This window comes from Pseudomonas sp. NY15372 (assembly GCF_048068215.1).
Lineage (GTDB): Bacteria > Pseudomonadota > Gammaproteobacteria > Pseudomonadales > Pseudomonadaceae > Aquipseudomonas > Aquipseudomonas guariconensis_A.
Window position 1 is genome coordinate 226,426 of the sequence record NZ_JBLUPY010000001.1, and the last position, 55,505, is coordinate 281,930.

A 55,505-nucleotide genomic window follows, 5' to 3' on the forward strand; every position below is an offset into this window, starting at 1 on the left:
GCGCAGGCCTGCGCCTTCGATGACTTCGAACAGCACGCCTGGTTCGGCGGGGTTTTCCAGGTAGCACACGCGGGTGGCTGCATTGCCGGCTTGGAACACCGGCTGCAAGCCGCGTTGGCACAAGCCGGCAACGGCGCTGTCCAGTTCGCTGACCACCCAGGCCATGTGGTGCATGCCCCGGGCATCGCGGTAGGGGGAAGGGCCGTCGCCAAGGGGCTGGATCAGCTCGATCTGCAGGTCGCCGCGGTAGGCCAGGGCTACGTGCATTCGCACCTGGACCGGTTGCTCGCGGTAGTGGCCCTGCAGCTCGATATCGCGAAACAGGGTCCAGGGCCCGACGCCCAGGTGTTGCAGCCAGTGCTGGATGCTCTGGTCGAGGTTGTCGACGACGAAACCGATCTGGTCGAAGGCGTTTGGGGAGCTGTCTTGCATGGCGCAGGCCTCGCTATGGCACGTATTTATTCTTGTACGGCCTATAATGGCACAAAAAAACGTAAGTGTGTCATTGTGGTTCGATGCATCAGAAGGCCCTTGCGCTTGCTACAACCGGTGGTTCTTGGCACCCTTTGCCGGCCATTTCATATCGCCCCCTACAGCGAAAGAAGGAACCGCCAAGGTGAGCTGGGAAAAAGTCGGGAAAGCCCTCGTGGGTGTGCTGGTGGTCGCGACCTCCGTCGCAGCGCTGTATACGCTGCTCAAGGACGACAGCGGACTCGAGGCTCGCCTGACCTACGCGTACCTGACTTACCCGAGCCAGTTCAGCGAACGCATCAGCACCACCAACGACCTGCTCAAGTACGAGCGCCTGCACGAGCAGGTCAGCGCTATCGGCAAGGGGGCGCTCAGTCACCAGCAGGTCGACAGGCTGGTCGAACTGGCCCAGGCACCCTACCTGCAGCTGTTCGCCAAACCTTTCGAGGCAGGGCTTGTGGACCATCGCACCGGGTTGCTCATCGAGCTGCGCAACAAGGGCCAGGCACCGCTAAAGGACGTGCACATCCGCCTGCCAGCCAAGGGGCTGGTGCAGATTCGTGACGAGGCGGGCAACGACACCATCGTCCAGGCCCCCACCGGCACCGTCGAGATCGGCGGGATCGGGCGGGAAGGGACGTGCAAGGTGTGGGTCTATTTCGACTCGGACTATTCACTGATCCGTCAAGGCGGGATCAGCATCCGGCATGCGGGTGGAGCGGCTGATGTGCAGGTCTACCGCGAGCTGGTCGGTTTCCCCGCCTGGATGGGCCGGTACAGTCGGGAGATCGTGGGGCTGCTGACGGCGTTGGCGATCGCAGTGCTGGGGTTGGGCTATGTATGCCTGCGGCAGCGGCGCAGACTTGCGCATCCTTGAACGCCGATTGATTCAATGGGGCTGCCATGCACCCCATCGCGGGGCAAGCCCGCTCCTCAGGTGTGGGAGCGGGCTTGCCCGCGATGGGGTGCGTAGCGGCCCCAATTGCTTGACCAACTCATATGTAGCCGATCAACAACAGCACCAGCAGCACGACCAGCACCACACCGACGATGCCGGAGGGGCCATAGCCCCATGAGCGGGAGTGGGGGAACACTGGCAAGCCACCAATCAGCAGCAGGATCAGAATGATGATGAGGATCGTGGTCATGGTTGAGTCCTTGCGTCAGTCGAGGAAAAGGGGCTCGGCAATGCTGGCCTCTTGCTAATCTCGACTCTTGGCCTGGTCCAAAGATTCCATTCGATCGTGCCGGTCGGCCCGGCAGTCTGCGACCCCGTTACCCCAGACACCCCTGCAACGCCTCGATGAACGCCTCTTCGGCGCGGCTCATGCGTTGATCACGGTTCCACAGCAAGTGGATATCGACATCGGCGATCCCTTCCAAGGGCGGCAGCTTCCACAACAGCCCGGCCTCCACATCCGGTGCCACCACATGTTCGGGCAGGCAACCGATGCCGAACCCGGCGATCACCAGGCGGCGGACTTCTTCAAGGCTCGGCGAGGAGGCGACGATGCGCCCGGCGAAGCCCTGCTGGTCGCGGAAAATAGTCAGCGGCGAAAGCATGCCGCCGATCTGGTCGCTGCTGAAGCTGACGAAGCTTTCTTGCTGCAGGTCGCCCTCCAGCTGGCCGAACAGGCGGTGGTGCTTGCCGCAGAAGAAAGCGTAGCGCTGGCGATGGAACAACCGCTGTTCCAGACGTGGCTGAGGGCGGCGGTTGAGGCTCAGGCCGGCGGTGGCGGTCTTCTCCTGCAGCGCGGCGACGATATCGGCACTGCGCATCACCTCGATCTCGAACTCCACCCGTGGGTACTGGCGGTGGAAGCCGGCGAGGCATTCGTCGAAGCCGGCATCGACCACGCGGCTGACCATCAGTAGGCGCACCTTGCCCACCAACTCGGTGGCAGGTCGTTCCAACAGGCTGCCGATCTGTGCCATCTGGCCGTACACCTCGCTGGCCAACTGGAACAGTTGCTCGCCCATCTCGGTGAGCTCGAAGCGCGGCCCGCGGCGGGCGATGAGCTGGCGCCCGAGCTGCTCCTCGAGGCGCTTGAGTGCCTGGCTCACGGCAGGTTGGGTCAGGTGCAGGCGCGCGGCGGCGCGGCTGATGGACAGCTCCTGTCCGATCACCCGGAAGGTGCGCAGCAGGTTCCAGTCGAGGCGGTCGGTGAGCAGGCGGTTGGGCATGGCGTTATGATAAACAAAGCTGATAGTTGGAGTTGTAAATAGAAAGCTTGTTAATCATAAGCCACGCAGATGATCAGTGCGAAGCTGAATGTGATTGGGGTAAAACGCAGCGCGCTACGCGCACGGCCCACGGCATGAACGCCGTAGGGCCTGGTCCGCTATTTCTATTGACAGATATAGTGAAACTCGGTGTCTGGCAGGTCGCTGGAGCTAGCCCCCGTTTCTGGATTAAAGGCTTGATCTACCCCGCTGCGCCAATATAGTCCTCTTTCGAAGGTGCCTGCATAGTGGGTCAAGTCGCCCCACTCCCCCCACAGGCTGCCAATCTGTCGCACACCCGCACCGCTGGTTATACCGCTGGTCGGGAGTATCATGCCGTTGTCAACGCACGATGCCTCGGCCTTGGCGAGCGTAAGTGTATTTCCGGAGGGGTGGACGAACGCTGGGTTGAATTTATAACTTAGCGTTTCCTTGCCTCGTTTTCGGGTGAGCGTGATGGTGGTTTCGCTGGAGGTTTCCCCTTTAAACCCTATTTTCAAGCCCGTGCTGGTTGATGTAACCGAAACTGCAAACGGGGGAGTTTTAATATCATAGTCATCGATATTGGTTTCCTTCAGGGCCAGCTCAAATTCAGCGCCTGTAAATGCAACGCTGGGGAACCCTGCGTCTATATCGAACGATTTTCCGTTCGCGATGACTTCCGTGAACGCGTTAGTAGGATTGAGCTCCACCTCGTTCGTCAGTCCGAAATCATTGTCTTCGAATAATGAAACTACCGTATATCTATCAGGCAGCGTTCCAGTGAGTGTTGCGGTATAAGTCCCCTCGCTTTTTTCGGTTATTGCATCGATCGTCACGTCGCCTGCAATTAGCTCTTGTCCATCAGAATCTTCCGTGACGACAAACTTCAGTTTTCCAGCGAGACCCGTGACAGGCCGGCCGTGCTCGTCCTTCGCTTCGAATGTGAGTGTGATCGGGGTCGAGCCATCGGCATCGACCTTTTTCGGGTTCGCGGTGAATGTAGAGTTCACGGCCACCGGCGGCAGGGCTATCAGTTCGACCGCTTGTTTCAGGCTGTCGAATGTCTGCTTGTCGTGTGTGGGTGTTACGCTCCACGTATCGATCTTCGTGCCGTGTAGCTGCGCAGTGTAGATGCCTGGCGAGGTCTCGCTGACAGCCCCGAGGGTCACGTCTGTGCCTGCTGCTTCACCTTTGTCGTTCTTGATATCGAACGCCAGCTCGTTGGCGATCCCGGTCACCGGGTTATCGTGAGCGTCCTTGGCAGTGAACGTCAGGTCACTTGTGGTGCGCCCATCGGCAGGGATACGGCTTGGGTCCAGCGTGAACGCCGAATGCCCTTCATCTGGCGTGGTGGCGGCCAGGAGCTTCACCGTTTCAGCCAAACCGGACATGACCCTGCCATTATGCCGTGGCATGACACTGTAGCTGCCTGCAAGGGTGCCGCGGAGCCTGGCTTCATAGGTGCCTGGCGAGGCCGTTTCTGTCAATGCGCTGACACTCACCCGTTTAGGATCGGGTGTACCGCCGCTATCATCGGTGAGAGCGATGTCCAACAGGTTGGCGATGCCGGTGATCAGGTTGCCATGCTTGTCCTTGGCGATGAAGCTCAGGGTACTGCCAGCCATCCCATCGGCGGGTATTTCGGTGGGCCTTGCATCGAAGGCTGATTGGCCTTCGTCGGGTGTGGTATCGGCGATCAGTTTCACTGATTTCGCCAGAGCGTTCATGGCGGTGCCCTTGTAGACGGGCATCACGGTGTAGTCGCCAGCAAGCGTGCCGTTCAGGGACGCCTCGTAGATCCCTTTCGCCGTTTCCGTGAGTGAAGACACAACGACTTTGTCCGAAGGGGGCACGGCGCCACCATCGGCCTTCAGATCGATATCCAGTTGCTCGGCGAGCCCGGATACCAGGTTGCCCTGGGCATCCTTGGCGGTGAATTTCAGCGCCGCTTTCTCGGTGCCATTGGCCACGATGGACCCAGGGTTGGCCTGGAACTCGGACACGCGTCCATCCAGTGCACCCGTCACCAGCGTTACCGTTTCGCTCAGGCTGGTAAGCGCAGCACGATTGTGCCGGGGCGTTATCGTCCAGTCATCGGCTTTCCTGCCCTTGAGCTTGGCGGTATAGGTGCCTGGCGTGGCACTTTCGGTGACCGCGGTGAAGTTGATTTCGTCCGTGCCAGCCGGATCTGCGCTGCTGTTCATCGCACTGAAATCCAGTTCGTTGGCGATGTTGGTTACTGGGTTGCCATGGGTATCCTTGGCAACGATGGTCAGTTCGGCTGTGGCGTTGTTGTCGGCTGCAATCGACTTCGGGTTGGCGGTGAATAGGGTCTGGCTCGCATCCAGTGCGCTGGCCACCAGGGTTACGCGCTTGCCGTGGCTGCCGATGGCCAGTTTCCTGTGCAGCGGTGTCACCGTCCAGGTGCCGGCTTTCTTGCCTCGCAGCTTGGCGGTGTAGTGGCCGGGTACGCCGCTTGCGGTCACCTTGTCGACCTGGATGTCATCCGTGCCGGGGGGGCTGCCGTCGCTGTCCTGGATGTCGAAGCCCAATTCATCGGCGATGCCGATCAGCGGGTTGCCGTGAATGTCCTCTGCGATGATGGTCAAGTCGGAGGCGGCGATATTGTCCGCCACGATCGTGGTCGGGTTCGCCTGGAAGTCGGAAGCCCCGGCGTCCAGGTCACCGGCAAGCAAGGTCACTTGCCGGTCGAGGCGCCCCAGGAGCGTGCCATTGTACTGGGGTGTCACCGTCCAGGGCGCTGCTTTTTTGCCCTTGAGCAAGGCGGTGTAGCTGCCCGGGGTACTTTCGCTCAGGCCGTACACCGTCACCTCACCCTCGTCAGCACTGGCGCCTTCGTTGGTCACGGTGAACTTCAACTGGCCGGCGATGCCGGTAACCGGGTTGCCGTGCTCGTCCCGGGCCTGGAATGTCAGTTTCGATGTGGCGGTATCGTTCGCCACAAGGGTGGCGGGTTCTGCCAGGAAGGTCGAGTTGCCTTCGGTCGGTGCACCCGAGGTGATCGAGACGTTCGCCGAAGCCAGGGTGGCGCCCTGGTGGGAGGACGACAATGTGAGGGTCTGGGCCAGGGTGCCTGCGGTCACGGTCGCTTCGTAGATGCCCGGCGATTTGCGGCTGAGGTCCGACAGCGTGGCACCTTCGCCAGTGTGGCCTTGGGCCGACATGGACAACTCGCTGACCGGTACATCCACCAGACCGTCCTGGGTGTCGCGCAGGGTAAGGGTCAGGACCTGGGTGCTCTTGCCGTCTGCCGGCAGGCTGCTATTCGCTGGGGTCAGGGTACTGCGCCCGGCGTCCACCACAGGTGCATTGACGATGACGCGCGTTTCACTGCGGTTGGAGCGGTTGCCTTGTCTGTCCACGGCCACGCCATGGACGGTATAGACGTTGAGTGCGGGTGCATCGGCGCGGTAGGCAGGCAAGGTCATCTGGTAATCGCCGTTGCCATGCGCCTCGATCTTGCCGCCCGCCTGCAGCAGAGCCGCAGCGTTCCAGTCTATGCGGTCTACGCCATACTTGCTGTCGACCGATACCTGCAAGGATTTCTGTTCGCCGCCGGCACCAGTGATCTGGGGCGCCACATTCAGGCGGATGACTTCTTTCTTGCGGTACTCAAGCACGATGTTGTTGTTGCGCTCCACCAAGTCATGACGACTGCCGGCCAGCGTGCGCATCGCAGCTACCGCATCCGGGTCGGTCTGTTTGCGCCACGGCTCGCCGATACGCCAGTTCAACTGCATGCCGAACTGTGTGTCGTTGGCGCCGGCGCTGCCCTGGCGCTGCTCGGCGTTGAAGGTCAACAGCGGAATCGGGGTGTAGGTCAGGCCGGCGGTGATGGCATGGGGGTTGTGCTGGCGGTTGTCCTTGCCGAACAGTGCTACTTCGTCGCCGTAATACTGCTCGAAGGTCAACTTGCCGCCCAGTTGCGGCATGGAGGGCAGCCAGCCTTCGGCGCGCACATCCCAGCCATTGGCCGGCCGCTCCTGGTAGTCCTCGACATCCGGCGAGTCGCGCCAGCTACTGAGGCGGTGATAGCTGTTGGCACCGAACTTGAGGTAGTTACGCCAGTACTCCACGCCGAACCCCAAGCGTGCATGCTGGCGAGACAGGTCATAATCCAGGAAGCTGTTGGCCCCGAGCATCCAGTCAGCATCGAAACGGCGAATGCCCAACCCGATGTTGGCCTGGTTACGGTCATCGGTGCGATGAAGGCTGCCCTGGGTGAAAAGCAGGTGCTTGCCTTGGTCGTGCAGTGGAAGTAACAGATCGAGTTGCGAGTTCTTCAGGGACAGTGTTTCGTCCACATCCAGTTGCACCCGGGCGGTACCGAATTGGCTGAGCCATTGTTGTGCCTGGTCGCTGGCCTCGCTGGTCGCCATGCTCCGGGCCATGGATGCCACGGTATCGCTGGTGGCATCCGAGGAGAGGAAGTTGCCGGTGCTGCTGGCCAGTTGGGCAAGCTTGCGCGCCTGTTCGTCTTTCTGTTCATCGGACGACAGGCGTGTGTTCGCGGTGGAGCCGAGCTCCGGCAATGCCTGCGGTGACTTCGTATTTTTGCGGGGCTCACCAGGCGTAATGACCTGTGCAGCAATGGCACCTGCCTGGGCAGGGCGCGGTGGCAGTTCGCTGTCGGCTCCCGCCTGACTTGGCGTGGCAGTGATCGCCAGCGGCAAGGCGGCCTGCACGACAATATTCGTCCAGGCCAGCAAGCGAGTCGGACGTGATAGCTTCGAACGATGTTTCTTACACATGCGGTTCTTCTCTGGTTCCAGAACCGCAACGGCAGCACAGCGGTCACGATGCCCGGAGCAGAGGGCAGGTGCTCCTAACGTCTTGCGCGCATGAAAGCGCCGCGCGCTCATACGTAATAGGGCAAGCGTTCAAGCGAGTGCTATATCGGTTCTGGAGGATGTTGAAGGGCTTGCGCGAATTTCGAGGGGCCGGGGAATTAGCGTACGCAGTAGCAGGTCAATGCACCTATCGGGCTACAGGTACGCTTCAGAGGGGCAGCCGTTGTAGTTGTTTTTCGCTCAAAACAAGCGCTTGGTCTTTCTAGCTCTTTAGCAACCCAACATGCAGGGTTAAGGGTGTATAGGTTGCTTGGCGGGCTGATTTTAAGAGCGTTAAGGGAAAGGATCTGTAGGATAATTCTGGGTGTTCGAGAAATCAGCGTCCGTATCGAAAAACGGGCAAAGGCCATGCGGTCCGACGCACCTTGACGCTACAGGCCAATCTTTCGTACATGTTTGACCAATACTTTTTCCAGCAACGCCCACATCGCCGGATCAGTACTGAACGCCACATTGAAGCGCATCCACCCCGTGGGCTGGGCATCGACCATGAACAGCTGCCCGGGCCCGAGCATGATGCCTTGCTCCAGTGCATCGTCCAGCAATGCCGCGCTGTCGGGCAGGGCAGGGTGGCGGGTCCAGATGTACATGCCTTCGTCCGACTCGATGAACAGCTCGAAGCCCAGCCGGTGCAGGTGCCGGCCCACTTCCTGGTGCGCCTCGGCCAGGCGTTGGCGCAGACGCTTGAGGTGCTTGCGCCAGCGGCCGTCGATGACCGCGGCATACACCACGCGTTCCATCACCTGTGAAGTGGTCAGGCCCGAGCGCATCTTCAGATGCAGCAACTGCTGCATCAGGTCGGGGTTGGCCAGCAGGTAGCCGACCCGCACGTTGGGCGAGATGCTCTTCGAATAGCTGCCCACGTACACCACCTGGTGCAGGTGGTCGAGGCTGGCCAGGCAAGGCTGTGGTTCGGCGACCATGTCGGCATAGAGGTTGTTTTCCACCAGGCGGAAACCGTGACGGCTGGCCAGTTGCAGCAGGCGATGCAATTGCGCCAAGGGGGTGCGCGAGCAGGTCGGGCTGTGCAGGTGGGGCTGGGTGAAGAATACCGTGGGGCGATGGTGGGCCAGCAGTCGCTCGAGCTGGTCCAGGTCGTATCCGTTCGGGGTGCGCGGCACGCCCACCAAGGTGGCACCCTGGGTGCGCAGGATGCTCATCAGGTTGGGGTAGCCGGGGTCGTCCACCAGCACCACATCGCCCGGGCGCACCAGCGTGCGCACGGCCAAATCCAGGGCCTGGCTGGCACCATGGGTGAGCATCAGTTGCGCTGGGTTGGCAACGATCGACAGCTCTTGCTGCAGGTTCTGTGCGGTCAGCGCGCGCAGTTCAGGCAGGCCCATCGGGTCGCCATAGCCGGAGAGCTCCAGGGGGCTGCCGGCCACCTGGCGCAGGCCGCGGCGCAGGCCGTCTTCGTACATCCAGTCGTTGGGCAGCCAGCCACAGCCGGGTTTGTAGGGCAACTGGCGAGTTTCGAAGATTTGTTGCAGGTACCACTCGGAGTTGAACGTCGGTCGGCTGGTGTCGGCCTCCTGATGCTGGCTTTCGAGCAGCTCGCTCGCCGCACGATTGACGAAAAAGCCCGCATTGCCGCGGCTGACCAGCAGGCCCTGGGCGACCAGGCGATCGTAGGCCTCGACCACGGTGAAGGTGCTCACCGAGTAGGTCGCGGCAAAGGCGCGGATCGACGGCACCTTGGCGCCGGGCTTGAGGGTCTGGTTGTCGATCGCCTCGCGCAGCCCTTCGATGATCTGGTTGACCAGCGGGGTGGAGGAGTCCGGATGTAGCTGGAGCATTCGAGTGCCTTCAGGTGTGCGTAACGCCAAGCGCCTGCAGGGTGTCGCGGGTGTATTGCATTGGCGGCCTGTACAGTGCAGTGCGTTTTTCATGCCACTGTGCATGGCTCTGCGTGTCAGACATTTTTACATTACGTGTCAGATATCGCCACAGCATACCTGTCAGCGCCATGCACAATCATAAATTCGCTGCTTTGCCGTCGAGGTTCGCCTCGCACCTTCATTGCGCCGCGCCGAACCGCCGTCCGGCCCGCACAATTTTCAGTTCGTCCGCAGGGCACGCTTCGGACGCGTAAGCAGGCCGCCATGGAAGGCCTGCGTGTGCCTGGCGCACACCTCCTGCCCGCCTAAGTACTGATGTCAGGTGAGACCGATAGCCATCGGGGTTTCACAGTTTTTCCTTGGATAAAAAGAAGCACGGGGTACACAACTGATGGACGCAACATCCACATCCACCACCGCGAAAGACGAGCACGAGAGTAAGCTCAGTGCCTCGCTCAAGTCGCGCCACCTGACGATGATGTCGATCGCCGGGGTCATCGGCGGCGCCTTGTTCGTCGGTTCCGGCAGCGTGATCCACAGCGCAGGCCCGGCTGCGGTCCTGGCGTACCTGGCCGGCGGCATCCTGGTGGTGCTGATCATGCGCATGCTGGGCGAGATGGCGACTTCCTCGCCGGACACCGGCTCGTTCTCCACCTACGCCGACCGCGCCATCGGCCGCTGGGCCGGCTTCACCATCGGCTGGCTGTACTGGTGGTACTGGGTCATCCTCATGGCCTGGGAAGCCTACGTGGCGGGCAAGATCCTGCATGGCTGGTTCCCGGGTGTCAGCGTCAACGTGTTCGTGCTGGCCACGACCTTGCTGCTGATCACGGTCAACTTCTTCAACGTCAAGCATTACGGCGAGTTCGAGTTCTGGTTCGCCTTGATCAAGGTAGTGGCCATCGTCTGCTTCCTGATCGTGTGCACCGCGGCGGTGTTCAATGTCTGGCAGTTCGGTGAGGTGCGTGGCATCAGCCATCTGACCGCCGAAGGCTTCATGCCCAATGGCATCACCACGGTGGTCGGTGCGTTGCTGGGGGTGATGTTCGCCTTCCTCGGTGCCGAGATCGTCACCATCGCCGCCTCGGAGTCCAAGGATCCGTCCACCCAGATCGTCAAGGCCACCAACTCGGTGGTATGGCGTGTATGCCTGTTCTATGTGGGCTCGATCTTCCTGATCGTCTGCCTGGTACCGTGGAACGACCCGCACCTGGGCGAGTCGGGCTATGGTGCCTACCGCCGTACCCTCGAGTTGCTGGGCGTGCCATACGCCGAGCTGCTGATGAACTTCGTGGTGCTGACCTCGGTGAGCAGTTGCCTGATCTCCGGTCACTACACCGCCTCGCGCATGCTGTTCTCCCTGGGCCAGCGTGGCGATGCACCGTCGTTCTTCAAGATCACCCGGGCCGGCACCGGCGTACCGGTGTACGCGATCATGGGGTCGTGCGCGGTGGCGATCTTCTGCGCGCTGATCAACTTCAGCGAAACCCTGCGCCCGAAGGATGTGCTGGAAACCCTGATGAACACCACTGGCATGATCGCACTGCTGGTGTACCTGGTGATCGCCTTCTCGCAGCTGCGCATGCGCCGCAAGCTGCAGGCCGAGGGCAAGGAGATCCGCCTGCAGATGTGGCTGTTCCCCTGGCTGACCTACCTGGTGATCGCCTTCATCGTGGTCTGCCTGGTGGTGATGGCGTTCATGCCTGACTACCAGATCCTGGTGATCTCCACCGGTATCGCCGCAGCCATCGTGGTGGCCATGGGCGTGGTGCACCAGATCCGTACCAGCAAGCGCCACTGAGGCCTCTTGCAGCACAGCGCGGCCGGCTCCCCATGGGGACCCGGCCGCGTTTCATTCCAGGTCACGTCACTGCGGTAGCAGGGCCGGCGCTAAACGACTGCCAGCCGGTTTCAATGCACGGTCTTGCGCTGTTTCACGCAGGCCTGTGCCTGCAAGGTCAGTGCATCCAGGCGCTCATCGCGCTGTTTTTCCGCTTCAAGCATGGCCTCTTCGCCGTGCTGCTTGAGCAGGTAGGCGTGGATCTGCCGTACCTCGGTGGTGCGGTAGATCGGTGCGATGTCCAGGCGGCCGATCAAGGCGCCGCTGGCCTGCCCGGTGCTGCTCATCAATACCTGGGGCCCGGCGGTGGCGACGACCTGCAGGCCCATCGCCTCGAACCAGGGCACCTGGCCTGCGAAGGCATTGAGTTCGATACAGGCATGGCGTGCCTGGACGTCGGCCAGCAGCGCACGGGCGATACCGTGGCGGCGGTGGCTGGGCAACACGGCGAGAAAGGCCAGGGCGCAAGCCTGGGCATCGTCCTGAGCGGGCAGGGCGAGGGCGAAGCCGAGCAACTGGTCGGGCGCATCGGCATCCAGGGCGAGCGTCAGCTCCACCGCCAGGCCGCGTGTGCCGTCCAGCGCCTGCAGGTACTGATGCACTTCCAGGCCGACGCCATATTGGTACAGGGGATACAGCGGGTTGTCCGCGGTAATGGCCACGCTGCTCAGCTCGCCGACATGATCGATCACCAACTGACGGATCTGGTTCTGGAAGGAGTCGGGAGGTACACCGTCGAGACGGCTGAGGATGAACATCGGGCAAGCTCCAGCTAGGGTCGAATCGTGCCGCGCGGTAAAGCGCAGGGTGCACAGTCTAACCCAGGCCGGCGCGCATCCGTGCGAGGTCATGCGGCGCAATACCGGGTACGTCCTCGCGCGGCCCCGGCGCCTGGCCGAATCTTCATGGAGGGCTATGCTTTTCGCTGCGTCGAGCCGTCCAGGCGCTGGCCAGAAGTCCGGTTCTTCTAAAGGAGAAGGCTCCATGAAATCCATGACACTGCTGCTGATCGCGTCCGTATTAAGCTTTGCCGCCCACGCCGAATCCGGCCCCGAAACCAACTGCGCCGCCAAGATCAAGGAACTCGAGGACATCCACAAGGCCGATGGCCAGGCCTTGCATGGTGGCATGGCCCAGGACTATCAGAAGTTGCTCACCCAGGCCAAGGATGCCCAGGCCGCTGGCGACATGACCAAATGCCAGGCCTCGGCCGACCGCGCCAAGACCATCTACAACAAGGCGCGGGGCAGATAGCGCATCCCTCTGGTTTCGTCGGCCCTCATTCGCGCTGGTGCAGTTGCGGGGCTGGCGAAACCGGGCGCCAGGGCGTTCCGGTACGGGCCTGGTCTCGGGTAAGCTCTGCGCTATAGCGATAGCTCATGAGATTGCGCATGCCCCAGACCACCCTTGCCCTCGACTGCCTGCTCACCGGACACGCCCAGCCCTTCACGCGACCTGGCTCACGCAGCGCCATCGACAAGCAGCCCCGGCAGGGCCCGCTCAAGGTCACCTTCCTGGGCCTTGAAGGCGACGAGCAGGGCGACCTGCGGGTACACGGCGGTATCGAAAAGGCAATTCATCATTACCCTCGTGAACATTATCTCGACTGGGCCGCCGAACTCGGCGAGCACCCATTGCTGGCGCAGCCAGGGGCGTTCGGCGAGAACTTCAGCACCACTGGCTGGCGCGAGACGGACGTCTGCCTGGCAGACCGGATCCGCGTGGGCTCGGCGCTGCTGGAAGTCTCCCAGGGGCGCATACCCTGCTGGAAGCTCAATGATCGCTTCGAGGTGGCCCAGATGGCCCTGCGCGTGCAGCAGAGCGGGCGCACCGGTTGGTACTACCGGGTGCTCGAAGAAGGCGTGGTGCGGCCGGGCGATCGCTTGCAGCTGGTCGAGCGCCCGCATGGCGAGTGGTCGGTGGCGAGGCTGTCGGCGGTATTGTTCGACAGGCACCTCGAACCGGAGTTGCTGGCGCAATGCCTGGCCTTGCCACTGGTGCCGTCGTGGCGCAGGACCTTGCAGCGGCGCCTGGAGCAGCGCAAGGTCGAAGACTGGGCCTCGCGCCTGGAAGGAGCACCTGCCAGTGGCGTATGACGTGGACGCCCGCCTGGTGATCGGCGTGGCCTCGAGCGCGGTGTTCGACCTCAGCGAGTCCGATGCGGTGTTCCGCCGCGAAGGCGAGGCGCAATACCGCAAGTACCAGGAGCAGCACCTGCACACCCCGCTGGGCAAGGGCATCGCTTATCCCTTCATCAAGCGTCTGCTGGCGCTGAACGACCTGCGCGAAGACCCCAACGACCCGTTGGTGGAGGTCGTGCTGCTGTCGCAGAACGACCCGGACACCGGCCTGCGCGTGATGAAGACCATCGAGCATTACGGCCTGAACATGACTCGGGCAATCTTCATGCAGGGCCGGTCGCCCTATGAATATATCCCGGCGTTGAACATCGCCCTGTTCCTCTCTGCCGACAAGAAACACGTGGACGCGGCGATCCAGGCCGGCCATCCGGCGGGCCAGGTGCTCGATTCGCAGTTCGACGATGACGAAAGCGACGACAGCCTGCGCATTGCCTTCGACTTCGATGGCGTGCTGGCCGGTGACGAGTCGGAAGCCGTGATGCAGCGCGATGGCCTGGTGGGTTTTCATGCCCATGAGGTGACCAATGTCACCCAGCCTCACAACCCAGGGCCGCTCAAGGAGTTCTTCGTGCGGATCGCGAGGATCCAGGCGATCGAAGAGCAATACAAGCTCAAGCACGAAGGCTACGAGAACCGCCTGCGGGTCTCCATCGTCACCGCCCGCAATGCACCGTCCCATGAGCGTGCGCTGAATACGCTCAAGAGCTGGGGCGTCATGGCCAATGATGCGTTCTTCCTGGGCGGCATCGAAAAGCGCCGAGTGCTGCAGGTGCTCAAGCCGCACATCTTCTTCGACGACCAGTCGGGGCACCTGAAGAGCACCCGTACCGTGGTGCCCTCGGTGCACATCCCGTTCGGCGTCACCAACCAGACGGGTTAGGCGGCGGTCGGTACCCTGTAGGAGCGGGCTAGTCCCGCGGACACCGACAAAGCCGGAGCCATCCCACAGGTTGGCGCTGCCCGTACGGGCTCTTAGAACCAGCGGTCGTTGCGCTTGCGCCCACGGGTCAGGGCCGGCAGGATCAGGCCCGCCAGCAGGCCGGCACCGGCAATGCTGCCGCCATACACCATGTAGCGCATCATCACCTGCTTGTTCTCGTCACCCAGACGTGCCTGGGTATCGCGCAGGGATGACTGTGCCTGATCGAGCTGCTCGTTGAGCGACTTGTTACGAGCCTCCAGCTCGTCGATCAGCGCCTTGCGTGAGTCGAGGGTCTCCTGCATGCCTTGAACGCGGTTCTTCCAGCTGTCGTCGATGGTCTTGAGCTGATCGGACAGCTGCGCCACCTTCGCATCCAGCGCTGGCAGGCGCTCGGCCTGGCCAGGCACCGATTGCAGGTCGCTGTTGAGGATCCACACCAGGTCGCCGTTCTGGCCGCGTACCTGGCTGTAGTTGCCCTGGGTGTCGACCAGGGTGACTTTCTGCCCGGCCTTGACCGAGCCTACGATGCGGTGACCGTTGGTCGGCCCGCTGCGCACATAGGTGCTCAGGCTGTCGCTGACCCAACGCGCATCGCTGGCCGGCTCTTCGGCATGGGCAGGGCCGGCGAGGGCGACCAGGGCGGCGGCGAACAGGGTGGCAAGGGCAGGGGAGGCAGGGCGGAAGTCGGGCATGGTGGTCTTCGCTGAAACAGGACAAAAGAAGGCCCGGTGACTGGGCCGATGAACCGGTCGGTGGTTTGACCGTCAGCGAAAGACCGTTTTTATCGAGGCAGGTTCACTGCTTGGCGTAGGAAATGTCTGCAGGATGTTGCAAACCCTCCATCGCGGGACAAGCCCGCTCCCACAGAGGTCAGCGCTTGCCACCAGTTCTTTGCGCCACAGGTCAGGCTTGTGGCACTGCGCCTGTAGGAGCGGCCTCGTGCCGCGAAAGGGCCGCAAAGCGGCCCCAAAGACCTCAAGTCACGACTTGGTAGCACGGCACATACGCCGCCCCCCCAGGCAACTTCATCCGGTGCTGGTCGACGAACGCCTGCAGCAACCGCCCCAGCGGATCCAGCACGGCGCTGTCACCGCGAATCTGGTACGGCCCGTGCTCTTCGATCAGGCGAATGCCCTTGTCCTTGACGTTGCCGGCCACCACTCCGGAAAACGCCCGGCGCAGGTTGGCCGCCAACTCGTGAGGCGGCAGTTCCCGACGCAGGTCCAGGTTGGCCATGTTCTCGTGGGTCGGGTCGAACGGGCGCTGGAAGCCTTCCTCGATCTTGAGCAGCCAGTTGAAGTGGAAGGCGTCGTTTCGCTCGCGGCGGAACTGCTTGACCGCCAGCAGCCCTTCGACCATATGTCGGGCCACCTCGGCCGGGTCGTCGATGATGATCTTGTAATGGCGCTGGGCTGTTTCGCCCAGGGTGGCGCCAACAAAGGCGTGCAGCTGCTGCAGATAGGCCTCGGCGCTGCGCGGGCCGGTGAGGATGACCGGGAAAGGCAGGTCCTGGTTGTCCGGGTGCATGAGGATGCCCAGCAGGTACAGGAACTCCTCGGCGGTACCCGCGCCACCGGGGAAGATGATGATGCCGTGGCCGACCCGCACGAAGGCTTCCAGGCGCTTCTCGATGTCCGGCAGGATCACCAGTTCGTTGACGATCGGGTTGGGCGCTTCGGCGGCGATGATGCCCGGCTCGGTCAGGCCGAGGTAGCGGCTGCCGTGCATGCGCTGCTTGGCGTGGGCGATGGTCGCTCCCTTCATCGGGCCTTTCATCACGCCTGGGCCGCAACCGGTGCAGACATCCAGCTTGCGCAGGCCCAATTCGTGGCCGACCTTCTTGGTGTACTGGTACTCCTCGTTGCTGATCGAATGGCCGCCCCAGCACACCACCATCTTCGGCTCGACGCCCGGGCGTAGGGTGCGGGCGTTGCGCAGCAGGTGGAAGACGTAGTCGGTGATGCCTTGGGAACTCTCCAGGTCGATACGCTGGCTGGCCAATTCGCTTTCGGTGTAGACGATATCGCGCAGGGCGCTGAAGAGCATCTCGCGGGTGCTGGCGATCATCTCGCCATCGACGAAGGCGTCGGCGGGGGCGTTGAGCAGCTCCAGGCGCACGCCGCGATCTTGCTGGTGGATGCGCACCTCGAAGTCCTGGTAGGCCTCGAGGATGGTCTTGGCGTTGTCGACATGGGCCCCGGTATTGAGGATGGCCAGGGCGCACTGGCGGAACAGGGTGTACAGACTACCGGTACCGACTTCACTCAGTTGCTGGACTTCACGTTGCGACAGCGTCTCCAGGCTGCCTTTGGGGCTGACGGATGCGTTGATGACATTGCGTTGGGGCATCTAAGTCTTTCCTGTGCGTGTAAAACTCCTACTTGGACACCACCATACCGACAAATGCGCACGGCAACGAGGGGGGCGCCGAAAAAGCCTAGCCGAGCAGACGTTGTACACCCAGGGTGATCGCCAGCCCGCCGCCGATCAACCACAGGTTCAGCAATGTCCCGGTGAGCAAGGCGCGCGGGCCTGCCTGGCGGATCTGGCTGAAGCGGGTTTCCATGCCCAGGGCTGTCATGGCCATGGTCAGGGCAAAGGTGTCCAGGTTGTTGATCGAGGTGACCAGCGGTGCAGGCAATACCTGCAGCGAATTGACCAGCACCAACAGCAGAAAGCCAAAGGCGAACCATGGCACCGCGATGCGACCGCCACCCTGGGCCTGGCCCGGCGCGCGCGAGCGGCTGATCCACAGGCCGACCACCAGCAGCACCGGCACCAGCAGCAGGACCCGGGTCATCTTGACGATGGTGGCGATGTGCGTGGCTTGCGGGCTCACGTTGCTGGCCGCGCCTACCACCTGGGCCACCTCGTGCAGGGTACCGCCGAAGAACAGACCCACGCCCAAGGTATCGAGTTGTACCCACCCGGCGCTCACCATCAGCGGATAGAGGAACATCGACAGCGTACCGAACAGCACCACGCTGCCCACGGCCATGGCGGCCTTGTGTGGCTGCGAGCGCAGCGCCGACTCGAACGCCAGCACCGCCGCCGCACCGCAGATCGCGCTGCCGGCGGCCGTGAGCAGGGCGGTGTCGCGGTCCAGCTTCATCACCTTCATGCCGACCCACAGGCCGACCAGCAGCGTGCTGACGACCACCAACAACGAGACGGTGAGCCCCGACCAACCCACTTGGGCGATTTCCTGCAGGCTGACGCGCAGGCCGAAGAAGGCCACCGCCAGGCGCAGCAGGTTGCGCGCGGAAAAGTTCACACCTGCTGCCCAGCTCTCCGGCAGGCCATGGCGCAAGGCATTGCCATACAGGGCACCGGCGACGATACCGACGATGAGTGGGCTGATGCCCAGCCCGGCGATGGCGGGCAAGGCTGACACTTGGGTGACAGCGAAGGCGAACAGGGCAACGAACAGGATGCCATTGAGCCGCCCACGCGTGGAGTGGGTGGGCGCGAGGGCCGGAGTAGCAGGGGCCGTGGTCATGGTAGGACCTCCGAACGGTGACGAGATGAGGTCTACGTTAATTCAGTTATAAGCTTATAAAAAATCGTACTTTGAGATGTAAAATATCCGTTTAGCTGATATTTTTGCCAAATGACCCCAGAACAACTGATAACGTTCGCCACGGTTGCCGAGCATGGCAATATCAGCCACGCCGCGAACGCACTGCATTTGTCCCAGCCAGCCGTCTCGGGCCAGCTCAAGCTGTTGCAAGAAGCGTTCGGCGAGCCGTTGTACCAACGCGCAGGCCGTGGCGTGCGCCTGACCGCGGCCGGCGAGCAGTTGCTTGGGCATGCCGAGCGCCTGCGCGAAACCTTTCGCCAGGCCCAGGCACTGCGTGATGCCATGCGCGGCCTTGAGCGCGGCACGTTGCGCATCGGTGCGAGCACTACGCCGGCCAGCTATCTATTGCCTTATCTGCTGGCGGATTTTCATGGGCGTTACCCGGATGTAGTCGTCACCACGACCAATGGCAACACCTCGGAAATCGTTGCGGCGCTGGAAACCCTCGATATCGCCCTGATCGAAGGGCCGCCCGGCCAGGAGCTGGCGTTGGGCACCGAAGTCACGGCCTGGCGCGAAGATGAAATCGTCGCCATCGTCCCGGGCAACCACCCTTTGGCGAGCGGCAGCCAGACGCAACCCCTCGCCGTGTTGGGGGCTTACCCATTGGTGCTGCGCGAAAGTGGTTCAGGCGTGCGGCAATTGGTGGAGCGCGCCTTCGCCCGTGAGGGCGTGGCGATGCGTGTAGCGCTGGAGATCGCCGGAGTGGAAGGGGTGAAGGAGGCAGTCAGGGCAGGGATGGGCATCGGCTTCGTGTCAGCGATGTCGATTCGTCATGAAGACAATGCCCTGCACCGCCTGGGCATTGCGCCACAGCCCCTGACACGCCATTTCTCGATCCTGATGCCCCATGCCGCGACACCTTCGCGGGCGGCTGCTCGGTTCATGGCGCTGTGCCTGGGCCAATAGGGGGTCATGGTCGGTATTGAATTACGCTGCTGCTGATTCCTCTATCGGGCCCGCCCGGCACTGTTCTCGCGCAACGCCTTGGCCACCTGTGCTTCGATCTGGTAGGCCGGCCTCTCGAGCTCGTCATAGTTACGCGTATACCGCCGGGCGAATTCCTCGACTCCCAGTTCCTGGTATTGCTGCACGTGCTTGAGCTCATGGGCCCAGAGCGCGACATTGTCCTCGGCATCCTGCGCCCGGCGGAAGATGATCGTGTCGATCAACGTCACCGCGTTCACATCCGGGTTTTGCAATATGGCATTGGCCGCGCTCATCTGCTTTTCGTTGCCTACCCGATAACGCGCTGCATCGAGCACGGCGAAGTCGTACCACGGCTCGAGCTGGACACGGATGTGCAGAGGGATCGGCTGGGTGCCGGCTGCGCTCGCCTCGTCACGGGCCTGGTGCAACGCGAAAGCCAGGCTGCCGGAGGCCATGGTTTCCACGTCCTTGAATATCTGGCCCGCCTGGCCGGGGTCGATCGGCGCGCAGAAGCAGCCCATCAGGCACACCTCGTACTGGCCGGGCGGGCAGGCGGTTTGCGCGTGTACAGGAAGGGTGAACAAGAGGCCGAACAGAAGATTAGCGCGTTTCATTCAAGGTCCTGTCGACAAAACCACGACTGCCTCCAGCACCTGGGCTTGAACATCCTCACCGGCCAACATGCTGACCCCTGTGGGAGCGGGCTTGTCCCGCGATCAAGGGCGAAGCCCTTGCCAGGCGACGGTGATATCGGGCCTCGCCCAATCGCGGGACAAGCCCGCTCCCACAAGAGACCCGTAAAATCAAATAGTTATGGGTTGTTCTATGAGGGCGGCTCGTCCCGCGCTTGCGCTGCGAAATGGCCCAGGTACGGATCAGAAGTTGGCCGGGGTATTGGCGCTGATGATCTCGGCTTCGTCGGGGCCGATGTTCTTGAAGCTGTGCGGCAGGGTGGTGGGGATGTAATACCCGTCGCCGGAGTTGAGAATGCTCACATGCCCATCGACCCACAATTCGACGGTGCCGCGGGTGACCAGGCCGCATTCTTCGCCTTCGGAGTGCACGATCGGCTCGCCGGAGTCGGCGCCTGGGGCATAGAGCTCGCGCAACATGCGCATCTGACGACCTTCCACACTGGCACCGACCAGCAGCATGCGCAGGCCGTTACGGCCCAGGTCCGGCTGCTCGCCAGCGCGGAATACGTAGCGCTCTTCGCGCACCGGTTCGTCGAAACTGAAGAACTCGGCCAGGGACATGGGAATCCCTTCGAGCAGCTTTTTCAGGGAACTGACCGAAGGGCTGACACGGTTCTGTTCGATCTGCGAGATCGTCGAGTTGGTCAGGCCACTGCGGCGGGCCAGTTCCCGCTGGGAGAGGTTGTTGCGTTCACGCACCAGTTTGAGTCGTGTCCCCGTGTCCATAGCCGCCTTGTTAGATAGAGAGGTGTCAAAAATAATGGGCGACGCATTAAAGCATACTCTGGGCGGCAGCGCGCTGTGCTCGTCAGTGGCGTTGGTCGGCGGGCGTCGGCCACAGCCCGACCACCAGCAACAGCACGGCCACCGCCAGGAACGGCAGGCGTGGGTCCAGGGCATAGACCAGGGTGCCGGCCAACGGCCCGATCACCGCCCCCATGCCTTGGGCGGCGCCGACGGAGCCGGCGGTGGCGCCTTGTTCCGAGGCGTGCATGGCATTGGCCGCCAACGCCGAGAAGGCCGGAAAGACAAAGCCCATGCCGCCAGCCGCGACGAAGAACGCGGCCCACAGCCAGGGCGCGCTGGCGGCCAGCGCGGCGCAGGCGAAGCCCAGGGCCGAGACACTGGCACCGATGCGGATCATCTTCAGCGGTGGCCACTCCAAACGACGCAGCAGCACCTGCACCAGTATCAGCGCAACGCCCACGGTGGTCAGGGCGATGCCGGCAGCCTGGGCGGCATCGGCCGGGCCCAGTTGCAGGCGATCAAGGGCGAAGAAACCCACGGTGATCTGCGACACCGTCACGCTGAGCATGGCGCTGAAGGCGACCAACAAGGGGCGACGCAGGCGTCGGTCACCTAGCCGGACCGGGCTTGGTGCATGGCTGTGTGCCAGTGGTTGCGGCTTGAGCTTGAACAGCAGCACGAGGAAGGCGCTCGCCGGCAGCAGCGACATCACATAGAAGGGCATGCTCAGGCTGTGGCGCGCCAGCAGCGCCGCCAATGCTGGGCCCAGCACCAGGCCCACGGCGTTGGCCGCGCCCAGCGAGGCCATGGCTCGCACCCGGCGTTGCGGCTCGACATGGTCGGCGATCAGGGCATTGGCGCTGACCGGCAAGGCGGCGTAGAAGGCGCCGATCAGCCCGCGGGTGAGCATCAGGCCGACGAACGCCAGGGTCGCGCCAGGCAGCCAATGCAAGGCACCGTCGATGAACAGGCACAGCAACCAGTAGGACACGGTGAAGCCCGCACTGCCCAGCAGCAGGATGCGCCTGCGCCCGTGAAGGTCGGCGGCGCGTCCCCAGGGGCGTGCCAGCAGCACCCAGACCACGCCGGCCACGGTCACCGCCGCACCGGCCTGCCAGGTCGCCATGCCGAGCAGGCGGGCGATCGGGCCCACCAGGGAGACGAACGCCATCATCGACATGGTGCAGGCCATGCTGACCAGCAGCAGGGGGCGTAGGTCCAGGGTGGGCGCGGCAGGGGCCTTCGCGAGGGTCATGGGCAGTCCAGGCAGTTCGGAACAGAAGGGCAGATGGTAGTGACGATTGCCCGTATCTGTCGACTCGGCTGCCCATCACCGTGTCATTCGCCTCGGCGCAAAGGGCCAGGCCACATGGCACGCAGCACGCCATCCCGACGCACCAGAGCATGCATCAGCGCCGCGCCCAGGTGCACCAGCACCGTGGCGAACAACACGTAGCCGGCCCAGCCATGGGCCTGGCGCAGGACGGCGTACAGCTGCAGGTCATGGGGCACGATGGCTGGCAGTTGCAGGGGCCGCGGATAGCCACCGGCTGACAGCATCGCCCAGCCGAGCAGGGGCATGGCCAGCATCAGCGCATAGAGCAGCAGGTGCGAGGCGCCGGCCGCCATGCGTTGCAGCGGCGGCAGGTCGCGCGGCAACGGTGGGTGCGCCAAGGTCAGGCGCAGGCCGATGCGCACGATCACCAGGGCGAGCAGGGCAAGGCCGGTGGCTTTGTGCAGCTCGACCAGCAACGGATGACGGGGCGACAGGTCGCCCACCATGCTCACGCCGATGAACAGCATGGCTAGGATCAGCACGGCCATCAGCCAATGCACCAGGCGGACGAGGGGGTGGAAGGCGGTGGCGCTCATGGGCGTGCTCCGGTGGCGAGGGACTCGCGGCTACGGCGGTTGAAGGATTCCGAATAGGCTGCCGAACGCGCAGCGAGGATCGGGTCGTCGGACGGCTCGATGCCGTGAGGCAATATCAGTGGGTCGAAGTTGATATCGCGGCAGGCGCCTTGCTCGGGGGCGTCGACCTGCTCGACCACCAGCGTCCCGGCGTCGATGCTGCGCCGCCCAGCTGGCCACGGTTGGGACGGATCATTCACGGGGTCGCCTGGCTCGGCCAGCACCAGGCGCAAGGTCCAGCGCAACGGGCCCTGGGCCAGACGCTGTCGAAGGTCGTGCTGCAGGTACAGGTTGTCCTCGACGTGCCCCGGCAAGGGCGCGAATGCCGTTTGCGGCTCCAGTTGCCAGCGCACCGGGTGGGTCTGGCCGCCACCGTCTTTGAGCACGAAGGCGTTGATGCTGTGATACTGGGTGCTGGCGAAACTGTCGCTGGGCTTGTAGGCGGACGCCCATTGGCGGAAGGCCGCGCTTTCTGGGTGCGCAGCGAAGAATGCCTGCATCTTGGACGGGTCGGGCTTTTTCGTGGTGGGGTCTGGCGTCATGGCCAGGACCTGTTGATAGAACGCCTGCGGCGTGGCGACCGCCAGCACCGGTGGGTTGTTCATGCCGGTGCGCCAGACTTGCCCGTCGTCGGTACTGAACTGCAAGGCCAGGCTGCGCACCGGGATGCTGGTGTCGGGGCTGAACGGGTTGGCGCCGCCGATGGCGAAACGCCCGATCACCGGCACGCGCGGTTGGCTGAAGACCCGGGCGCGGGAGAGCGGTTCTGCCAGTCCGCTGCTTTGGAAATAGCCGCTGACACACAATCCCTTGGCGTGGTTCTTGCGATAACCGGGGTAATGCCCGGCCTGGGCCTCGAAGGTGTCGATGATGCGCTGGGGCGTCAACGCTGGTGTACCTATCCAGCCGGCGGCGTAGGCAAAGCCTGCCCCCAGGGCCGCCATGGCGGCGCCGATGGCGGCCAGACGCAGGGCTTTGGCAGGGCCGTGCAAAGGTGTGTTCATGATCAGGATCCGCGCATTGAGTGAGCCGGTACGACGTAATCGGGAGGCTTTTATTCCCAGGCGAGGAATAAATTTCAGCCCCAGGCGTCTGCTCATTAGACTGACAGCCTTCAAGGACCGGGACCTGAACATGCATGACCTGGATGAACAACAGTGGCGCGAGCTGCTTCAACGGCTACGCCGTTTCGCCTTGTGGCTGTGCCATGAGTCGGGCAATGCCGACGACCTGGTGCAGGCCACGGTCGAGCGCGCCCTGAGCCGTGGTGGGCAACCCCGTGAGGCGGACAGCCTGCGGGCCTGGTTGTTCACCATCCTGTACCGGCTGTTCCTCGATGGTAAGCGCCGCGAGCGCCTGCATGCGCGCTGGCTGGCCTGGTTCGGACGTGCCCAGGAGGAGGCCATTGGCGGCGAGACCGAACGCATCGTCCTGGCGCACGCCGACCTGCGGGCCTTCGCCCAGCTGTCTACCGAACAGCGGGCATTGCTGTTGTTGGTCACCGTCGAGGGCTTGAGCTACAAGGAGGCGGCCCAGGCCTTGGATATTCCCATCGGCACGGTGATGTCGCGCCTGTCGCGCGCCCGTGCCGCCCTGCGTGAGCTGACCGAGGGCAACCCTACACCCCCGGCTTTGCGGAGACTGAAATGACCCGGCTGATTCCTTCCGAGGACGAATTGCACGCCTACGTCGATGACCGGTTGCCCCCGGCGCGGCGCGGCGAAGTGCAGGCGTGGCTGGCGGCCAACCCGCACGAACAGGCGAGGGTCGAGGCTTGGCGCAGCGATGCCAGGCGTTTGCGGGCGGCCTTGGCGGGCTTCCCCGACATGGCAGGCCAGGCTCGGCTGGATCTTGAGCATCTGCGGCAACGGCTGCACCAACGCCGACGGCGGCTCTGGGCGTCGGCGGCGGCGTTGTTGCTGGCGTTGGGAGTGGGTGGGCTCGGAGGCTGGCAGGCGCGTGAGGCAACCCTGTTTACAGGCGTGCAGCCCATGGAGGATGCGGTCCAGGCCCATCGCCTATTCGCTGGCGGTACGGCATTGGACATGCAGGCCACCGACCCTGCGCGGCTCCAGGACTGGCTACGGCGCCACTTCGAGCAGGTCGGGCAGTTGCCTGACCTTGCCGGCTATGGTTTCCAGCCGGTGGGCGCTCGGTTGCTCAGCAACGAGGAGGGCGCAGCGGCCTTGCTGGTCTTCCAGGATCGACAAGGGGAGCGCATCAGTCTGTTCCTGCGCTCGCCAAGCGAACGCTATGCACGCATGCCGAATGGGCAGCGAACCGACGGTGGGCTGCAAGCCCGTTATTGGTCCCATGGTGCCTACAACTTCGCCCTGGTCAGCGAGGCGGACGATGCGCGTGGGGAGCAGGTCCGGCGGGCTTTGGGGGTGAGCCTGTGATGCGTTTAGTGCTTGCGAGTCGGGGATGCGCTCACCAGCCCTACCGCGGGGCAAGCCCGCTCTCATAGAACAACGCATAACTATTTGATTTTGCGGGCCTTGTGGGAGCGGGCTTGTCCCGCGATAGGGCCGGGCCTGATATCACCGTCGCCTGGCAAGGGCTTCGCCCTTGATCGCGGGGCAAGTCGGACCGCCGCACCGCCGCTCCCGCAGGGGGACCAGCGCTAGTCGCTTGTTCTTTGCGCGACAGCGCAGCTCAAGGGCTGGGTGATCTCCCACAACGCGGAAGCCGGCGTGCTCCGCGATAGGGCCAGAGCCAGGCGACTGGATTCTGGCAAACCCTACCTCAATGCCCTTTCAACCCCACCTAGCAGCAAGCTTTCCATCAGTTCAAGCGCCTGCGCCTCACTCAAGCCTCGCCCCAACAACAACCCAGGCAGTTGATTGAGCAGCGTCGCCAGCACATGCCCCGTAGCGGCCAACGTCTTTCCCTGCACTTGGGGCTGTGGTGCGATCAGATGCAACAGCCCTTTTTCGTAGCGTGCCCGCAGCTCCATCAGCCGCGCCTGCTGCGCTTCGCTCAGGCAGCAGAAGTCCCGTTCGGCCAGGCGAAACTGCATGGGGCGCTCCACATGCAACTGCCAGTGCGCGGCAATCAGGCGGGGCAATACCGCCTGTCCACGTGCCAGCGCCCGGCGTCCCTGGTCCAGGGTTGCCTGCAATTCCTCGTACAGCTCCTCTATCAGGTCGTACAACAGGTCCTGCTTGCTTGGGAAATGGTGATACAGCGAACCTGCGGTCAGGCCCACATGCGCAGCCAATTCGCGCATGCTGACCTGGCCAAAGCCTTTTTCGGCGAAGAGCGCCATGGCCTTGTCGCGGCGCTCTTCGAAATTCGCACAGCGCAGGGCGGCATTGACTGGCATGGCGCTCGCTCCCGATCAGTAGGTGAAGAAACCGCGGCCGCTTTTACGCCCCAGGTAGCCGGCGGCGACCATTTCCTTGAGCAGCGGGGCAGGGCGGTATTTGCTGTCGTTGAAGCCCTCGTGGAAGGCCTCCATGATCGCCAGCAAGGTGTCCAGGCCGATCAGGTCGGCCAGGGCCAGCGGGCCGATCGGCTGGTTGCAGCCCAGGCGCATGCCGGTGTCGATGTCCTCGGCACTGGCCAGGCCTTCCTGGCGCACGAAGATCGCCTCGTTGATCATCGGCACCAGGATGCGGTTGACCACGAAGCCTGGGCGGTTGCCGGCGGTAATCGGCGTCTTGCCCAGCTTTTCGGTCACTACCAGCGCTTGGGCATAGGTGCTGTCGCTGGTCTGCAGGCCGCGGATGATTTCCACCAGGGCCATCATCGGCACCGGGTTGAAGAAGTGCACGCCGATGAAGCGCTCCGGGTGCTCGATGCTGGCGGCAAGGGCTGTGACCGACAGCGACGAGGTGTTGGTGGCGATCAGGCAGTCATTGCCGACATTGGCGGCGACCTGCTTGAGAATACGCTGCTTGAGCTCGAGGTTCTCGGTGGCTGCCTCGATCACCAGCTGCGCGCTGGCCAGCTCGGCGTAGTCGGTGCTGGTGCGGATGCGCGTTCTGGCCGCCAGGGCCTTGTCGGCTTCCAGGGTGCCTTTGTTGACCTGGCGCTCCAGGTTCTTGCCCAGGGTCGCCACGCCACGCTCGAGCGCGGCCTCGGACACATCGATCAGCATTACCTGGTAGCCCGCCACTGCACAGACCTGGGCGATGCCGTTGCCCATGGTGCCGGCGCCGATCACGGCGATCTGTTGAATGCTCACGTCCAGACTCCTCAAACGCGCTCGAAGACCACGGCGATGCCTTGGCCGCCGCCGATGCACATGGTGGCCAGGGCATAGCGGCCCTGGGTACGGTGCAGTTCATGGATGGCCTTGGTGGCGATGATCGCACCGGTGGCACCGACCGGGTGGCCAAGGGAGATGCCCGAACCGTTGGGGTTGACCTTCTCCGGGTCGAAGTCCAGCGCGCGGGCCACGGCGCAGGCCTGGGCGGCGAAGGCTTCGTTGGATTCGATCACGTCCAGGTCGTGGATGGCCAGGCCGGCCTTCTCCAGCACCTTGCGCGTGGCCGGGATCGGGCCCAGGCCCATCAGTTCCGGCTCGACGCCGGCGTGGGCGTATGCCACCAGGCGTGCCAGGGGTTTGAGGCCCAGGCGACGCACGGCGTCACCGGTGGCCAGGACCAGGCCGGCTGCACCGTCGTTGATGCCGCTGGCGTTGCCGGCGGTGACGCTCCCGTCTTTCTTGAACACCGGCTTCATGCCGGCCAGTTGCTCGGCGGTCACTTCGGCGCGCACGTGCTCGTCGGTGGCGAACTGCACGCTGCCTTTGCGGGTCTTCAGCTCAATGGGGACGATCTGGCTGGCGAAACGGCCTTCGGCAATGGCTCGGGCGGCGCGGCGCTGGCTGGTCAGGGCCAGCTCATCCTGCATGTCCCGGGTGATGCCATGCTTGGCCGCAACGTTTTCGGCGGTGATGCCCATGTGGAAGTGTTCGAAGGGGTCCTGCAGCACGCCCACGGTGTAGTCGATGCCTTGCAGGTCGCCCATGCGCGCGCCCCAACGGGCTTGCGGCAGCAGGTAGGGACCGCGGCTCATGGACTCGGCGCCAGCGGCCAGGGCCACGTCGGTATCGCCCAGCAGCAGGGTCTGCGCCGCCGATACGATGGCCTGCAGGCCCGAACCGCACAGGCGGTTGACGTTGAAGGCCGGGGTTTCCTTCGGTACGCCGGCATTCATCGAAGCGACGCGGCTGAGGTAGGCATCGCGCGGCTCGGTGGGGATCACGGTACCCATGACCACATGGCCGATGTCGCTGGCGGCCACACCCGAACGCTCGATGGCGGCGCGGCTGATGGCGCTGGCCAGGTCTGCCAGCGGCAGGTCCTTGAGAGACCCACCGAAACCACCGATGGCCGAACGGACTGCACTGACGACGTAGATTTCTGCGTTGCTCATGGAAGGCTCCGATTGCGAAGGCATGGCGGGACCGGCACAGGCTCTGCGAGAATGGCCGGCGTTCCCGGAATGGGTCGAGTCTAGGCAAACGCCTGGGCCCGGCCTATGCCGGATCTGTTCAGTAAACCTGGCATTTTTTGCCACCCAGCATAGACAGTGAAAACCAGCCATGCGCGATAGCGATTCGGTCGCGGTGTACTTCCTCAACGCCATGCTGCACAGCCTGCGCGAGCGTCCCGGCGAGCGCGACGCCTACCTGCGCGCGGTAGGCATCGACCCGGCCCTGCTCGCGCAGCCCCAGGCACGGGTACCGGCCAAGGCGTTCGCCCAGCTGTGGCTGGAGCTGATCCATGTGCTGGATGACGAGTTCTTTCATTTGGATAGCCATGGCATGCCCATCGGCAGCTTCGCGCTGATCTGCCGTGGCCTGATCCAGGAGCCCACCCTGGAGAAGGCCCTGCGCCAGTGCCTGGGCAATTTCGCCTTGTTCCTGCGCGACCTGCGCGGCGCGTTCTCGGTGCGTGGCGGTCGGGCGGTGGTCAGCGTGCAATCGACCATCGCCGACCCGCTGACCCGGGTGTACGCCGAGGAAACCTTCCTGGTGCTGGTGATCGGCTTGCTTTGCTGGCTCGCCGGGCGGCGCATCGCCATCGACCGTACCGAGCTTGCGGTGGCCCGCCCGGCCCAGGAGGACGATACGCTGCTGTGGGGGCCGGACCTGCGCCTGGGCAGCGGTCGCACCGAGGTGGAGTTCGACAGTGCCTACCTGCGCCTGCCGGTGGTGCAGGACTTGGCCGCACTGAAAACCTTCCTGCGCAGCGCACCCCAGGGGCTGGTGATTCGCTTTCGCAACCAGAACGGCCTGGCGGCGGTGGTCTACCGCCATTTACGTGCCCGGCGCTACGGCCAATGGCCGACCCTGCAGGCCATGGCCGAGCAGCAGGGCATCAGTGCCAGCACGTTCCGCCGCCAGCTGGAACGGGAAGGGCGCTCGTACCAGCAGATCAAGGACGAGGTGCGCCGGGCCATGGCCTTCGAGCGCTTGCGTGAAGGTGTGCTGAGCATCGCCGAGATCGCCGAGCAGACCGGCTTCCAGGAGCCCAGCGCCTTTCACCGTGCCTTCAAGAAGTGGACCGGGTACAGCCCAGGGAGCTATCGGGCGCGGTTGGCCGGGCGGTAGTGGCGGCCGCTGTGGGGCCCATCGCGGCGCAAGGCCGCTCTCATAGAACAACGCATAACTATTTGAGTTTGCAGGTCCTTTGTGGGAGCCAACTGTCTTGAGTTGCTTGCCCCGGTCCTATCGCTGGCAAGCCAGCTCCCACAGGTACGGCGGTGTCTTTGAAAACAGCGCAGGCCGGGTGGGAGCGGGCTTGTCCCGCGATTGGGCCGGGCCCGATATCATCGTCGCCTGGCAAGGGCTTCGCCCTTGATCGCGGGCAAGCCCGCTCCCACAGGGGGCGCGGCGTTAGCCGCTTGTTCTCTGTGGGCTTGTTCCGCGATGAAGCTGTCCAGGTCGATCAGGCCGGCACCATGGCAAAGCCCACGCCAAAACGATTCCAGGCATTGATGGTGGCAATGGCCAGGGTCAGGTTGGCCACTTCAGCGGGCTCGAAATGCTCCAGCAGCGCTTCGTACTGCGGTTGGGGCGCGCCGCGTTCGGGTAGGCGGGTAAGGCACTCCAGCCAAGCCAGGGCGGCCCGTTCGCGGGGCGTGAAATAAGTGGTTTCCTGCCAGACGCAGAGGGTCTGCAGGCGGGCTTCGGTTTCCCCGGCCTTGCGCGCATCGTTGGCGTGCATGTTGACGCAATAGGCGCAGCCGTTGATCTGCGAGGCGCGCAGCCGAACCAGTTCGAGCAGCGAGTTCTCCAGGCCGCTGTTGGCCAGGGCTTGCTCCAGGCCGATCATGGCTTTGTAGGCTTGCGGGGCGTGCTTGGCCCATTCGATACGGTCGTGCATGGTTGACTCCGGTGTGAGGGTGGATAGTGTTCTCGGCCGCGCTGCGACCCATCGCGGGACAAGCCCGCTCCCACTGGGTCATACCTTAGCGCCGGGCCATGGATCGCCCGATAGCCAATCCCAGGTTTTGCCAGGGGACCAATCGATCCATTCAGGGGGCCACTGACCTGCATCCAATCTCTTCATTTTGGCTCGCCTGGCCAAGGCGGGATAATGACCGGGTCTTGCACCCAGAGAGTCCAACGATGTCCGATGAACGTTTCATGCGCGAAGCCCTCGACCTGGCCCGCGCCAACATCCAGGCTGGCGGGCGCCCGTTCGGTGCCGTGCTGGTGTACCAGGGCAAGGTGTTGGCGCGTGCCGTCAATGAAATCCACAGCACCCAGGACCCGACCACCCACGCCGAGATGCAGGCGATCCGCAAGGCTGCCCAGGCCCTGGGGCAACCACGCCTGGACGGCGCCGAGCTCTATGCCAGCGGCCACCCGTGCCCGATGTGCCTGGCGGCCATGCACCTGTGCGGCATCGAACGGGCCTGGTTTGCCTATGACAATGACGAAGGCGAGCCCTATGGCCTGTCCACCGCCGCGGTATATGCACAGATGGCGCGCCCACCTCAGCAGCAGAGCCTGCCCCTGAAACCGCTCAAGCCTGCCGGGGAGGCCGACCTGTATCTTCAGTGGAAGCAGGCGCACCAGGCATGAGAGGTGCACTGAACCTGTTGCTGGTGCTGCTGCTGGCGCTGAACCTGCGGCCGATCCTCACCAGTATCGGTCCGCTGCTCGAACCCATGCGCGCCAGTACCGGCCTTGGCTACCAGCAAGCAGCTCTGCTGACGGCTCTGCCGGTGCTGTGCATGGGCCTGATCCCCTTGCTGCAACCTTGGTTGCGCCGTTGGCTGAGCGAGCATGGCGGCATGCTCATGGGGCTGGCGGCGATCGCCCTGGCGTGTCTGTGGCGGCTGCAACTGGACAGCGCCTGGGCGCTGATCGCCAGTGCGGTGCTGGCCGGGCTCGGCGTGGCCATCGTCCAGGGCATGATGCCGGGCCTGGTCAACCGTTGGTTCCCCACGCGCCTGGCGACCACCATGGGCTTGTACTCGGCGGCCTTGATGAGCGGGGGAGGCCTGGCGGCGGTGCTCGGGCCTTCGATCAGCGAGGCCAGCGGGCGCTGGCAGACCGGCCTGGGCGTCTGGGCACTGCCCGCCGTGCTGGCTGTACTGGCCTGGCTGGTACTCAGGCCGCGGCACAATACGCCGAAGCTGGCCGGGGGTGGCGGTGGGCACTGGTTCGGCAACCGTCGGGCCTGGCTGTTGGCCAGCTACTTCGGCCTGATCAACGGCGGCTATACCAGTATGGTGGCCTGGTTGCCGGCCTACCATATCGAGCATGGCGGCACTGCCCAGGGTGGCGGTGAGCTGGTCGGCCTGATGACCATCTTCCAGGTCACCGGGGCCCTGGGTCTACCGTTGTTGTTGCGCAGCCTGGCGGACCGTCGGCCGGGCCTGTGGCTGGCACTGTCGATCCAGCTGCTGGGCTTCCTTGGCCTGCTGCTGGCGCCGACCCTGGCCATGGGCGTGTGGGTGGCGATGATCGGCCTGGGCCTGGGCGCATGCTTCAGCCTGAGCCTGACCCTGACCCTCGAGCACTTGAAGAAGGACCCCGCGCAAGCGGGCAGCCTGGCGGCGTTCGTCCAGGGCATCGGTTTCATCATCACCGGTATCGTGCCGTACATCACCGGTTGGCTGCGTGATGTGAGCGGGGACTTCCAGGCCTCCTGGACATTGCTGGCGATCACCGTGGTGGCGATGCTGCTGGTGACCGTGCGCTTCGTCCCGCGAGGCTATGCCACCGCCATTTCCCGCCCGGGGCAGGCGGCGCAGGCGACGGTCAGCTGAGGCCCTGCAAGGTATCGCGGACCCGGTCCAGCGCCGGGTCGATGTCCAGCAGCTCGATGGCCCCGAAGCCGAACAGCAGCCCCGGGCGTACCGGGGCTTCGTTGAAGAATGGGGCCAGCGAGTAGAGGCCCACCTCGACCTTGCGCGCCAGGCTCACCAGCAGCTCCACATTCACCCCGGGGCTTGCCAGGGCGCTGAGGTGAAAGCCGGCGTTGGCCGGCACCGCCGTCAGCCAGGGCGCCAGGTCGCCGTCCAGGCGTGCCAGGATCCGTTCGCGGCGGGTGCTGTACACCTCATGACAGCGGCGGATGTGCTTGTTCAGGTGCCCCTCGCTGATGAAGCGCGCCAGTGCCCATTGCTGCAGGGTCGGGCTGTGCCAGTCAGTCAGGTGCTTGGCCGCACAGGCCGCTTGCAGCACGCTTGGCGGCAGCACGGCGTAGCCCAGACGCAGCTCCGGTAGCAAGGTCTTGGAAAAGGTCCCGACATACGCCACCAGGCCGTGTCGGTCGAGGCGTTGCAGGGCATCGCTGGCAGGCCCCTGGTAGCGGAATTCGCAGTCGTAGTCGTCTTCGATGATCAGTGCGCCGAGCTCGGCCGCGCGGGCCAGCAAGGCCATACGCCGCCGCTCGCTCATCGGCATGCCCAGCGGGAATTGGTGCGAGGGCGTCACATAGATCAGCCGCGTGCCATCGGCGATCTGCTCCACGCACATGCCTTCATCGTCCACCGGCACCGCTTGCATGCGCGCGCCCAGCGCCAGGAACAGCTGGCGCGCCGGGGGGTAGCCGGGGTCTTCCATGGCCACCTGGCAGCCCGGCTCGATCAGTACCCGGGCGATCAGGTCCAGGGCCTGTTGAGCGCCGTTGCACACCAGTACATCCGCTGCGCTGCAATGCACACCGCGGGCGAAGGCGATGTGGTGGGCGATGGCTTCGCGCAGTTCGGGCAGGCCTTGGGCAGGGAAATGCCGCTGGGGGTGGCGCTGGCTGCGCCGCAGGGCGTATTGCAGGCAACTGCGCCACTGGTCGAAGGGGAATTGCGCCTTGCTCGAGGCGCCGCCGACGAAGTCATGACGCGATGGCGCATGCTGGGCCTGCCCGGCCAGCACCGTGGCGCGCTGCTGCCAGCGTTGCAACGTATCGGCGGCGGCCAGGGGAATGGGCTGGGCGTCGCTGGCCTGCAACGGCTTGCGCGGGGTGATGAACGTGCCGCGGCCGACCACGCCGCTGAGCAGGTTGTCGTAGGTCAGGCGTGAATAGGCCTCGGCCACCGTCTTGCGTGACACGCCCAATTGTTCGGCGAGCAGGCGGGTGGGGGGCAACTGGGTGCCGGCGGCCAGATGGCCGCTGTCGATGCCGGCGCGCAGCTGTTGGTAGAGCTGGTCGGCCAGGCCTTTGCGGCCTTGCAGGCGGATATGCAGTTCCATGGGTTGTCCGAAATGCAGGATGATCAGAGCTTCGGGTTTTGTGGGTCGGGCTGCAAGGGGCCAAGCCCACATACAGGTGTACCGCAGCCGACAGGGCCTTGAAGGGCTGCCTCGACGATCTCGATCCAATGGCGCACCGGTGTGCGCCCGGCGCTGCCCAAGTGTGCCTGACAGCCGATGTTGGCGGTTGCGATGACCTCGGGGTCGCCGCTTTCCAGGGCAGTGAGGCGGTTGTCCCGCAGTTGACGCGAGAGCGTGGGCTGGGTCAGCGAGTAGGTGCCCGCAGAGCCGCAACACAGGTGGCCATCGGCAACCGGAGTCAGGGTGAAACCCAGGCGGGTCAGCAACTGTTCCACTGCGCCGCCGAGCTTCAGGGCATGCTGGAGCGTGCAGGGGCAATGAAAGGCCAGGCGCTGCTCGGCGCACAGTCCCAGGCGCTCGATCGGCTCGGCCTGTAGCACTTCCACCAGGTCCCGGGCCAGGGCGCTGACCTGGGCAGCCTTGGCGGCATAGCGTGGGTCGTTTTCCAGCAAGTGGCCATAATCGCGGACGAACGCCCCGCAGCCGCTGGCCGTTTGCACGATCGCCTCGGCGCCGGCTTCGATCGCCGGCCACCAGGCGTCGATGTTGCGCCGGGCGCGCGCCAGGCCTTGCGCCTGGGCATTGAGGTGATAATCGACGGCGCCGCAGCAACCGACGCCCGGAGCCGGCTCGACACTGATGCCCAGGCGGTCCAGCAGGCGTGCGGCAGCGGCATTGGTGTTGGGTGACAACGCCGGCTGCACGCAGCCTTCGAGCAGCAGTACGCGGCGCGCATGGCGCGGTGCCGGTCGTTCACCGGGGTGGGGCACCTGGCTTGGCAGCTTCGCCTCGACCGTTGCCGGCAGCAGGGGCCGCAGAGCCTGCCCGGCACGAACGAGCGCTGTGAACAGTGCAGGGCGCGGCACTACCGCCCGCAGGCCTTGGCGCAGCAGGCGCTCGCCCAGGGGGCGTGGTACCTGCCGCTCGACCACGGGGCGGCCGATGTCCAGCAGGTCGTGGTATTTGACGCCCGAAGGACAGGTGGTTTCGCAGTTGCGACAGCTCAGGCAGCGGTCCAGGTGCAACTGCGTGCTGGCGCTGGCCGGTGCGCCTTCGAGCACCTGCTTGATCAGGTAGATGCGTCCGCGTGGCCCGTCCAGCTCGTCGCCCAGCAACTGGTAGGTGGGGCAGGTTGCGGTGCAGAAACCGCAGTGCACGCAACTGCGCAGGATGCGCTCGGCTTCGTCGGCACGGGCCAGGCGCTTGGCGGCATCGCTCAGGTTGGTTTGCATGGCATCGCCTCACAGGTCCGGGTACAGGCGCCCAGGGTTGAAGATCCCCTGGGGGTCGAGTTGTCGCTTGAGGGCGCGGTGGTAGCGCATCAACGCCGGGGGCAACGGCGACATGCTGTCGTCGCCGGGCGTGTAGGCCGTGGCATGGCCACCGACTTTGGCGACCTGCTCGCGGATCAGCGTCGCGGGGGCCGAAGACTTCAACCAGCGCTGGGCGCCGCCCCAGTCGATCAGTTGTTGGCCGGGCAGAGCCAGCTCGCCGGTGACGCTGGGCAGCGACAGCCGCCATAACGGGGCAGGGTCTTCGAAGAACGGCAGCCGCTGCTCGCGCAAGTCTGTCCAGAAATGGCTCGTGACCGTCTCGCCCCCCAAGCGCTGGCTCGCCGACAGCACCGACCCTTCGCCGCCTTCCAGGCGCAGGTAGAGCGCTTGGCCGTCGTGGCAGGCGGCGCTGATCGGCAACGGCTGTTGACCCCACTCGGCCAGCTCGCCCAGGGCCTGGCGTACAGTCATCGGCAGGCGCAGGCTCAGGCATTGTCGAGGACGCGGCAGTACCTTCAACGACACCTCGGTCAGCAGGCCCAGGCAGCCGAAGCTTGCCGCCATCAACCGGGACACGTCATAACCGGCGACATTCTTCATCACCTCGCCGCCAAAGCGCAGCAGCCTGCCATGGCCGGTGATGACCCGGGTGCCAAGGACATAGTCACGTACCGCGCCCGCCCAGGGCCGGCGTGGGCCCGACAAGCCCGCTGCGACCATGCCGCCGAGGGTGGCGTCAGGGCCCAGGTGAGGGGGTTCGCACGGCAGCATCTGCCCGGCCTCGTGCAGCACCGCCTCGATGTGTTGCAAAGGCGTGCCGGCGCGGGCGCTGATCACCAGTTCGGTGGGGTCGTAGTGGACAATGCCACGGTGCTCGCGGGTATCGAGGGTTTCCCCAGCGACCGCGCGGCCGAGCATGGCCTTGCTGTTGCCGCCCTGGATACGCAACGGCGTGCCCATTGCCAGGGCCTGGTTGACCTGCTCCAGCAGGCGTTCGCTCAGGTCGCGATCCTGGCTCATCAGAAGCGCTCCAGGTCAGGGAAGGGCAACTGTCCGTGATGTACGTGCATCGCACCGAACTCGGCGCAGCGATGCAGCGTGGGGATGTTCTTGCCGGGGTTGAGCAGGCCATTGGGGTCGAATGCCGCCTTCACCGCGTGGAACAAGGTGAGCTCGTCGTCGTTGAACTGTACGCACATCTGGTTGATCTTCTCGCGGCCGACACCATGCTCGCCGGTGATGCTGCCGCCGACCGCCACGCACAGTTCGAGGATCTTGCCGCCGAGGGCTTCGGCGCGCTCCAGCTCGCCGGGCAGGTTGGCGTCGAACAGGATCAACGGGTGCATGTTGCCGTCGCCGGCATGGAACACGTTGGCCACCCGCAGGCCATGGGCCTCGGACAGTGCGGCGATGCCCTCCAGTACCCGTGGCAGTTCACGGCGGGGAATGGTGCCGTCCATGCAGTAGTAGTCGGGCGAAATGCGCCCTACCGCAGGGAAGGCGTTCTTGCGTCCGGCCCAGAAGCGCGCGCGCTCGGCCTCATCGCAGGCCAGGCGCACGTCGCGGGCACCGGCCTGGCGCAGCACGGCGTCGACCCGTTGGCAGTCGTCCTGCACGTCGGCTTCGACGCCGTCCAGCTCGCACAACAGGATGGCCGCGGCCTCCACCGGGTAGCCCGCGTGGATGAAGTCCTCGGCGGCGCGGATCGCCAGGTTGTCCATCATTTCCAGCCCCCCAGGGATGATGCCGGCGTCGAGGATGCCGGCCACCGCGCGGCCGGCGTCCTCGACCTTGTCGAAGCTGGCCAGCAGCACCCGTGCCACCTGGGGCTTGGGCAACAGCTTGACGGTGACTTCGATGACGATGCCGAGCATGCCTTCGGAGCCGGTGAACAAGGCCAGCAGGTCGAAGCCGGGGCTGTCGAGGGTGTCGCTGCCCAGGGTCAGGTGTTCGCCTTCGATGGTGAGGATGTCGACCTTGAGCAGGTTATGCACGGTCAGGCCGTATTTCAGGCAGTGCACGCCACCGGCGTTTTCCGCGACATTGCCGCCGATTGAGCAGGCGATCTGCGACGAAGGGTCTGGCGCGTAGTACAGCCCATGGGGCGCTGCGGCCTGGGAGATCGCCAGGTTGCGCACGCCGGGTTGGACCCTGGCGAAGCGGCCTTGCGGGTTGACTTCGAGGACGCGATTGAAGCGCGCCATCACCAGCAGGATGCCTTGCGCCAAGGGCAGGGCACCGCCAGAAAGGCCCGTGCCGGCGCCGCGTGCCACCACCGGGACGCCGCGACGGTGGCACAGGCGCAGCAGGGCCTGGACCTGTTCGATGCGCTCGGGCAGCACCACCAGCAAGGGGACGGTCCGGTAGGCCGAGAGACCATCGCACTCGTAGGGCTTGAGGTCTTCGGTGCGGTGGAGGACCTGAAGGTCCGGCAGGGTGCTGCGCAGTTCGGCCAGCAATTGGGCCTTGTCGATCGTGGGCAACGGGCCGTCGAGGCGGTCGTCGTAGAGGATGTTCATGTGTCGTTCGCCGAATTGTTCTTGTTATGGCTGTAGCGCCCCAATCACCGGCGAGCCGGCTACCTTCGTATCCCTGTGGAAGCGGGCTTGCCGGCGGTTGAGGCGTTAGTGGCCGCGCCGATCATTGCGCCAGGCGCCTGATCATCGCCACCGTCAGGTACAACCGTGGGGCGATGCTGGCGAGCTCGATGTATTCATCCTCGGCATGTAACCCGGCACCGACCACACCCATGGTCTCCAGCACCGCCGGCTTGGCGCTGCCGGGTACGTAGGCATAGCCGGCGTCGGTGCCAAAGCGCATGGCGATGGGTTCGAGGGTATGGTCGATCTGGCCGTACAGCTCTCGGGCCGTCTCGGCCAACTGGCGCGAGCCTTCGTTGCGGGCCAGGGGCGGGCGGCCTTTTTCCAGGGTCACGGTGGCCTGGGTGTCTTCGATCAGGTGCTTTTGCGCGATGCGCCTGGCATCGGCCGCCACACGCTCGGTTTCGCTGAGGTCCGAATAGCGCATGTCGGCTTGCGCACTCGCCAGGGCCGGGATGATGTTGGCTTTCTCGCCGGCCTTGGCCAGGGTCCAGTTCACCGTGGTGCCTTTGCTGGCATCGCCCAGGTCCTTGAGCTGGAGCAGCTGGTGGGCCAGTTCGGTCAAGGCGTTGCGGCCTTGCTCGGGGGCGGAGCCGGCGTGGGAGGAGCGCCCTTTCACCTCGAGCTTGAGGCGGTTGATGCCGTTGGTGGCGACGGTCACCGCGTCCTTGTCCGGCGGCTCGTAGGAGAAGACATAGTCATGCTTGCGGGCGAGCTGCGCGATGAGCTGTTTGGAACCCGCCGAGCCCATTTCCTCATCCGGGTTGAACAGCACGGTCAGCGTGCGATACCCCTTGAACTGCTGGTCCTGCAGCAGCTTGAGCGCATGCAGGATCATCGCCACGCCGCCCTTGGCATCGGCCACGCCTGGGCCATAGGCGCGCTCGCCTTGCACCCGGAACGGCCGCTTGGCTACGGTGCCTGGGCCGAACACCGTGTCGTAATGCACCATCAGCAAAAAATCCTTGCTGCCGTTGCCCTTGAATGTCCCGACGATGTTGTCGCCCACCGAGGGTTTGGCCGGGCTGGTGTGCACATCGGCACCCAGGGCCTTCAGGCGCTTGGCCAGTTCCGCGCCGACCTGGGCCAGGCCTGCTTGCGTGCCGGTACCGGTATCGACCGACACCAGGGTCTTGAGGGTGGCGAGGTAGGCCGCTTGCTCGGCCTGGGCCTGCTCGAGCAGGTCGTGGGGGGAAGACTCGGCGGCGAGCGCCGGTGAGCAGGCGATGCACAGCGCCAGGGCCATGGCGTAGGGAGGGCGTGACAAAAGCATGGGCTTGGGCCTCTTTTCCTTGTGGTCAAGAGGTACAGCCTAGACCACTGCGCGCGGTGCCGGCCCGCAGGCGAGCACCGGCGCACTGGGTGTTACAGGTCCAGCACCAGGCGGGCGCTGCGGGCGCGGGACACGCACAGCATCATGGTTTGCTGCGAGGCTTTCTCCTCGTCGCTCAGGTATTGGTCGAAATGCTCGGCCTCGCCTTCGAGAATGGCGGTCTCGCAGGTGCCGCACACGCCTTCGCGGCACAGGCATTCGACCTTGGCCGCCTTGGCTTTCTCGATGGCCTGGAGGATGGTCATGCCTTCCTCGACCTCAAGCTCGGTACCGGACTTGGCCAGCACCACGGTGAACGCGGCACCTGCGGCAGGCGCGGCGGCGGCGAACTGCTCCCAGTGCACGCGTGAGTCGTGAATGCCTGCAGCGGCGGCAGTGGCGATCACCGCATCGATCAGCGGCTTGGGCCCGCACACGTAAAGGTGTGCGTCATCGGCCAGGCCCGCGCACAGGCCGGCCAGGTCCAGCTTGCGGTCCAGGCTGTCGATGTAGAAGCGGGTGCTTTGTGCATGGGGCCCGCTTTCCAGATCACCCTGGAAGGCGCCATGTTCCGGCGCACGGAAGGCGTAGTGCAGTTCGTAGGGGGTACCGCTGCCTTCGAGCTCGTGCAACTGAGCCAGGAACGGGGTGATGCCGATGCCGCCGGCGATCAGCACATGGCGGCCAGCCGCAGGGTCGAGGGCGAACAGGTTGTTGGGGGTGGAGATGGTCAGTTCGCTGCCCACCTCGACCTGGTTGTGCATGAACGCCGAACCGCCCTTGGACTGCTCTTCCAGGCGCACGCCGATCTGGTAGTGGGAGAGGTCACGCGGGTCGCTCATCAACGAGTAGGCGTTGCTGAACCGGTTGCCGCAGGCCGACTGCATCTGCACGATGACGTGGCTGCCGCCGGTGAAGGCGGGCAGGGCGGCGCCGTCTTCGCGGGCCAGGGTGAAGCGCTTGATCAGCGGCGTGGCCTGTTCCACGTCGGTGACTCGCACCTTGAACATTTCGTATTGCTTGGCCATGGTTCACCTCGACTTGCAGCACACACGGCAGGCCCTGCCGCGTGGCACGGATACTGGCCTGCTCAAACGGCGAGGCACAGGTACTTGATTTCCAGATAGTCCTCGATGCCGTACTTGGAGCCTTCGCGGCCCAGGCCCGATTGCTTGACGCCACCGAACGGTGCGACCTCGTTGGAGATCAGCCCGGTATTGATGCCGACCATGCCGTACTCCAGGCGCTCGGCCACGCGGAACACGCGGGCCAGGTCGCGGCTGTAGAAATACGCCGCCAGGCCGTACTGGGTGGCGTTGGCCAGCGCGATCACTTCGTCATCGGTGGTGAAGCGCACCAATGCGGCCACCGGGCCGAAGATTTCTTCCTGCAACAGCTCCATGCCAGGGGCGATGTCGGCGAGCACGGTCGGCTCGAAGAATTGCCCTCCCAGTGCGTGGGCCTTGCCACCGAGCAGCACGCTGGCGCCTTTACCGGTGGCGTCGTCGATCAGGCTGCGCACCTTGGCCACGGCCTTGTCGCTGATCAGCGGGCCGATCTGCGTGCCTTCGGCATGGCCGTGGCCGACCGTCAGGGCGCGCACGCGCTCGACGAAACGCTGCGCGAATCGCTCGTAGACGCTGTCGTGCACATAGAAACGGTTGACGCACACGCAGGTCTGCCCGGCGTTGCGGTACTTGGCGATCAGCGCACCGTCGACCGCTGCGTCGATGTCGGCATCGTCGAAGACGATGAACGGCGCGTTGCCGCCCAGTTCCAGGCTGACTTTCTTGATGGTTTCGGCGCATTGGCCCATGAGCAGGCGGCCTACCGGGGTGGAACCGGTGAAGCTGAGCTTGCGCACGCTCGGGTGGCCGGTGAACTGGGCGCCGATGGCCGGGGCATCGCCGGTGACCACGCTGAACACGCCGGCCGGGACGCCCGCGCGCTCAGCGAGTTCGACCAGTGCCAGGGCGCTGAACGGGGTTTCGTTGGCCGGCTTGACCACGATGGTGCAGCCAGCGGCCAGGGCCGGGGCGACCTTGCGGGTGATCATCGCCGCCGGGAAGTTCCACGGGGTAATCGCGGTGCAGACGCCGATGCCTTGCTTGATCACCAGCAGGCGCTTGTCGTTGGCCGGGCTTGGGATCACGTCGCCGTAGACGCGCTTGCCTTCTTCGGCGAACCATTCGACGAAGGAGGCGGCGTAGCGGATTTCGCCCAAGGCCTCGTGCAGGGGCTTGCCCTGTTCACGGGTCATCAGCTGGGCCAGGTCGTGCTCGTGCTCGAGCAGCAGTTCGAACCAGCGGCGCAGGATGTTCGCCCGCCCCTTGGCCGTACGTCCACGCCAGTCAGCCAGGGCCGTCTCGGCTGCTTCGATGGCGCGCACGGCCTCGGCGGCGCCCATCAGCGGTACATGGCCGAGCAGCTCGCCGCTGGCCGGGTCGTTGACCGCCAAGGTCTGCCGGCCGTCGGCATCGCACCAGCGACCGGCGATGTAGGCCTGCTGGCGGAACAGCTTGTTGTCTTGAAGTTTCACGCAAGGTTCTCCGAAGGCCGCCGACCGCTGGGCCGGCGGCCGGGTGCATCAGTCCAGGTGGGCGATGGCGATCAGGTTGTGGAAGTGGGCGATGCCGTGTTCGCTCACGCCGCTGCGCTGCTGGTCGACCATGATCCGGCCTTGGCCGCGGTAGCCGCGGGACTTCAGGCCCTTTTGCACGCTTTCCACCAGGCGCAGGTCTTCCGGGCGGAACACTTCGCGGTACCAGTCGATGAGCTTGAGCTGCTCTTCGGTGAGGTCCTTGTTCAGGAAGTAGATGTCGTAATGCTGCAGGGTGGTTTCGGCATCGACTGGGAACTCATAGATCACGGTCATGAAGTTCGCTCCCGGCGGCACGTTGAACATGGTGCACGGCCAGGCCCAGAAGCCGGCGAAGGAGGGGTCCTTGACCGATTCGTCGAACTTGAACGACTGCTCCGAAGGCTTGGCCAGGCCGTACTGCAGGGTCCAGTTGCCATGCAGGCTGTGGTTGTACTGGCCGACGTCCACGGAGTCGGAGAAGCCTGGGTGGGCCGGGGCGCAGTGGTAGCACTCCAGGTAGTTGTCGACGATCGACTTCCAGTTGGCCGGCGTATCGCTGACGAAACGTGCGGCCAGATGCAGGTCGTCGATCACGCCGCAGGCTTCGCGCATACGCTTCTGCAGGCCTGGCAGCTGGTCTTCGACGCTGCCGGCCTCCATGTCCATGTTGATGAAGATGAAGCCTGCGTACTCTTCGACGCGCAGTTGCACCAGGGTGGAGTTTTCCTTGTCGAAGCCGGCCACGTTCTCACAGTTGCGGGCGTGGGCCAGCTCGCCGTCGAGCTTGAAGGTCCAGGCGTGGTACGGGCAGGTGATCACATTCTTGGCCTTGCCGCTGCCTTCGAGCAGTTGGTGGCCACGGTGCGGGCAGACGTTGTAGAAGGCGCGCAGCACGTCGTCGCGGCCGCGTACGACGATGATGCTTTCGCCGATCACCTCACGGGTGATGTAGGCGTTCTTCTCGGCGACTTCACTGCGGTGACCGACGCAGATCCAGCTCTTGGCGAAGATCGCTTCCTTCTCGTGCTCGAACACCGCGGCCTGGGTGTAGAAATTGGCCGGAATGGTGAAGGCTACTTCAGGGTTGGCGCAGAAATCGGCGGGCAGGCGTTTGAAATCGTTCATGGCTCTATCTCGGTTTTACTTATTGGTTAACGCGTATCTATGGGTTAACAGGGTGGGCAAAAAAATTTGCCTTGGTTCAGCCGCTCTTCTGTAGGAGCGGCCTTGTGCCGCGAAAGGACCGCCAAGCGGTCCCCGCGCTACCTGCACTGACCTTCACAGGGCAGTGCAGTCCCAACTCAGTGCATGGCAGCCGCGCTTCGCGGTGCTTGCTCGACGGGTTCCTCGCCAGCCAGGCGCGCAGCCTCTTCCTCGATCCGGTAGGCCGGAACCTGGCCGTAATCGGCGGCCAGCCACTTGAAGAAGCCGTAGATCTTCACCAGCAGGATCAGCATGAATGGAATGGCGGTCAGCACCACGGCGGTCTTCATGGTCGACAGCGATGCCTTGGCGAACAGCATGGCCAGCGGCACCAGGGTCAGCACGATGCACCAGAACAGACGCAGGGTCGGGCTCGGGTCCTCGCCTTCGCGCAAGTTACGGGTGCTGGTGGCCGCCACGGCATAGGCCGCAGCGTCCATGTGCGAGGCGCAGAACACCGCCATGATGAACAAGTACACCGCCAGGAACAGCGTGCCCCATGGCAGGGCCAGCAGCAGGTCGGTCACCGCCGCTTCGCCACCGACGGTGCTGAGCAGCTTCGGCACGTCGATCTGGCCGTTGATGAACTGGTGCATGCTGTAGCTTTCCAGAGCACCGAAGAAGAACCAGCATCCAAAGCTGCCACCCATCAGCAGGGCGAACACCACTTCCTTGATTTGCCGGCCGCGCGACACTCGGGCGACGAACATGGCCACGCCCGGTGCATAGGACACCCACCACAGCCAGTAGAACACGGTCCAGTTGCGGGTGAAGGCGCCATCGCCAGCAGGGTCGGTGAACAGGCTCATGTGTACGTACTGCTGGATCATCAGGCCAATGGCGTTGGCGGTGTTGTTGACGGTGAACTGGGTCGGGCCGACCAGCAACACCACCACGGCGAACAGCAGGGCGCCGACGCAGACCATCTTCGACAGGCGTTGCAGGCCGCCGTCGATGCCGATGTAGGAACTGAGCGAGAACAACAGCGCCACCGCACCGATCACCATCAATTGCACGGTGAAGGTGTTGGGGGTGCCGGCAAGGTCCGACAGGCCGCGGGTCAGGGTCGAGGCGGTCAGGGCCAGGGAAACGGTCAGCGCGCCCATCATGGTCAGCAGGAAGATCAGGTCCACGGTGCGGCCGACGGGGCCGGTGGCCTTGAAGCCGGTGACCGCTTCGATGATCGAGGCCAGGTTCAGGCCGCTCTTCTTGCGTACGTGGAAGTGGTAGGCCATGGCCAGGGATGCCAGGGCATAGATCGACCAGGCGCTGATGCCCCAGTGGAAGAAGGAGTAGCTGACGCTGTATTCCAGTGCCTGGGCCGACATCGGTGCGATGTTCAGGCCGGGCGTCTGGTAGTAGTAGGCCCATTCCATGACGCCCCAGTACAGGGTCGAGGAACCCATGCCAGCGCAGATGAACATGAACACCCAGGTCGCGGTGGAGTACTCGGGCTTGCCTGCACCCAGGCGGATATTGCCGTACTTGCTGAACGCCAGGTACAGCACGGCCAGGGAGCTACCGAAGACCAACACCTGAACGCTGGTGCCGAAGGTGCGGGTGGACAGTTCGAACAGCTGGTTGGCCATGCTTTCTGCCTCGGCAGGGAACAGCGCAAGGCCGATGACAGTGAGCAAGACGGCGATCAGGCTCACGGTGATCAGGAATACATCAATCTTTTTATTCTTGTGGGACATCAATTGTCTCCTGGAGCGTTTGGAATGCTAAGCGCTTGGGAAATCCTTGTCAGGTATAGCTTTTTTCCTCGACTGTTAACCGAAAGTTTACGCATATCTTTTGGTTAACGAAGTGTGCATTGAATTGTTACGTACTGCAAGTCGACTGTCAGACAATCCTGACAGTCGGCTCAGGTTTATCGATTAAGCGCCCAGCAGCTCGGCGATGGCCTTGCCCACTTCCTGGGTGGAACGGCTGCCACCCATGTCGCGGGTGGTGTCGCCGTTGGCGATGACCGTCTCGATGGCCTTGAGGATGTCGTCGTGGGCGGCCTGGTAGCGGGCGTCGTCGCCGTCCTTGCCGAGGAACTCGAGCATCAGTGCGCCGGACCAGATCATGGCGATCGGGTTGGCGATGTTCTTGCCATAGATATCCGGTGCCGAACCATGGACCGGTTCGAACAGCGACGGGAACGTGCGCTCAGGGTTGAGGTTGGCCGACGGCGCGATGCCGATGGTGCCGGCGCAGGCAGGGCCCAGGTCGGAGAGGATGTCGCCGAACAGGTTGGAGGCGACTACCACATCGAAGCGCTCCGGTTGCAGCACGAAGCGGGCGCAGAGGATGTCGATGTGCTGCTTGTCCCAGCTGATCTCTGGGTAGTGTGCGGCCATCGCGGCGGTGCGCTCGTCCCAGTAGGGCATGCTCACGGCCATGCCGTTGGACTTGGTCGCCGAGGTCACGTGCTTGCGCTCGCGGGTCTGGGCCACGTCGAAGGCGTACTTGAGGATGCGGTCGACGCCGCGACGGGTGAATACCGACTCCTGCAGCACGAACTCGTTCTCGGTGTTTTCGAACATGCGACCGCCCAGGGACGAGTACTCGCCCTCGGTGTTTTCGCGGATCACCACGAAGTCGATGTCGCCAGGGGCCTTGCCTGCCAGCGGGCAGGGGACGCCGGGGAACAGGCGCACTGGGCGGATGTTCACGTACTGGTCGAAGTCGCGACGGAACTTGAGCAGCGAGCCCCACAGGGAAATATGGTCAGGTACCTTGTCCGGCCAGCCGACAGCGCCGAAGTACAGGGCGTCGAAGCCTTTGAGTTGCTCGAACCAGTCGTCGGGCATCATCTTGCCGTGGGCCAGGTAGTAGTCGCAGCTGGCCCATTCGAAGTACTCGATTTCAAGGTTCAGGCCATGCTTGCGCGCGGCCGCTTCGACCACGCGGATGCCTTCGGGGAGGACTTCGTTGCCGATGCCGTCTCCGGGGATGGCGGCGATTTTGAAGGTCTTGCTCATGGGGGCGCACTCGCTGTTCTGGGTAACGGATGCAGGCCATGCTATAAGGATGCGTTCCGGAGATAATCCGGCGATCCATCAATTCTTGGTGCACGAATCGTGAATAATCTGCCGAACCTGGACGACCTCGATATCTTCCTGCAAGTGGCGCGCCGCGCCAGCTTCGCCGCAGTGGCGGACGAGCGCGGAATGTCCGCGGCCTTCGTCAGCAAGCGTATCCGCCTGCTCGAGGAAAACCTCGGCGTGCGCCTATTGCACCGCACCACCCGACGGGTGACGGTGAGCGAGGAGGGGGAGCGGGTGTACCAATGGGCGCAGCAGATCTTCGAAGCCCTGCAGCGCATGGACGACGACCTCAATGCCGGCCAGCGCGAACCGGCGGGGCAACTGCGTATCGCCAGCAGTCTGGGCCTGGGGCGGCGCTTCGTGGCGCCGGCGCTGTCGGAGTTGGCGGCGCGCTACCCGAAACTGGACATTCGCCTGGATGTGCACGACCGTCTGGTGGACCTGATCGCCGAAGGGGTGGACCTGGACATCCGAGTCGGCAACGTGATTGCCCCGAACCTGATCGCCAAGCCCCTGGCACGCAACCGTCGGGTGCTGTGCGCGGCCCCCCAGTACCTGGCACGGCGCGGTACGCCGAAAAGCCTGGCGGATCTGGCCAGCCATGATTGCCTGGTGATCAAGGAACGTGACCACCCCTTTGGCGTGTGGCACCTGGAAGGGCCCGATGGCGAAGAGAGCGTGCGGGTGACCGGAGCGCTGTCGAGCAACCATGGCGAGGTGGCCCACCAGTGGTGCCTGGATGGGCGGGGCATTTTGCTGCGTTCATGGTGGGACGTGCACGATAACATCGCCGATGGGCGCCTGGTGCAGGTGTTGGAGGGTTACCAGCAAGTCGCGGATATCTGGGCGGTGTACACCACACCCCTGGCGGGCTCGGCCAAGGTGCGGGTGGCGGTGGAGTTCTTCCGGCAATATTTTGCCGAGCGGTATCGGTTGCCTGGGTGATAGCCGGGACCGCTTTGCGGCCCTTTCTCGGCACAAGGCCGCTCCTACAGGAGCCGTGTGCACCGTTCGCTGGAGGAGCGGCCTGGTGCCACGAAAGGGCCGCAAAGCGGCCCCCAGGCATGGCAAAGGATCAATGCGCCCCGGCGGCCTTGCTCAGGTCGCTCTCGGCCCACTCGGTATAGGTGCAGGCATCGGCCACCGCCCAACGCACCTTCACGCTATCGCCAGGCTGCATCGCCATTCCGGCCGCCGACAGCGCCTTCACGGTCAGTTCCGTGCCACCTGCGGTCACCACATGGCAGGTCTGGCTCTCGCCGAGGAACAGCACCTCGGCCACCTTGGCCGTGACCTCGTTCCAGCCCGCCGGCAACGCCTCGCGCGCTGCCTGATCGGCCGTCAGGGCCAAGGCCTTTTCCGGGCGTACCATGATCAACGCGTCCTGGCCGACCGTCAGCCCGGTGGTCAGCCGGATCGCCAACGATTGCCCCTCGAAGCTGGCCGCGCCGTTGCTGGTGGCCTTGACCCGAAGGAAGTTGGAGTTGCCCAGGAACGAGGCGACGAAGGCATTCGGCGGGTTCTGGTACAGGTCATAGCCGCTGCCCAGGCCGACGATCTTGCCATGGCTGAAGATCGCGATGCGCTGGGACAGGCGCATGGCTTCTTCCTGGTCGTGGGTCACATAGACGATGGTGATGCCCAGGCGTCGGTGCAGCTGGCGCAGTTCGTCCTGCAGGTCTTCGCGCAGTTTCTTGTCCAGGGCGCCGAGGGGTTCGTCCATCAGCAGGATGCGTGGTTCGTACACCAGCGCCCGGGCAATGGCCACACGCTGTTGCTGGCCACCGGAAAGCTGCGCGGGGCGGCGATGGGCGAACTTCTCGAGCTGCACCAGCTTGAGCATGGCATCGACCCGCTTGGCAGTCTCGGCGGCACTGTGCTTGCGTATCGCCAGGGGGAAGGCGATGTTGTCGCGTACCGACAGGTGCGGGAACAGCGAGTAGCGCTGGAACACCATGCCGATGTCGCGCTTGTGCGGCGGCACCTTGACCAGCGACTGGCCATCGACCAGGATCTCGCCGCTGCTGGGCGTCTCGAAGCCGGCCAGCATAGACAGGGTGGTGGATTTGCCCGAGCCGCTGGAGCCGAGGAAGGTCAGGAACTCGCCGTCCTGGATGTCCAGGCTGATGTTGTCCACGGCGGCGAAGTCACCGTAGTGCTTGTTCAGGTTGCGCAGGCTGACCAGGGTCTTGGCGGGCGCGGCATCTTTCATCACTGCACTCATTGTTGTTGTCTCCGGGCGCTCAGGCGCTGACTTCGTTGCGCCGGCGCAGGGCGGCGGCGATGACCATGACCAGGACCGACAGGCCGATCAGCAACGTCGAAGCGACGGCGATCACTGGGGTCAGGTCCTGGCGCAGGGTGGTCCACATCTTCACGGGCAGGGTCTGCAGGGTGGGGCTGGCCATCATCACGCTGAGCACCACCTCGTCCCAGGAGACCAGGAAGGCGAACAGGCCGCCGGCGATCATCCCCGGGCGGATCGCCGGGAAGGTGACCTTGAAGATCGCCTGCAATCGCGAGGCACCGCAGATCACCGCGGCGTCCTCGATCGATTGGTCGAACAGCTTCAGCGAGTTGATGATCGAGATGATGGTGAACGGCAGGGCGACGATCACATGGCTGACCACGAAGGAAAACAGCGTGCCGGTGTAGCCGAGCTTGAGGAACAGGGCATACACCGCCACGGCGATGATCACCAGCGGCACGATCATCGGCAGGGTGAACAGGCCATAGAGCAACTCGCGTCCCGGAAAGCGCCCGCGCACCAGGGCGAAGGCGGTGGGCAGGCCCAACAGCACTGCGCACACCGTGGTGAGCACGGCGACCTTGAGGCTGGCCAGGGCGGCGTCCATCCACTCGGGGTTGGAGAAGAACTGCTCGTACCATTTGAAGGTCCAGCCCGGCGGCGGGAATACCAACCACTGGGACGAGCCGAACGACAGCAGCACGATGAACAGGATCGGCAGCAGCAGGAACGCCGCGATCACCCCGGTGGTCAGGTACAGGCCGGTGCGCAGTGGTCGGCCCATGGCATTGGGAGTCAGGAGCATGGCGTTTACCTCGCGTTGCCGACCGGGGATTCCGGCTGCAGCTTCAGGTAGAAGTAGAAGAGCACCAGGGTGATCAGTACCAGCAGCGCGGCGGCGGCACTGGCCAGGCCCCAATTGAGGAACGACTGCACCTGCTGGACGATGAATTCGGGCAGCATCATGTTCTGCGCGCCGCCGAGCAGGGCGGGGGTCACGTAGTAGCCGAGCGACATGACGAATACCATCAGTGCGCCGGAGAACAGCCCCGAGCGGCACAGCGGGATGAACACTTTCCAGAAATTGGTCCAGGGGCTGGCGCCGCAGATGGAGCCGGCCTGCAGCACCATCGGGTCGATGGCCTGCATGGTCGCCTGCAGGGGCAGGACGATGAACGGGATCATGATGTAGCTCATGCCGATCACCACGCCGGTAAGGTTGTGCACCATCTCCAACGGCGCATCGATGATGCCGAGCGCCATCAACACCTTGTTGATCACCCCCGACGCCTGCAGCAGCACCAGCCAGGAATAGGTGCGCGCCAGCAGGCTGGTCCACATCGACAACAGTACGATGTTCAGCAGCCAGCGGCCCCAGCCCCTCGGTACCAGGGTGATCGCCCAGGCCAGCGGAAAGCCCAGCAGCACGCTGATCACGGTCACCAGTCCCGCCACCGAGAAGGTGTTGAACAGCACCCGCGTGTAGGCCGAATTGGCGAACAACTGCTCATAGTTGCCCAGCCCCGGCACCGGCTCCAGTACGCCGCGCAGCAGCAGACCGATCAGTGGTGCGAAGAAGAACAAGCCGAGGAACAGCAGGGCCGGCAGCAGATTGCGGCTGCCGCGCCAGCGTTGGCTCAAGGGCGGGCGGCTTATGGCCGCCCCCGGAGCGCCGGTGCCGCTGGGGGCACCTTGCGCGTTTTGCAGGGCGTTGATGGCGACTTTCATTTGACCAGCCACTCATTCCAGCGGGCCGCGATGGCTTGACCATTCTTTGCCCAGTAGGCGAAGTCCAGGGTGACTTGGTCCTGGGCGTAGGCAGTTGGCAGGTTCGGGGCGAGCTCGGGCTTGAGCTGGGCGATACTGTCGAGGTTGACTGGGGCATAGGCGGTGAGGTTGGCGAAGTCGGCCTGGCCCTTGGCGCTGCTGGCATTGGCCAGGAATTTCATGGCCGCGTCCTTGTTCTTGGCGCCCTTGGGGATGACCAGGAAATCGGCCATGACCAGGTTCTGCTTCCAGCTCACACCCACCGGTGCGCCATCCTGCTGCAGGGCGTAGACGCGGCCATTCCAGAACTGGCCGAGGGAGGCTTCGCCGGAGGCCAGCAACTGTTGGGACTGGGCGCCACCGCCCCACCAGACGATGTCCTTCTTGATGGTGTCGAGCTTCTTGAAGGCGCGGTCCAGGTCCAGCGGGTAGAGTTTGTCGGCCGGGACGCCGTCGGCCAGCAGGGCCAATTCGAGCACGCCAGGGCTCGGCCACTTGTACAGAGCGCGCTTGCCCGGGTAGGTCTTGGTGTCGAACAGCGCGGTCCAGTCGACCGGCTTGTTGGCACCGAGCTTGCCTTCGTTGTAGCCGAGCACGAAGGAGAAGAAGAACGAGCCCACGCCATGGTCGGAGACGAAGCGCGGGTCGATGCGATCGCGCTGGATGGCGGTGAAGTCCAGGGGCTCGAGCAGGCCCTCGCTGGCCGCGCGCAGCGCGAAATCAGCCTCGACGTCGACCACATCCCACTGCACGTTGCCGCTTTCGACCATGGCCTTGAGCTTGCCGTAGTCGGTAGGGCCGTCCTGCACGACCTTGATCTTGGTGCTCTCGCTGAAGGGTTCGGCCCATGCCTGTTTCTGGGCGTCTTGAGTGGTGCCGCCCCAGCTGACGAAGTTCAGGCTCTCGGCGGCCAGGGTGGTTTGGCAGGCCAGGGACAGCAGGCTGGCGGACAGCACTGCGGTGACTCGTTTGCTTAACAGCATGGTTAACGCCCTCAATTGCTTTTGTTATTTGAGCGGGCTTCCTGTCGCCCGCCATGTGTTCGGGGAGCAGCTTTCCAACGATGTCGCGTGGCCGTTCTTTGAAGTGTAGGCGCGGCCGGAAATTCAAGGTCTACGGGATATCATATTATGGTATTCCAAACTTTTGGCAAGAGGTCGAAGGCGACCGGCCATCACTAAAACCAAAAGATCTGGGGCCGCTATGCGGCCCTTTCGCGGCACAAGGCCGCTCCTACAGGGTCAGCGCCATTCGTGCGCCGCCGTCCCTGTAGGAGCGGCCTTGTGCCGCGATGGGGCTGCGTAGCAGCCCCAAATTGTCAATTGAACTCGGCAGGCTCGAACGGGATGCTTTGCACCACCTCCAGCTCATACCCGGCAAGCCCCGCGTACTTCAGTGGCGGCCCCAGGTGGCGCAGCTTGCCCACACCCAGGTCCTGGAGAATCTGCGCGCCGGTACCGACTTCCGAGTACACCTTCGACTGACCACGCTGGAACGGTTTGGCCGGGTGGGTCAGGTGCGGCACACGTTCGAGCAAGGCTTGGGAGGATTCGTGGTTGGCCAGGATCACCACCACCCCCACGCCTTCGGCGGCAACCTTCTGCAAGGCTGCCCACAACGTCCAGTTGGCGGGACCGGCATATTCGGCGCCGACCAGGTCGCGCAACGGGTCGATCACATGCACCCGTACCAGGGTCGGGTGGTCGCGGCGGATATCGCCCATCACCATGGCCATGTGTACGCCGCCTTCGATGCGGTCTTCGTAGGTCACCAGGCGGAAAGTGCCATGTACGGTGGGCAGCTCGCGCTCGCCGATGCGCTTGATGGTCTGCTCGGTGCTCAGGCGGTAGTGGATCAGGTCGGCGATGGTGCCGATCTTGATGCCATGGTGTTCGGCGAACAGCTCAAGGTCCGGGCGTCGGGCCATGGTGCCGTCGTCGTTGAGCACTTCGACGATCACCGAGGCAGGGGCAAAGCCGGCCAGACGGGCCAGGTCGCAACCGGCCTCGGTGTGCCCGGCGCGGGTCAGCACGCCGCCTTCGCGGGCGCGCAGGGGGAAGATATGGCCTGGCTGCACCAGGTCTTCGGGGCGGGCGTCGGGGGCCATGGCTGCCGCCACGGTGCGGGCCCGGTCGGCGGCGGAAATACCGGTGGTGACGCCCGTGGCAGCCTCGATGGACACGGTGAAGGCGGTGCTGAACACGCTGCCGTTGGCCGGCACCATCTGTTCCAGACCCAGGCGCTGGCAATGTTCGTCGGTCAAGGTCAGGCAGATCAGCCCGCGCGCCTGGCGGGCCATGAAGTTGATGGCCTGTGCGTCACAGCGCTCGGCGGCGATCAGCAGGTCGCCCTCGTTTTCACGGTCTTCGTCGTCCACCAGCAAGACCATCTTGCCTTGCCGGTAGTCTTCGAGGAGTTCTTCGATGCTGTTGAAAGCCATGCTGCACACTCGCTGTGGTGGGGTGATTTTTATGGTATACCATCATACACAAATAACCTTTTACAGGAGAGCGATGGATGAAGGCCTACTGGATCGCCCATGTGGATGTCACCGACCCCGAGCAATACCAGCAGTACACCCAACGCGCCCCGGCAGCCTTCGCCGCGTTTGGCGGCCGTCTGCTGGCCCGTGGCGGGCGCAGCGAGGCGATGGAGGGAAGGCCTACCCCACAGCGTAGCGTGGTGATCGAATTCGATTCATATGAACAGGCGCTGGCGTGCTACCGCTCGGAGGCCTATCAGGAGGCGTGCCGTTATCGGCAGGGGGTGGCGAAGGCCGAAGTGATCATCGTCGAGGGCGTTGCGCCCTGAGCGTCAACAGCGCAACAGGGCGCAATGTCGTAACCGGTGTGTTCGGGACTCAGTGCGCGTTGAGGTCCAATGCCAGATCCTTGGCCGCCTTTGCCGCCAGTATGCCCATGAGCTTGCTCATTTCATCCTGGCGCCCGATGCCACCTTCTGCACCACCCATCATGACGTTCGGGACAGGGGCTCGTGCTGCTGCATCGGCCCAGGCACGGTTGATTTGCACCAATGTCTCGAGCTTGATTTGCAAGGCACCGTCGGCCTTGAGCGAGGCCTCACGGGCGTAGGCTTCGGCGTCGGCGGTGATTTTGGTCGCTTCGGCATTGACCCTGGCCTTGTCCCGCAGTAATTCGGCGGTCTGCTTGTCTATCTCGGCGCGTCGGTTCTCTCGTTCGGCGTTGATCAACGTGAGTTGCTTTTCGGTTTCGGCTTCGGTGGTGCGCTCGATCTGCTGACGCAGGCTTTCTTGGCGCTTGGCCTCGACGTCCTTGGCGCCTCGAGCAGAAACCAGTTCCTTTTCTTCCTCCTCCTTCAACCGGTTCTGCCGGGCGACAGCCAGCTCCGCCAATGCCTGCTGCACACGAACCATCCGCTGCTGGTACTGCGGGTTGGGGTCTATATGGGTGACCCGTGCATCGACCACTTCGACACCGAACAGGCGGAATTGCTGCTGCTTGCGCAGTTCCTGTCCATTCTTGTCGAGCTTCTTTTCGATGACGAAACGGGTCGAGGCGTTGTCCCCGAAGCTGCCCTGGTCCGTACCGGCTTGGAGAATGGCGGTTTGCGCCGGAAGATTGTCACGCTTGACGCGGATTTCCTTGCGGCTGGTGAGGTACAGGCCGTTACGTAACTGGTTCTCGAATTCAGCGCCGAAGTGGCTGCGGTTGCCGGCATAGTAGTCGTCTGCACTCATCAGCGACGCCGTGGCCTGGAGGGTTTCCTTGATCGCTGGCAGCAATGCACGCTGGAGGAAGTTGTCTGGCGTACGGTATTCCTGTGCGATTTTCAGAAAGGCGTCCCCTGAGGGCAGGCGAAACTGGGTGCTGAATTCAGCCTTGGCATCGACATTGCCCAGGAACACGATGGGCAGGTTCTGCAGAACCACGGCAGCTTGTCCACGAGGCGCCTCATCCTGTTGATCCACCTGCAGGGCTGACTGAACGCCGATGGTGCGCCGCCAGATGGTGCTGCGACCAAACCATTTGGTCGCATAGCCGACATCCTCGACCACTTTCTCCTCACCGAAGATGGTGCGCACATGGGTCATCTGACCTGCCTCGTTGTAGAAGAATATCTTGTCGAAGAGCGTCGCGAGGACACCAAGGGCAACCACCGGGATGGCAATGACGGCGATGAGCTTGCGGTGCTTGTGTAAAAAGACGGGTTCAGCCTGTGGGCTTTTATGCATGGGATGCTCCTTATCCAGAGACCGGGCATGCTGACGATGGACGCGGCTGGGGTCTGCCGGGATGATCAGCCCTCCTTGTAGGAGGCGTCGCACAATGTTGTGGGCAAGGCCTGTGCAGCACACGAAGACGAGCTTTCAGGCGGGCGGGGCGACCGCGTTATGGCCAATGCCGACAGCAGGTTGGGAAAGGGCCGGTGCAAAGGCGCTTGATCCGGTGTATCCTTCATTTGACGTTTTTGAATCACCAAATGAGGTGAGCATGATCGAGACGACCAAGCAAGCACCAGCCCGTCGTGCGCGTTATGCCACGATCGAAGGTGGGCGCAAGGCAGCGCTCGAGGTCCGCGAGGCGGGCAGTACGTTCTGGGGCTATTCCAAGGCCCACGGCCAGTTGACCGAGGCCCAGCGCCTGTTACAGATCCGCGACGGGCTGCCGGCCAGGCTCTATCAGGAAGTCAAGCGCCTGTTCAGCCTGCCGGAAAAACAGCTGGCGGCATTGTTCAATGCATCGATTTCGACCCTCGAGCGCCGTGTACGCGACAACCAGCCGCTCGATGCCGTGGCGTCCGAACGGCTGGACCGCATCGCCGAAATCACCCATCAAGCGGTGGCGGTTTTCGAAGGCGAGGAGCCGGCCGTGGCCTGGATGTCCCGGCCCAATGATGCGCTCGGCGGCATGGCCCCGGTGATGCTGTGCGAGACCGAGATTGGCGCCAAGCAGGTACGCCGGGCGCTCGTGGCCCTGGAATGGGGTGGCGTCGTCTGATGCTGGCCTGGCGCGTCGCCAAGGCTTCCCGGGCGGATGACCTCAGTGGCAGGGGCGCGGCCATCGTTGGCGGGCGCTGGAACCAGATCGACGTGCCGGCGTTGTACATGGGCTTGTCGCCGGCGATCTGCACGCTGGAGACCTTCGTCCATGCCGCCGGGCGCCCACGTTTTCCACTCACTATCACCTGTTTCGAGCTGCCCGATGATCCGGCGTTGTACCTGGAGCCTGCAGCCGACGAGCTGCCTGCCGGCTGGGATGCGTTGCCGGCCGACAACCCCAGCATGTTGTTCGGCACTCGCTGGCTCGAAGCGCGTAGCCACCTGGGGCTCATCGTACCTTCGGTAGTCCTGCAACTGGAGCGCAACCTGGTGGTCAACCCGCTGCACCCGGCGGTACGCGAGGTCCGCGTGCGCGACGTGTTCGATTTCGCCTATGACGAGCGGATGTTCAAGGTGCGCACGGATTGATCGGCCTCACATATATGAGCCCTGCGGGGGCTTGGTGGGAGCCGGCTTGCCGGCGATTGGGCTACCGCGCAGCCCTACAAATACCAACCCATCAACGAATGAAGTGCACCTTGCCCGTATCGTCGTTGCCCATGTAGATACCGTACACCCCGGCCTGGCGCTCCAGGATGTAGCGCTCGAGGATCTGGCGAATAGCAGGGTAGTAGATCTCGTCCCAGGGAATCTCGTCGGGTGCGAAGAAGCGGTAGGCGAGGGTCTCGGGGCCGTACTGGCCGGTCTCTTGCGTGGCGATGGCGCGGAAGATGATGTACACCTCGCTGATCTTGGGCACGCTGAAGATCGAATAGGGCGAGACGATCTCACCGCGCACGCCGCTTTCCTCCCAGACCTCGCGCAAGGCGGCCTGTTCGGTGGTCTCGCCGGCCTCCATGAAGCCGGCCGGCAAGGTCCAGGTGCCGGGGCGAGGAGGGATGGCGCGCTGGCACAGCAGGTACTTGCCATCGCGCTCGATGATGCAGCCGGCGATGATCTTGGGGTTGATGTAGTGGACATAGCCACACCCGGCGCAATGCAGGCGCTCATGGGTGTCGCCGCTGGGAATGCCCCGGGCGAGCTCCGTGGTGCAGTGCGGGCAATAGCGCGGGGCGGGAGGCATGGTCAGCGGCCTATGCGAGGGTCTTTGAGGGGCAGGGGTTCGACGATGTCGCGGATCTTGGCGTTGTCCTCCTGCTTCTGACGCAGGTAGTCCAGGGCCACCTTGGCGGCGGCGCGTACGTGGTCGACCGAGGCCTGGTGCGCACGTTGCGGGTCGCCGCTCTTGATTGCCTCGACGATTTTTTCCATTTCCTGGTTGCTCGCGCCGCGACGGTTTTCCTGGGACACCGAGGTGGCGCGCAGGTAGCTGATGCGGGCCTGCAACTGGCGCAGCTGCTGGGCGGCGACCTGGTTGCCGGAGCCTTCCAGGAGTACGTCGTAGAAGCCCTGCACCGACTCCAGCACCTGTTGCAGCTCGCCTTCTTCCAGGGCTTCGCGGTTGACTTCCAAGGCACGCTCCAGCGCGCGGATGTCCTTGGCCTTGGCATTGAGAGTGAACAACTGGACGATCAGCCCTTCGAGCACGCAGCGCAGCTCATAGATA

General features: G+C 64.2%; 51 protein-coding genes (2 of these 51 only partly in view). 15 read left to right on the top strand and 36 right to left on the bottom strand.

Features of this window, described 5'->3' with window-relative positions; genetic code table 11:
• On the bottom strand, positions 1–432 hold the 5' portion of the coding sequence (locus ACNFG0_RS01005) for a VOC family protein (protein ID WP_196154395.1). Its footprint begins 75 nt before the window's first position; the window shows 432 of its 507 coding nt (coding positions 1–432); it begins with the start codon at positions 430–432; the stop codon falls past the left edge of the window.
• Between the two features lie 184 nt (positions 433–616).
• Here ACNFG0_RS01005 and ACNFG0_RS01010 point away from each other — a divergent pair, with 184 nt between their 5' ends.
• Positions 617–1,348: a hypothetical protein gene (locus tag ACNFG0_RS01010; RefSeq protein ID WP_416763798.1), complete on the top strand. Its 732-nt coding sequence runs from the start codon at positions 617–619 to the stop codon at positions 1,346–1,348.
• A 118-nt stretch (positions 1,349–1,466) separates the two neighbouring features.
• On the opposite strand, the gene ACNFG0_RS01015 is transcribed toward ACNFG0_RS01010, so the two are convergent.
• From ACNFG0_RS01015 to ACNFG0_RS01030, 4 genes are all read right to left on the bottom strand, one after another.
• A complete protein-coding gene (locus ACNFG0_RS01015) occupies positions 1,467–1,619 on the bottom strand; it encodes a DUF3309 family protein (protein ID WP_196143129.1) in 153 nt (50 codons plus the stop codon).
• 127 nt (positions 1,620–1,746) lie between these two features.
• A complete protein-coding gene (locus ACNFG0_RS01020; protein ID WP_416763799.1) occupies positions 1,747–2,655 on the bottom strand; it encodes a LysR family transcriptional regulator in 909 nt (302 codons plus the stop codon).
• Between the two features lie 164 nt (positions 2,656–2,819).
• A complete protein-coding gene (locus ACNFG0_RS01025) occupies positions 2,820–7,448 on the bottom strand; it encodes an inverse autotransporter beta domain-containing protein (RefSeq protein ID WP_416763800.1) in 4,629 nt (1,542 codons plus the stop codon).
• A gap of 470 nt (positions 7,449–7,918) precedes the next feature.
• Positions 7,919–9,343, bottom strand: a complete 1,425-nt coding sequence (locus tag ACNFG0_RS01030) for a PLP-dependent aminotransferase family protein (protein WP_416763801.1) — start codon at positions 9,341–9,343, stop codon at positions 7,919–7,921.
• A gap of 433 nt (positions 9,344–9,776) precedes the next feature.
• Here ACNFG0_RS01030 and ACNFG0_RS01035 point away from each other — a divergent pair, with 433 nt between their 5' ends.
• A complete protein-coding gene (locus ACNFG0_RS01035; protein ID WP_416763802.1) occupies positions 9,777–11,186 on the top strand; it encodes an amino acid permease in 1,410 nt (469 codons plus the stop codon).
• Positions 11,187–11,296: 110 nt separating this feature from the next.
• On the opposite strand, the gene ACNFG0_RS01040 is transcribed toward ACNFG0_RS01035, so the two are convergent.
• Positions 11,297–11,983 carry a GNAT family N-acetyltransferase gene (locus ACNFG0_RS01040; RefSeq protein WP_416763803.1) on the bottom strand — a complete coding sequence of 229 codons (687 nt, stop codon included), beginning with the start codon at positions 11,981–11,983 and terminating at the stop codon, positions 11,297–11,299.
• Positions 11,984–12,209: 226 nt separating this feature from the next.
• Here ACNFG0_RS01040 and ACNFG0_RS01045 point away from each other — a divergent pair, with 226 nt between their 5' ends.
• The 3 genes from ACNFG0_RS01045 to ACNFG0_RS01055 all read left to right on the top strand — a co-directional run bounded on the left by ACNFG0_RS01045 (position 12,210) and on the right by ACNFG0_RS01055 (position 14,246).
• Positions 12,210–12,479, top strand: coding sequence for a hypothetical protein (locus ACNFG0_RS01045; protein ID WP_196143123.1), 270 nt, complete (start codon positions 12,210–12,212; stop codon positions 12,477–12,479).
• A gap of 137 nt (positions 12,480–12,616) precedes the next feature.
• The gene (locus tag ACNFG0_RS01050; RefSeq protein ID WP_416763805.1) at positions 12,617–13,321 is read left to right on the top strand and encodes an MOSC domain-containing protein; all 705 of its coding nucleotides are present in this window, start codon (positions 12,617–12,619) and stop codon (positions 13,319–13,321) included.
• On the top strand, positions 13,311–14,246 hold the full coding sequence (locus ACNFG0_RS01055) for a 5'-nucleotidase (RefSeq protein WP_196143121.1): 936 nt from the start codon (positions 13,311–13,313) through the stop codon (positions 14,244–14,246). Before ACNFG0_RS01050 ends, ACNFG0_RS01055 begins: the two co-directional genes overlap by 11 nt.
• 92 nt (positions 14,247–14,338) lie before the next feature.
• On the opposite strand, the gene ACNFG0_RS01060 is transcribed toward ACNFG0_RS01055, so the two are convergent.
• The 3 genes from ACNFG0_RS01060 to ACNFG0_RS01070 all read right to left on the bottom strand — a co-directional run bounded on the left by ACNFG0_RS01060 (position 14,339) and on the right by ACNFG0_RS01070 (position 17,787).
• Positions 14,339–14,980 carry a TIGR04211 family SH3 domain-containing protein gene (locus ACNFG0_RS01060; protein ID WP_196143120.1) on the bottom strand — a complete coding sequence of 214 codons (642 nt, stop codon included), beginning with the start codon at positions 14,978–14,980 and terminating at the stop codon, positions 14,339–14,341.
• 283 nt (positions 14,981–15,263) lie between these two features.
• Positions 15,264–16,637, bottom strand: coding sequence for a nucleotide 5'-monophosphate nucleosidase PpnN (ppnN, locus tag ACNFG0_RS01065; protein ID WP_416763806.1), 1,374 nt, complete (start codon positions 16,635–16,637; stop codon positions 15,264–15,266).
• An 88-nt stretch (positions 16,638–16,725) separates the two neighbouring features.
• A complete protein-coding gene (locus ACNFG0_RS01070) occupies positions 16,726–17,787 on the bottom strand; it encodes a YeiH family protein (RefSeq protein ID WP_416763808.1) in 1,062 nt (353 codons plus the stop codon).
• A 111-nt stretch (positions 17,788–17,898) separates the two neighbouring features.
• Between ACNFG0_RS01070 and ACNFG0_RS01075 the strand changes: the two genes are divergently transcribed.
• Positions 17,899–18,777, top strand: a complete 879-nt coding sequence (locus tag ACNFG0_RS01075) for a LysR family transcriptional regulator (protein ID WP_416763810.1) — start codon at positions 17,899–17,901, stop codon at positions 18,775–18,777.
• 41 nt (positions 18,778–18,818) lie between these two features.
• Here the strand turns inward: ACNFG0_RS01075 and ACNFG0_RS01080 are convergent, their stop codons facing one another.
• From ACNFG0_RS01080 to ACNFG0_RS01100, 5 genes are all read right to left on the bottom strand, one after another.
• Complete coding sequence (locus ACNFG0_RS01080) at positions 18,819–19,412, bottom strand: DUF4157 domain-containing protein (RefSeq protein ID WP_416763811.1); 594 nt, start codon at positions 19,410–19,412, stop codon at positions 18,819–18,821.
• Positions 19,413–19,673: 261 nt separating this feature from the next.
• Complete coding sequence (locus tag ACNFG0_RS01085) at positions 19,674–20,219, bottom strand: cupin domain-containing protein (RefSeq protein ID WP_196143115.1); 546 nt, start codon at positions 20,217–20,219, stop codon at positions 19,674–19,676.
• An 82-nt stretch (positions 20,220–20,301) separates the two neighbouring features.
• On the bottom strand, positions 20,302–21,495 hold the full coding sequence (locus ACNFG0_RS01090; RefSeq protein ID WP_196143114.1) for an MFS transporter: 1,194 nt from the start codon (positions 21,493–21,495) through the stop codon (positions 20,302–20,304).
• A gap of 83 nt (positions 21,496–21,578) precedes the next feature.
• Positions 21,579–22,112 (bottom strand): cytochrome b, encoded by a 534-nt coding sequence (locus tag ACNFG0_RS01095; protein ID WP_416763812.1) that lies wholly within the window; start codon positions 22,110–22,112, stop codon positions 21,579–21,581.
• Positions 22,109–23,161 carry a catalase family peroxidase gene (locus ACNFG0_RS01100; protein ID WP_416763873.1) on the bottom strand — a complete coding sequence of 351 codons (1,053 nt, stop codon included), beginning with the start codon at positions 23,159–23,161 and terminating at the stop codon, positions 22,109–22,111. The genes ACNFG0_RS01095 and ACNFG0_RS01100 overlap by 4 nt, the downstream gene beginning before the upstream one ends.
• A gap of 124 nt (positions 23,162–23,285) precedes the next feature.
• Between ACNFG0_RS01100 and ACNFG0_RS01105 the strand changes: the two genes are divergently transcribed.
• Complete coding sequence (locus ACNFG0_RS01105; protein WP_196143112.1) at positions 23,286–23,801, top strand: sigma-70 family RNA polymerase sigma factor; 516 nt, start codon at positions 23,286–23,288, stop codon at positions 23,799–23,801.
• Positions 23,798–24,550 (top strand): anti-sigma factor family protein, encoded by a 753-nt coding sequence (locus tag ACNFG0_RS01110; RefSeq protein WP_416763813.1) that lies wholly within the window; start codon positions 23,798–23,800, stop codon positions 24,548–24,550. The genes ACNFG0_RS01105 and ACNFG0_RS01110 overlap by 4 nt, the downstream gene beginning before the upstream one ends.
• A 341-nt stretch (positions 24,551–24,891) precedes the next feature.
• Here the strand turns inward: ACNFG0_RS01110 and ACNFG0_RS01115 are convergent, their stop codons facing one another.
• Genes ACNFG0_RS01115 through ACNFG0_RS01125 form a run of 3 tightly spaced genes read right to left on the bottom strand, consistent with a single transcriptional unit; the run spans position 24,892 to position 27,536 of the window.
• The gene (locus tag ACNFG0_RS01115; RefSeq protein WP_196143110.1) at positions 24,892–25,476 is read right to left on the bottom strand and encodes a TetR/AcrR family transcriptional regulator; all 585 of its coding nucleotides are present in this window, start codon (positions 25,474–25,476) and stop codon (positions 24,892–24,894) included.
• Positions 25,477–25,491: 15 nt separating this feature from the next.
• Positions 25,492–26,340, bottom strand: a complete 849-nt coding sequence (locus ACNFG0_RS01120; protein ID WP_416763814.1) for a 3-hydroxybutyryl-CoA dehydrogenase — start codon at positions 26,338–26,340, stop codon at positions 25,492–25,494.
• Positions 26,341–26,351: 11 nt separating this feature from the next.
• Positions 26,352–27,536 carry an acetyl-CoA C-acyltransferase family protein gene (locus ACNFG0_RS01125; protein WP_416763816.1) on the bottom strand — a complete coding sequence of 395 codons (1,185 nt, stop codon included), beginning with the start codon at positions 27,534–27,536 and terminating at the stop codon, positions 26,352–26,354.
• Positions 27,537–27,705: 169 nt separating this feature from the next.
• On the opposite strand from ACNFG0_RS01125, the gene ACNFG0_RS01130 reads away from it, so the two are divergent.
• Complete coding sequence (locus tag ACNFG0_RS01130) at positions 27,706–28,716, top strand: AraC family transcriptional regulator ligand-binding domain-containing protein (protein ID WP_416763817.1); 1,011 nt, start codon at positions 27,706–27,708, stop codon at positions 28,714–28,716.
• A 337-nt stretch (positions 28,717–29,053) separates the two neighbouring features.
• Here the strand turns inward: ACNFG0_RS01130 and ACNFG0_RS01135 are convergent, their stop codons facing one another.
• On the bottom strand, positions 29,054–29,491 hold the full coding sequence (locus tag ACNFG0_RS01135; RefSeq protein WP_196143106.1) for a carboxymuconolactone decarboxylase family protein: 438 nt from the start codon (positions 29,489–29,491) through the stop codon (positions 29,054–29,056).
• A gap of 245 nt (positions 29,492–29,736) precedes the next feature.
• On the opposite strand from ACNFG0_RS01135, the gene ACNFG0_RS01140 reads away from it, so the two are divergent.
• Together ACNFG0_RS01140 and ACNFG0_RS01145 are read left to right on the top strand one after the other, a co-directional pair.
• Complete coding sequence (locus tag ACNFG0_RS01140) at positions 29,737–30,195, top strand: nucleoside deaminase (RefSeq protein ID WP_196143105.1); 459 nt, start codon at positions 29,737–29,739, stop codon at positions 30,193–30,195.
• Positions 30,192–31,388 carry a CynX/NimT family MFS transporter gene (locus ACNFG0_RS01145; RefSeq protein ID WP_196154378.1) on the top strand — a complete coding sequence of 399 codons (1,197 nt, stop codon included), beginning with the start codon at positions 30,192–30,194 and terminating at the stop codon, positions 31,386–31,388. The genes ACNFG0_RS01140 and ACNFG0_RS01145 overlap by 4 nt, the downstream gene beginning before the upstream one ends.
• Here ACNFG0_RS01145 and ACNFG0_RS01150 read toward each other — a convergent pair.
• The 10 genes from ACNFG0_RS01150 to ACNFG0_RS01195 form a co-directional block, all read right to left on the bottom strand.
• A complete protein-coding gene (locus ACNFG0_RS01150; protein ID WP_416763818.1) occupies positions 31,381–32,814 on the bottom strand; it encodes a PLP-dependent aminotransferase family protein in 1,434 nt (477 codons plus the stop codon). The two genes, ACNFG0_RS01145 and ACNFG0_RS01150, sit on opposite strands and share 8 nt — an antisense overlap.
• A gap of 23 nt (positions 32,815–32,837) precedes the next feature.
• Positions 32,838–34,127, bottom strand: coding sequence for a glycolate oxidase subunit GlcF (gene glcF, locus ACNFG0_RS01155; protein ID WP_416763819.1), 1,290 nt, complete (start codon positions 34,125–34,127; stop codon positions 32,838–32,840).
• A 9-nt stretch (positions 34,128–34,136) separates the two neighbouring features.
• Positions 34,137–35,189, bottom strand: a complete 1,053-nt coding sequence (gene glcE / locus ACNFG0_RS01160) for a glycolate oxidase subunit GlcE (protein ID WP_416763820.1) — start codon at positions 35,187–35,189, stop codon at positions 34,137–34,139.
• Complete coding sequence (gene glcD / locus ACNFG0_RS01165) at positions 35,189–36,688, bottom strand: glycolate oxidase subunit GlcD (protein WP_196143100.1); 1,500 nt, start codon at positions 36,686–36,688, stop codon at positions 35,189–35,191. The genes glcE and glcD overlap by 1 nt, the downstream gene beginning before the upstream one ends.
• Before the next feature lie 121 nt (positions 36,689–36,809).
• Positions 36,810–38,042 (bottom strand): M20/M25/M40 family metallo-hydrolase, encoded by a 1,233-nt coding sequence (locus ACNFG0_RS01170; RefSeq protein ID WP_196166288.1) that lies wholly within the window; start codon positions 38,040–38,042, stop codon positions 36,810–36,812.
• A 92-nt stretch (positions 38,043–38,134) separates the two neighbouring features.
• Positions 38,135–39,109, bottom strand: coding sequence for a PDR/VanB family oxidoreductase (locus ACNFG0_RS01175; RefSeq protein ID WP_196154372.1), 975 nt, complete (start codon positions 39,107–39,109; stop codon positions 38,135–38,137).
• A gap of 62 nt (positions 39,110–39,171) precedes the next feature.
• Positions 39,172–40,620: an NAD-dependent succinate-semialdehyde dehydrogenase gene (locus tag ACNFG0_RS01180; RefSeq protein WP_416763821.1), complete on the bottom strand. Its 1,449-nt coding sequence runs from the start codon at positions 40,618–40,620 to the stop codon at positions 39,172–39,174.
• Between the two features lie 48 nt (positions 40,621–40,668).
• On the bottom strand, positions 40,669–41,787 hold the full coding sequence (locus tag ACNFG0_RS01185) for an aromatic ring-hydroxylating oxygenase subunit alpha (protein WP_416763822.1): 1,119 nt from the start codon (positions 41,785–41,787) through the stop codon (positions 40,669–40,671).
• A 176-nt stretch (positions 41,788–41,963) separates the two neighbouring features.
• On the bottom strand, positions 41,964–43,562 hold the full coding sequence (locus tag ACNFG0_RS01190) for a BCCT family transporter (RefSeq protein ID WP_416763823.1): 1,599 nt from the start codon (positions 43,560–43,562) through the stop codon (positions 41,964–41,966).
• Between the two features lie 183 nt (positions 43,563–43,745).
• Positions 43,746–44,837: a tartrate dehydrogenase gene (locus tag ACNFG0_RS01195; RefSeq protein WP_196154369.1), complete on the bottom strand. Its 1,092-nt coding sequence runs from the start codon at positions 44,835–44,837 to the stop codon at positions 43,746–43,748.
• A 99-nt stretch (positions 44,838–44,936) separates the two neighbouring features.
• On the opposite strand from ACNFG0_RS01195, the gene ACNFG0_RS01200 reads away from it, so the two are divergent.
• On the top strand, positions 44,937–45,848 hold the full coding sequence (locus tag ACNFG0_RS01200) for a LysR family transcriptional regulator (RefSeq protein ID WP_196143093.1): 912 nt from the start codon (positions 44,937–44,939) through the stop codon (positions 45,846–45,848).
• Between the two features lie 130 nt (positions 45,849–45,978).
• Here the strand turns inward: ACNFG0_RS01200 and ACNFG0_RS01205 are convergent, their stop codons facing one another.
• The 5 genes from ACNFG0_RS01205 to ribBA form a co-directional block, all read right to left on the bottom strand.
• The gene (locus ACNFG0_RS01205; RefSeq protein ID WP_196154368.1) at positions 45,979–47,127 is read right to left on the bottom strand and encodes an ABC transporter ATP-binding protein; all 1,149 of its coding nucleotides are present in this window, start codon (positions 47,125–47,127) and stop codon (positions 45,979–45,981) included.
• 19 nt (positions 47,128–47,146) lie between these two features.
• The gene (locus ACNFG0_RS01210; protein ID WP_196154367.1) at positions 47,147–47,956 is read right to left on the bottom strand and encodes an ABC transporter permease; all 810 of its coding nucleotides are present in this window, start codon (positions 47,954–47,956) and stop codon (positions 47,147–47,149) included.
• 5 nt (positions 47,957–47,961) lie between these two features.
• Positions 47,962–48,879 (bottom strand): ABC transporter permease, encoded by a 918-nt coding sequence (locus ACNFG0_RS01215; protein ID WP_196143090.1) that lies wholly within the window; start codon positions 48,877–48,879, stop codon positions 47,962–47,964.
• On the bottom strand, positions 48,876–49,901 hold the full coding sequence (locus ACNFG0_RS01220) for a polyamine ABC transporter substrate-binding protein (RefSeq protein ID WP_416763825.1): 1,026 nt from the start codon (positions 49,899–49,901) through the stop codon (positions 48,876–48,878). Before ACNFG0_RS01220 ends, ACNFG0_RS01215 begins: the two co-directional genes overlap by 4 nt.
• A 335-nt stretch (positions 49,902–50,236) precedes the next feature.
• Entirely contained in the window at positions 50,237–51,358 is a 1,122-nt protein-coding gene (ribBA, locus tag ACNFG0_RS01225; RefSeq protein ID WP_416763826.1) for a bifunctional 3,4-dihydroxy-2-butanone-4-phosphate synthase/GTP cyclohydrolase II, read from the bottom strand.
• A 77-nt stretch (positions 51,359–51,435) separates the two neighbouring features.
• Between ribBA and ACNFG0_RS01230 the strand changes: the two genes are divergently transcribed.
• Positions 51,436–51,729, top strand: a complete 294-nt coding sequence (locus ACNFG0_RS01230; RefSeq protein ID WP_196154361.1) for a DUF1330 domain-containing protein — start codon at positions 51,436–51,438, stop codon at positions 51,727–51,729.
• Between the two features lie 49 nt (positions 51,730–51,778).
• Here the strand turns inward: ACNFG0_RS01230 and ACNFG0_RS01235 are convergent, their stop codons facing one another.
• Positions 51,779–53,131 (bottom strand): SPFH domain-containing protein, encoded by a 1,353-nt coding sequence (locus ACNFG0_RS01235; protein WP_196143357.1) that lies wholly within the window; start codon positions 53,129–53,131, stop codon positions 51,779–51,781.
• A gap of 259 nt (positions 53,132–53,390) precedes the next feature.
• Between ACNFG0_RS01235 and ACNFG0_RS01240 the strand changes: the two genes are divergently transcribed.
• The gene (locus ACNFG0_RS01240; RefSeq protein WP_196154360.1) at positions 53,391–53,897 is read left to right on the top strand and encodes an antitoxin Xre/MbcA/ParS toxin-binding domain-containing protein; all 507 of its coding nucleotides are present in this window, start codon (positions 53,391–53,393) and stop codon (positions 53,895–53,897) included.
• On the top strand, positions 53,879–54,367 hold the full coding sequence (locus ACNFG0_RS01245) for an RES family NAD+ phosphorylase (protein WP_328303998.1): 489 nt from the start codon (positions 53,879–53,881) through the stop codon (positions 54,365–54,367). Before ACNFG0_RS01240 ends, ACNFG0_RS01245 begins: the two co-directional genes overlap by 19 nt.
• A gap of 91 nt (positions 54,368–54,458) precedes the next feature.
• Here ACNFG0_RS01245 and ACNFG0_RS01250 read toward each other — a convergent pair whose 3' ends face one another.
• Together ACNFG0_RS01250 and ACNFG0_RS01255 are read right to left on the bottom strand one after the other, a co-directional pair.
• The gene (locus ACNFG0_RS01250) at positions 54,459–55,022 is read right to left on the bottom strand and encodes an NUDIX hydrolase (RefSeq protein WP_196143084.1); all 564 of its coding nucleotides are present in this window, start codon (positions 55,020–55,022) and stop codon (positions 54,459–54,461) included.
• 2 nt (positions 55,023–55,024) lie between these two features.
• Positions 55,025–55,505, bottom strand: partial view of a GntR family transcriptional regulator gene (locus ACNFG0_RS01255; protein WP_196143083.1) — the 3' portion only. The gene runs 272 nt beyond the window's last position; 481 of the gene's 753 nt are visible here — the last part of the coding sequence; the start codon falls outside the window, past its right edge; it ends in the stop codon at positions 55,025–55,027.

What these genes read in the sequence shown, in the direction of transcription:
- ACNFG0_RS01015 (WP_196143129.1), bottom strand. Translation starts at nt 1,619, where the DNA reads ATGACCACGATCCTCATCATCATTCTGATCCTGCTGCTGATTGGTGGC.
- ACNFG0_RS01020 (WP_416763799.1), bottom strand. Translation starts at nt 2,655, where the DNA reads ATGCCCAACCGCCTGCTCACCGACCGCCTCGACTGGAACCTGCTGCGC.
- ACNFG0_RS01025 (WP_416763800.1), bottom strand. Translation starts at nt 7,448, where the DNA reads ATGTGTAAGAAACATCGTTCGAAGCTATCACGTCCGACTCGCTTGCTG.
- ACNFG0_RS01030 (WP_416763801.1), bottom strand. Translation starts at nt 9,343, where the DNA reads ATGCTCCAGCTACATCCGGACTCCTCCACCCCGCTGGTCAACCAGATC.
- ACNFG0_RS01035 (WP_416763802.1), top strand. Translation starts at nt 9,777, where the DNA reads ATGGACGCAACATCCACATCCACCACCGCGAAAGACGAGCACGAGAGT.
- ACNFG0_RS01040 (WP_416763803.1), bottom strand. Translation starts at nt 11,983, where the DNA reads ATGTTCATCCTCAGCCGTCTCGACGGTGTACCTCCCGACTCCTTCCAG.
- ACNFG0_RS01045 (WP_196143123.1), top strand. Translation starts at nt 12,210, where the DNA reads ATGAAATCCATGACACTGCTGCTGATCGCGTCCGTATTAAGCTTTGCC.
- ACNFG0_RS01050 (WP_416763805.1), top strand. Translation starts at nt 12,617, where the DNA reads ATGCCCCAGACCACCCTTGCCCTCGACTGCCTGCTCACCGGACACGCC.
- ACNFG0_RS01060 (WP_196143120.1), bottom strand. Translation starts at nt 14,980, where the DNA reads ATGCCCGACTTCCGCCCTGCCTCCCCTGCCCTTGCCACCCTGTTCGCC.
- ppnN (WP_416763806.1), bottom strand. Translation starts at nt 16,637, where the DNA reads ATGCCCCAACGCAATGTCATCAACGCATCCGTCAGCCCCAAAGGCAGC.
- ACNFG0_RS01070 (WP_416763808.1), bottom strand. Translation starts at nt 17,787, where the DNA reads ATGACCACGGCCCCTGCTACTCCGGCCCTCGCGCCCACCCACTCCACG.
- ACNFG0_RS01075 (WP_416763810.1), top strand. Translation starts at nt 17,899, where the DNA reads ATGACCCCAGAACAACTGATAACGTTCGCCACGGTTGCCGAGCATGGC.
- ACNFG0_RS01080 (WP_416763811.1), bottom strand. Translation starts at nt 19,412, where the DNA reads ATGAAACGCGCTAATCTTCTGTTCGGCCTCTTGTTCACCCTTCCTGTA.
- ACNFG0_RS01085 (WP_196143115.1), bottom strand. Translation starts at nt 20,219, where the DNA reads ATGGACACGGGGACACGACTCAAACTGGTGCGTGAACGCAACAACCTC.
- ACNFG0_RS01090 (WP_196143114.1), bottom strand. Translation starts at nt 21,495, where the DNA reads ATGACCCTCGCGAAGGCCCCTGCCGCGCCCACCCTGGACCTACGCCCC.
- ACNFG0_RS01095 (WP_416763812.1), bottom strand. Translation starts at nt 22,112, where the DNA reads ATGAGCGCCACCGCCTTCCACCCCCTCGTCCGCCTGGTGCATTGGCTG.
- ACNFG0_RS01105 (WP_196143112.1), top strand. Translation starts at nt 23,286, where the DNA reads ATGCATGACCTGGATGAACAACAGTGGCGCGAGCTGCTTCAACGGCTA.
- ACNFG0_RS01110 (WP_416763813.1), top strand. Translation starts at nt 23,798, where the DNA reads ATGACCCGGCTGATTCCTTCCGAGGACGAATTGCACGCCTACGTCGAT.
- ACNFG0_RS01115 (WP_196143110.1), bottom strand. Translation starts at nt 25,476, where the DNA reads ATGCCAGTCAATGCCGCCCTGCGCTGTGCGAATTTCGAAGAGCGCCGC.
- ACNFG0_RS01125 (WP_416763816.1), bottom strand. Translation starts at nt 27,536, where the DNA reads ATGAGCAACGCAGAAATCTACGTCGTCAGTGCAGTCCGTTCGGCCATC.
- ACNFG0_RS01130 (WP_416763817.1), top strand. Translation starts at nt 27,706, where the DNA reads ATGCGCGATAGCGATTCGGTCGCGGTGTACTTCCTCAACGCCATGCTG.
- ACNFG0_RS01135 (WP_196143106.1), bottom strand. Translation starts at nt 29,491, where the DNA reads ATGCACGACCGTATCGAATGGGCCAAGCACGCCCCGCAAGCCTACAAA.
- ACNFG0_RS01140 (WP_196143105.1), top strand. Translation starts at nt 29,737, where the DNA reads ATGTCCGATGAACGTTTCATGCGCGAAGCCCTCGACCTGGCCCGCGCC.
- ACNFG0_RS01145 (WP_196154378.1), top strand. Translation starts at nt 30,192, where the DNA reads ATGAGAGGTGCACTGAACCTGTTGCTGGTGCTGCTGCTGGCGCTGAAC.
- ACNFG0_RS01150 (WP_416763818.1), bottom strand. Translation starts at nt 32,814, where the DNA reads ATGGAACTGCATATCCGCCTGCAAGGCCGCAAAGGCCTGGCCGACCAG.
- glcF (WP_416763819.1), bottom strand. Translation starts at nt 34,127, where the DNA reads ATGCAAACCAACCTGAGCGATGCCGCCAAGCGCCTGGCCCGTGCCGAC.
- glcE (WP_416763820.1), bottom strand. Translation starts at nt 35,189, where the DNA reads ATGAGCCAGGATCGCGACCTGAGCGAACGCCTGCTGGAGCAGGTCAAC.
- glcD (WP_196143100.1), bottom strand. Translation starts at nt 36,688, where the DNA reads ATGAACATCCTCTACGACGACCGCCTCGACGGCCCGTTGCCCACGATC.
- ACNFG0_RS01170 (WP_196166288.1), bottom strand. Translation starts at nt 38,042, where the DNA reads ATGCTTTTGTCACGCCCTCCCTACGCCATGGCCCTGGCGCTGTGCATC.
- ACNFG0_RS01175 (WP_196154372.1), bottom strand. Translation starts at nt 39,109, where the DNA reads ATGGCCAAGCAATACGAAATGTTCAAGGTGCGAGTCACCGACGTGGAA.
- ACNFG0_RS01185 (WP_416763822.1), bottom strand. Translation starts at nt 41,787, where the DNA reads ATGAACGATTTCAAACGCCTGCCCGCCGATTTCTGCGCCAACCCTGAA.
- ACNFG0_RS01190 (WP_416763823.1), bottom strand. Translation starts at nt 43,562, where the DNA reads ATGTCCCACAAGAATAAAAAGATTGATGTATTCCTGATCACCGTGAGC.
- ACNFG0_RS01195 (WP_196154369.1), bottom strand. Translation starts at nt 44,837, where the DNA reads ATGAGCAAGACCTTCAAAATCGCCGCCATCCCCGGAGACGGCATCGGC.
- ACNFG0_RS01205 (WP_196154368.1), bottom strand. Translation starts at nt 47,127, where the DNA reads ATGAGTGCAGTGATGAAAGATGCCGCGCCCGCCAAGACCCTGGTCAGC.
- ACNFG0_RS01210 (WP_196154367.1), bottom strand. Translation starts at nt 47,956, where the DNA reads ATGCTCCTGACTCCCAATGCCATGGGCCGACCACTGCGCACCGGCCTG.
- ACNFG0_RS01215 (WP_196143090.1), bottom strand. Translation starts at nt 48,879, where the DNA reads ATGAAAGTCGCCATCAACGCCCTGCAAAACGCGCAAGGTGCCCCCAGC.
- ACNFG0_RS01220 (WP_416763825.1), bottom strand. Translation starts at nt 49,901, where the DNA reads ATGCTGTTAAGCAAACGAGTCACCGCAGTGCTGTCCGCCAGCCTGCTG.
- ribBA (WP_416763826.1), bottom strand. Translation starts at nt 51,358, where the DNA reads ATGGCTTTCAACAGCATCGAAGAACTCCTCGAAGACTACCGGCAAGGC.
- ACNFG0_RS01230 (WP_196154361.1), top strand. Translation starts at nt 51,436, where the DNA reads ATGAAGGCCTACTGGATCGCCCATGTGGATGTCACCGACCCCGAGCAA.
- ACNFG0_RS01235 (WP_196143357.1), bottom strand. Translation starts at nt 53,131, where the DNA reads ATGCATAAAAGCCCACAGGCTGAACCCGTCTTTTTACACAAGCACCGC.
- ACNFG0_RS01240 (WP_196154360.1), top strand. Translation starts at nt 53,391, where the DNA reads ATGATCGAGACGACCAAGCAAGCACCAGCCCGTCGTGCGCGTTATGCC.
- ACNFG0_RS01245 (WP_328303998.1), top strand. Translation starts at nt 53,879, where the DNA reads ATGGGGTGGCGTCGTCTGATGCTGGCCTGGCGCGTCGCCAAGGCTTCC.
- ACNFG0_RS01250 (WP_196143084.1), bottom strand. Translation starts at nt 55,022, where the DNA reads ATGCCTCCCGCCCCGCGCTATTGCCCGCACTGCACCACGGAGCTCGCC.